The organism is Microbacterium canaveralium (genome assembly GCF_047238045.1).
GTDB lineage: Bacteria > Actinomycetota > Actinomycetes > Actinomycetales > Microbacteriaceae > Microbacterium.
In genome coordinates, this window is the sequence record NZ_JBDFMA010000003.1 from 966,240 (window position 1) to 1,022,926 (window position 56,687).

A 56,687-nucleotide genomic window follows, 5' to 3' on the forward strand; every position below is an offset into this window, starting at 1 on the left:
CGGGGTACGCGGTCACGATGGTGGCCTCCTCGGCGGTCGGCTGTGGATTCATCGTGTCACACACCCCCGACACGCTCAGCCTCTTCGCGCGCACGTCGACTACGCTCGGGGTGATGCGCCCCGCCCGCGGCGCATTGCCCGTTTCCGAATGGGGCCGAGACGGAAGACGCACACCCGATGACTTCACGGATCCTGGTTGTCGACGACGACACCGCGCTCGCCGAGATGATCGGCATCGTGCTGCGCACCGAGGGATTCGAGACGGCGTTCTGCGCCGACGGCGCCCAGGCGGTCGAGGCATGGCGTACCGAGCGTCCCGACCTGATCCTGCTCGACTTGATGCTGCCGGGCGTCGACGGAATCGAGATCTGCACGCGCGTGCGGGCGGAGTCCGGCGTCCCGATCATCATGCTCACCGCCCGCACCGACACCGCCGACGTGGTGAAGGGACTGGAATCGGGGGCGGACGACTACATCGTCAAGCCGTTCAACCCGAAGGAGCTCGTCGCGCGCATCCGCACGCGTCTGCGTCCTGCGCAGGCTCCGATCGACGAGACCCTGCGCATCGGCGACCTCGTCGTGGACGTCGCCGCTCACGAGGTGCGGCGCGGCGACGCTCCCATCGCCCTGACCCCGTTGGAGTTCGAGCTCCTCGTCGCCCTCGCCGAGAAGCCGCAGCAGGTCTTCTCGCGCGAGATGCTTCTCGAACAGGTGTGGGGCTACCACTACAAGGCCGACACCCGTCTGGTGAACGTGCACGTCCAACGTCTGCGCGCCAAGATCGAGGCCGATCCCGACAATCCCCGAATCGTCACCACGGTGCGCGGGGTGGGCTATCGCGCCGGCGCGGTGGCTTGAGGCTCCCATGACGGGCGCGGGACGCACGATCCCGGTCTCCCGGGTGAGGCGGCCGATCGACTGGCGTGGTCTCCGCGACCGCGTCTCGACGCTCTGGCGCAGGTCGCTGCGTTTCCGCACCATCGTGATCGCCGTCGCGCTCACGGCCACGACGATTCTGGTGACCTGTGTCGCCATGGCCCTCGTCATCCAGAACGAGCTGTTCACGGCGCGCAAGGATCAGGTGCTTCTGGAGGCGCAGCGAGCGACGGCGGCCGCCCAGGCGACCCTCGACGCAGCGGTGGACTCCACCGACCCCGCGGCGGCGCAGACGCTGATGAACGGGATCGCGACGCGCCTGTCGCAGCAGTCCTCCAGCGACCTCATCGCCCTGTACCGCATCGGGCCGCCTTCGCCGCTGGCCCCGCAGCCCTTCATCTCGCCGTCGTTCGACTCGCGCATCGTCACCGACGCCCTCCGCACCCAGGTGCAGTCCAACCCCGACCTGCAGTGGTGGCAGTCCGTGGCGCTGCCGTCGGACACGGGGCGCGAGGTTCCCGGCATCCTGGTCGGGCATCAATTGCGCTTCCCGGCGCAGGACGGCGTGGACTATTACGAGCTGTACATGGGGTACGACCTCACGAGCGCTTCCCAGACGCTGGCATTCGTCCAGGTTCTGCTGTGGGTGGTGGGCCTGGTGCTCGTCGTCCTCATCGGGGCCATCGCCTGGGTGGTGCTGCGGTCGGTGACGACGCCGATCGCAGACGCTGCCGAGACCAGCGCCAAACTCGCGGCGGGCGACCTCGGGGTTCGTCTGCCCGTGCGCGGAGAGGATGAGCTGGCGACCCTCAACCGATCGTTCAACGCCATGGCCGACAGCATCGAGTCGCAGATCAAGGAACTCGCGGATCTGTCGCTCGTGCAGCAGAGATTCGTGTCGGACGTTTCGCACGAGCTGCGAACGCCGTTGACGACGATCCGTCTCGCCGCCGACATGATCAACGACCAGCGCGCGGATTTCGAACCGACCACGGCACGTGCCGCCGAGCTGCTGCACGCGCAGGTGCAGCGGTTCGAGCTTCTCCTCACCGACCTGCTGGAGATCAGCCGGTATGACGCCGGGTCGGTTCAGCTCGAGCTCGAGCCGACGAGCATGGCCCACCTGGCCGAGGACGTCATCGCCTCGATGGAGCAGCTCGCCCACCAGCACGGCAGCGACGTGCGTCTCGTCGCGCCCGGGGGCTACACGCCCGTCGACATGGACGGGCGGCGGGTGCGGCGCATCGTCCGCAACCTTCTCGGCAACGCGATCGAGCACGGTGAGGGGCGTCCGATCGTCGTCACGGTCGACAGCGACCGGGATGCCGTCGCCCTCAGCGTCCGCGATTTCGGCATGGGCATGCGGGCCGACGACGTGGAGCGCGTGTTCGACCGATTCTGGCGGGCCGATCCGTCGCGCGTGCGCACGATCGGGGGCACCGGTCTCGGCCTCTCGATCGCGCTCGGCGACGCGCGTCTGCACGGCGGCACGCTGTCGGTATGGTCCGAGCTCGGGCACGGGTCGAACTTCCTGCTCACGCTTCCGCGCGACGGCCGCCCGCTCGGCGGTTCGCCGTTGCGTCTGGTGCCGGAAGACGAACAGGGCGGCGCTCTCGAGGCCCTCGGGCTGACGCAGCCCATCTCCCTCGGACGGACGGGGAGGACTCCCTCGTGAAACGCATCCTCGCCGGGCTCAGCCTGCTCCTGGTGCTGGCTCTGACCGCCTGCACGGGTCTCCCCACGACCGGCTACGTCAATCCGGGGCGCGGTCCGCAGGGCGACGAGGCGCAGCAGTTCGCGTTCGTGCCCGACGGTCCGCAGGACGACGCCTCCCCGACCGAGATCGTGGAGGGGTTCCTTCGGGCCGGCTCGGGGCCGGCGGACGACTGGGCGACGGCGAAGCTCTTCCTGGCTCCGGGAACGTCGTGGGACCCCCGCGCGCGTGTGACGATTGACCGTCTCGCCGACCGTCGGGCGACCGCGAACGCCGACGGGTCGAGCGTCGGCGTCCAGTTGACCACCGTCGCCGGGGTGGATGCCAACGGGGCCTACGCCCCGGCGGTGAACGGTGCCACCGAGGCCCTGTCGTTCACGCTCGCGCGCGTGGACGACCAGTGGCGGATCACGTCCGCGCCCGACGGTGTCGTGCTGTACGAGGAGGTCTTCCCGACCGTCTACCAGGCGGCATCCGTGGCCTACTTCGACCCGTCGTACAGCTTCATCGTCCCGGACGTGCGCTGGTTCCCTCGCCCGCTCGTTGCCAGTCGCGTGACGACCGCGCTCGTCGACGGCAAGCCCAGCACCTGGCTCGCGGGCGCCGTCAAGAGCGCGTTCCCCGACGAACTGTCGCTGGTGGGACGCTCGGTGACGCTCTCGTCCGACGGGGTGGCGCAGGTGCAGCTGCCGCAGGCGGCGCTGAGCCTGGACCGCACGACGCTGGACCGCATGCAGACGCAGCTCACCCGCAGTCTCGTGACCGCCGGGATCAGCGAGGTGCAGATGACGGTCGACGGCACGCCCATCGCCGCCAGCGAGCTGCCGGTCAAGGTCACGCGTGTCGATCCCTCACCCGCCGTGCTCACCGCGGACGGCACCTTCGGGGTGCTCAGCGGCGAGACCGTGGACACCATCCCCTCGCTCTCGGACGCGGTGGAAGCCCTTTCCCCCGTCAGCATCGAGCTGGAAGCCGACCGCAGCCTCGCCGCTGTCCTCACGCAGGAGGGTGTCGTGGCGAGCGTGCTCGCCGACGGGGGGAGCTTCGCGCTCGACACCCGACCGGGGCTCCTTCCCCCCTCGATCGACGCGCAGGGCGCGATCTGGAGCGTTCCCCGCTCTGCGCCAACACAGTTGCGCGCCTACACGCCGCAGGGCGTGCCGCAGGAGATCGGCAACGCGTGGCCGGATGCCTCGGAGGTGGTGTCCTTCCAGATCTCGCGTGACGGGACACGCGTGGCCGCGGTCGTGACGGTCGCGGGGGTCCGCGAGGTGTGGCTGGCGGGAATCGTCCGTGAGGGCACCGCGGTGAGTCTCGGACCGCCGCACGTCCTCTCCTTCTCGGAGCCCGGGGCGTTCGACCTCGCCTGGCTGGATGACACCACCGTCGGCGTGCTCACCTCGGTCGACGGCGCGGCGCGCCTCGACGAGCTCAGCGTCGGGGGACGCGGAACGGTCGGCGCGGTTCCCGAGAACGCTCAGGCGATAGCGGGCGGGAGCGCGAGTGTGCGCGTCCTCGACGACACCGGGCGGCTCTTCAGTCGCCGTGGAAGCTCGTGGACCCTCGTCGCGAGCGATGTCCGCGTGCTCGCCGTGCAGCAGGGCACCACGTCCTGACCCCTCCTCCCCGGTCGGCGAATTTCGCACTCCCTCCCCGGATCGGGTCGGCGCACCGGCGGGCGAGCGGTGCGAGACGGCATCCTTCCCCCATGAGCACCGTTCCGGTTTCCTGGTCGCATGGGGTCCGCGCGGCGGTCGCCGACGCGGTGACGTTCTGGTTCCCGGTGGCGTGTGCGGGGTGCGGGGCGCTCGACGTCGACGTGTGCGAGGGATGCCGGGCCGCCGTGACGCCCCGTCCGCGACGGCTCCCTCTCTTGCCCGACGTCGATGTCATCTCCGCCGTGGAGTTCGACGGCGCGGTGGCCCGGATGATCCGCGCGTTCAAGTCCGACGGCCGCACGAGCGTGGCTCGGGTGCTCGCGCCGGCGCTCGCCGCGGCGCTGGCCGCCGCGCCGCCGGGAGCGACCGTGACGACCGTGCCTGCGTCCCGGGCCGCCGACCGCCGTCGGGGGTATCGGCCCGTCGACCTTCTGCTGCGCAGGGCCGGTGGCCGGGCCGCGCCGCTCCTGCGGGTGCGCCGTGCGTCGGCGGATCAGCGCGGGCTGGGGCGCGATGCCCGGCGGACGAACGTCGCCGGGGTGTTCGCGGCGCGTACCCCTCCCGCGGGCACCGTCGTCGTCGTGGACGACGTCGTGACCACCGGCGCAACGCTCCGCGAGGCCGTGGGGGCGCTGCGCGCCGCCGGAGCGGAGCACGTGCTCGCCGTGACGCTCGCGTACACGCCGCGGCGGACCCACACATGAATCGGAGGTGATGAAAACGTGACAGCGCGGTGTCGACGCGACTACCGTGGGGATGACTGAAGGCGACGGCTGTTCCGCCCTTAGACCGGGCGGAACCCGGAACAAGGAGGTCACGGATGGACACCAGCATCGTCGGCGTGGGGGTCGGTATCACCGACCGATTCCGCTCGGTGGTCGAAGAGAAGGTCAGCCGGATCGAGCACCTCGCGCCCCGCGCGAACACGCTCGAAATCAAGGTGACGCATCGCTCCTATCGCAATGGCCGGATGGAGGACGACACGGTCGAGCTCACGCTCGATGGCAAGGGTCCCGTGGTCCGGGCGGAGGCGACGGATTCCGATAAGTTCGCCGCGCTCGACCTGGCCGTCGACAAGATCTCGGAGCAGATCCGGCGCGCGAAGCAGAAGCGCGTGGACGCCCGGAACCACCCGCGCGGTGCCAAGTTCGAGAAGGGCACGGGCGAGCTCGCGGGCATCGATGTCGAGCCCGCGTCCGTGGACGTGCTCCGCGCCGTCGCGACGGGCTCCGTCCCCGTCCAGGACGAGGCCGCCGAAGAAGAGGAGTACTGCCCGGTCGTGATCCGGCAGAAGCAGTTCGATGCCGAGTGGATGACGGTCGAAGATGCCGTCGACCGGATGGAGCTGGTCGGGCACGACTTCTTCCTCTTCATCGATGCCCGCTCCGACCACCCCAGCGTCGTCTACCGCCGCAAGGGGTGGGACTACGGCGTCATTGCGCTGGGCACCCAGGCCCCACCGGAGGTCGCGGTCGCGTCCTGAGACCGGAGAATTGAACGGGGCCTCGTCCGACGGACGGGGCCCCGTTGGCGTCGGTGGAGGCTCAGCCGTCGAAGATGTCGCCGAGGAGAGACCCGATCACGAGACCCCCGAGCATTCCGCCGACCATGTTGCCGCCGCCCATGCCGCCACCGCGGCCGTACCCGCCGCGACCGTAGCCGTCGCCGCCCCAGTCGTTGGGGCGGGACTGGTCGATGTCGCGCTGAGCCAGTTGGAGGGACTCGGATGCCAGCGCTCCCGCGCGCCGTGCCGTAGCCAGCGCCGTCTCGCGCTCGTCCTCGGCGATCGGGCCGAGGGGGAGGCCGGCGCGCAGCCGCTCCGCTTCAACGAAGCGCGTGCGGGCGTCGGCCCCGATCCAGCCGCGGTGGCCGGTGATGAGGCCGCGGGCGACGGCGAGCTGGCTATCGGCGTCGTCGATGGCGTGCTCGACCTGTGCCTGCGAGGGCACCGGCCGCGCGGCGCGCTCCCGCGCGATATCCAGATCGGCGTTGGCCTGGCGCAGGGACGAGAGCGCGGCGAACGGATCCGTGCGCGTTCCGGCCGCGGGCAACGCCGCGAGCTCACGTTCGAGCGTGGTCATCGCCTGCCGCACGACGGGGGTCTGCGGGCCGCGGCGAGCCTCGACGAGGTCGCCGCGGGAGTCGTCGATCACGGCGGCGAGCGTCGATTCGGCGCGCAAGGCCTCGATCTCGAAGGTGTCGACGGCATCCAGCAAGGATTCGGCGCGACGCACGGCCTCGGTCGCGGCCTCCAGCGCCACGGAGGCCTGCTCGCGCTGGCCGGCCTCGCGGCGGCGCTCGGAGACGCCGGCGGTGTGCACGGCGAAGTCGAGGAGCTGCTGCACCTCCTCGGGGTTGCCCGCGACCTGCTGCATCGCCGAAGGGCTGTAGCGCTGCGCGAGTCGCTCGACCACCTCTCGGGCGTGGGGCACGAGCTCGGCGAGGCGGTCACGGTCGGCACGCACCCGCGCGAGCGTCTCGGGGGCCCGGCGCACCGCGTCGATCTTGGGCTGCAGGACGAGGGTGCGCTCCTCGAGGAGGTCTTCGGCCCACTCGGAGAGCTGAATGATGCGGGCGTTTCGCGTCCGCAGCTCTTCCTTCGTGTCGGGGATCTCGTCGTGGTTCAGCTGGTGGAGCTGGAAGGCTTCGGCCAGGTGCACCTTGACCGACTGCAGCGCCGCAGCGAGGTCTTCGGTCGCCTTGTCGCCCAGTTCGGCGCGCGCGAAATCGAGTTCGTCGGAGGTCAGCCGGACGCGCTCGTCCGCGGCGACGATGGCGAGTTCGGCGCGGCGCGCCAGATCGGCATCCGCGGCATCCTGCTCTTCGCGCTTCCTCTTACCCCAGAAACCGGCCATGGGTCGATCCTAGGCCGGGTGTCCTCGCGCCAGCCCGGTGTTCGCTTGAGGCGCGAGGGACGGGACGAAAGCCAGCGGGCTCGCAGGTCACGAACGGGTAACACGGATAACATGAGTGGGTATGCCTGTGCGCAGGCCGGCGTCCAGAGGGACGCCGCACCCGACAGATGGAGATGCTTCGTGGCCAATCCGCTCGAGAAACTGCTGCGCGCCGGAGAGGGGCGCATCCTCCGCCGACTCCAGGGTGTCGTGAAGGCGACCGGAGCCCTCGAAGAGGACTACGAGCAGCTCACCGACGAGGAGCTGCGCAACGAGACCGTCGAGCTGCGTGCGCGGTACGAAGCCGGCGAGACGCTCGACCAGCTGATGCCCGAAGCATTCGCCGCCGTCCGCGAAGCGGCCAAGCGCACGCTCGGCCAGCGCCCGTACGACGTGCAGGTCATGGGCGGCGCGGCCCTGCACCTCGGCAACATCGCCGAGATGAAGACCGGTGAGGGAAAGACGCTGACCGCCGCGCTCCCGGCCTACCTCAACGCGATCGCGGGCAAGGGCGTCCACGTCATCACCGTCAACGACTTCCTCGCGAGCTACCAGTCCGAGCTCATGGGCCGCGTGTACCGCGCGCTCGGCATGACCACGGGGACCGTCGTGTCGGGTCAGACGCCCGAGGTCCGGCGCGAGCAGTACGAGGCCGACATCAGCTATGGCACCAACAACGAGTTCGGCTTCGACTACCTGCGCGACAACATGGCCTGGCGCAAGGAAGACCTCGTGCAGCGCGGTCACTTCTTCGCGATCGTCGACGAGGTCGACTCGATCCTCATCGATGAGGCGCGCACGCCGCTGATCATCTCGGGTCCCGCGTCGGGCGAGGCCAACCGGTGGTTCACCGAGTTCGCCAAGCTCGCGCGTACGCTCGAGGCCGGCGTCGACTACGAGGTCGACGAGAAGAAGCGCACGATCGGCGTGCTCGAGCCCGGTATCGAGAAGGTCGAGGACTACCTCGGCATCGACAACCTGTACGAGTCGGCCAACACTCCGCTGATCTCGTTCCTCAACAACTCGATCAAGGCGATCGCGCTGTTCAAACGCGACACCGACTACGTCGTCATGAACGACGAGGTCATGATCGTCGACGAGCACACGGGGCGCATCCTCGTCGGGCGCCGCTACAACGAAGGCATCCACCAGGCGATCGAGGCGAAGGAGGGCGTGCCGGTCAAGGCCGAGAACCAGACCCTCGCCACGGTCACCCTGCAGAACTACTTCCGCCTGTACGAGAAGCTCTCGGGCATGACGGGTACCGCCGAGACCGAGGCGGCGGAGTTCATGTCGACCTACAAGCTCGGCGTGGTGCCCATCCCGACCAACAAGCCGATGGTCCGCAAGGACCAGCCCGACCTCGTCTACAAGAACGAGACGGCGAAGTTCGCGCAGGTCGTGGAAGACATCGCCGAGCGTCACGAGAAGGGCCAGCCGGTCCTGGTGGGGACGACGAGCGTCGAGAAGAGCGAGTACCTGTCGCGCCTGCTCTCCAAGAAGGGCGTCCGACACGAGGTCCTCAACGCCAAGAACCACGCGCGCGAAGCCGAGATCGTCGCCCGCGCCGGTCGCCTGGGCGCCGTGACCGTCGCCACCAACATGGCCGGTCGCGGTACCGACATCATGCTCGGCGGCAACGCCGAGTTCCTCGCGGTGCAGGAGATGAAGGCGAAGGGTCTCGATCCCGTCGAGACGCCGGACGCGTACGAGGCCGAGTGGGACACCGTCTACCAGGCCGTCCGCGACACCGTGGCCGAGGAGGCCGCGAAGGTCACGGAGGCGGGCGGTCTGTACGTGCTGGGCACCGAGCGGCACGAGTCGCGACGCATCGACAACCAGCTGCGCGGTCGCTCCGGCCGTCAGGGTGACCCCGGTGAGAGCCGCTTCTACCTCTCGCTCACCGACGACCTCATGCGCCTGTTCCAGTCGGGCGCGGCCGAGGCGATCCTCGCCCGCACGAACTTCCCCGACGACGTCGCGATCGAGTCCGGTCTGGTCTCGCGCGCGATCAAGAGCGCGCAGTCGCAGGTCGAGGCGCGCAACGCCGAGATGCGCAAGAACGTCCTGAAATACGACGACGTCCTCAACCGTCAGCGCGAGGCGATCTACGCCGACCGTCGGCACATGCTGCAGGGCGATGACATCGCCGACCGCGTGCAGCACTTCATCGAGGATGCCATCACCGCGATCATCGACGACCACACCGGCAGCGGTCACACCGAATCGTGGGACTTCGACGCCCTGTGGACCGAGCTCAAGACCCTCTACCCGGTGAGCGTGACGATCGACGAGGTCGTCGCGGAGGCGGGCGGAAACAAGGGACGCATCACCCCCGAGGGACTCAAGCGCGAGATCATCTCCGATGCCCGCATCGCGTACGAGACCCGCGAGCAGGCGCTCGGCGCCCCCGCGCTGCGCGAGCTCGAGCGCCGCGTCGTCCTGCAGGTGCTCGACCGCCGGTGGCGCGAGCACCTCTACGAGATGGACTACCTCAAGGACGGCATCGGCCTGCGCGCCATGGCCCAGCGCGATCCTCTCATCGAGTACCAGCGCGAGGGGTACCAGATGTTCCAGTCGATGATGGGTCAGATCAAGGAGGAGTCCGCCGGATTCCTCTACAACCTCGAGGTCGAGGTCCGAAAGGGCGAGGGCGTCGAGGGCGCCCAGGTCGAGGCGAAGGGTCTTGCACCCACCGCGGTGGAGGGCCAGCGCCTGGAGTACTCCGCCGCGAACGACGCCGGTGAGGTCGAGGTGCGCAACGACCGCGGCCAGGTGCAGCAGGCGGCGACCAACCGTCTTCGACAGGCCGGTCAGGCCGCCGCGCCGGTCGCCGAGGCCGCGCCCTCCGGCCCGCGCGGAGCTTTCGGCCAGCGCACCGCGGCCGCCGAGCCGGCCGCGAACAACCGCGCCGACCGTCGCGCCGCGGGCAAGAAGAAGTAACGCCGGTCTCTCGGATGCCGTGTCCCCGCCGTCTCGCGGGGGCGCGGCATCCGTGCGTTCGGGGAGGCCACGCGTGGTCGATTGGCTGGTTCGGCCCGGGGATATCCTGAGGCGATGAGCCCGCTGCGCCCCCTCGATCAGTCATCGAAGTTGAAGGATGTCCTCTACGAGATCCGCGGGGAGGCCCTCGTCGAGGCCGATCGACTCGAGGCCGAGGGGCACTCGATCCTTAAGCTCAACACCGGCAACCCCGCGATCTTCGGGTTCGAGGCGCCGCATCAGATCGTGCGCGACATGATCGCGTCGGTCCCGCACGCGCACGGTTACAGCGACAGCCGTGGCATCCTGTCGGCTCGGCGCGCGATCGTGTCGCGGTACGAGCAGGAGCCCGGTTTCCCGCACGTCGATCCCGACCACGTGTACCTCGGCAACGGGGTCTCGGAGCTGATCACGATGACGATGCAGGCGTTGCTCGACGAGGGTGACGAGGTGTTGATCCCGGCGCCGGACTACCCGTTGTGGACGGCGATGACGAGCCTGGGCGGCGGCACCCCGGTGCACTACCTGTGCGACGAGTCGCGGGAGTGGCAGCCCGATCTGGAGGACATCCGGTCGAAGGTCACTCCGCGGACGAAGGCGATCGTCGTGATCAACCCGAACAACCCCACGGGTGCGGTCTACTCGCGCGAGGTGCTGGAGGGGATCGCCGACATCGCCCGCGAGCACTCGCTGCTGCTGCTGTCGGATGAGATCTACGACCGGATCGTGTTCGACGACGCGGTGCACATCCCGATGGCGACCGTGGCTCCCGACCTGCTGTGCCTGACGTTCAACGGCCTGTCGAAGACGTACCGGGTGGCGGGGTACCGGTCGGGATGGCTCGTCATCACCGGTCCCAAGGCCCACGCCGAGGGCTTCCTGCACGGCATCAACCTGTTGGCATCCACGCGGTTGTGCCCGAACGTGCCGGCGCAGTTCGCGGTACAGGCCGCGCTGTCGGGAGTGCAGTCGATCGACGCCCTCATCGCTCCGACGGGGCGTCTGCACGAGCAGCGGGATGCCGCGTGGGAGGGCCTGGAGGCGATCCCGGGCGTCTCGTGCGTGCTGCCGCGGGGTGCGCTGTACGCGTTCCCCCGGTTTGACCCGGAGGTGTACGAGATCCCCGACGATGCGAAGTTCGTCCGCGATTTCCTCGTCGCCGAACACGTGCTCATCGTGCAGGGCTCGGGCTTCAACTGGCCGACGACCGACCACGTGCGTATCGTGACGCTTCCCGAGGCGCGCGTGATCTCGGATGCCGTCGAGCGCCTGGGCAACTTCCTGTCGTCCTGGCGGGCCTGACACGCGTCACAGGAGAGCGAGAGCGGTCACGCGCCACCGTCCGTCGAGTCCTTCGATGCGCAGGGCGACAGCCCGCGTCCGTGTGCGCGCGGAGGCGATGACGGTCGCCTCGACGACCCCGTCGGTCGGCGACGAGAGGTGCACGGAACGGATCTCGTGCACGTCACGCGGCGCGGGCATCCGGCGGGCGCTGCGGGCGCGGGCGGCGAGACCGGCGCGCACCACCACGGCTCGGTAGACCTCCTCGGTGGTCCATCGGGCCAACTGCTCCGCCTCGCGGACACCGGCGAAGACCTCGAGCACACCGCGGACGACGTTGCGCGTGAAGACCTCGGCGGAGGGGAGACGCTCCGACGAGGTGCGTTGCGGGGCGAAGAAGGCGTCCGGGCGGACGGCGGCGGAGGTGGTGGCCGAGCCGCGGGGGAGAGATGCGGGCATGGGGGGACTTCCGTGTCTCAGGGTTCCGGTGGGGCAGTCACACGACCGTAGGACGGGGCCGACCGGTGAAGCGAGCATCCCCGACGACCGCGCATCGAACCATCCGCGGGTGAAACCCGTCCGGCGTTCCGCCCCCACGACGCGCGTCTCCGCGACCCCGGAGTCCGGGGCAGCTCGCGCCCTGTGACCGTTCTGACAGGGCTGTGCGACAGGCGCTTTCTTCCTGGTCATCGAGAGAGTCCTCGATGCGGGCGGTCTCGACGCGCCGCCGACCCCGCGTCGCGAGGCGAACCCCTCCGATCCGCCCCTCACCCACGAGCGACAGCACGCCCGTGGCATCGATCTCCCGCACCTGCGCGACGAATTCCGGGGATCCGAACCGGTCAGGGGGTGACGGCGCTTCTGGTGCGCGATCATCATGTCCCCCGAGTTGCCGGTCCGGCCGATTCACCTGTGTTCTTCACCCGGTCCGCCAACCGGCCCGGCTCGAGGGCCCGCGCGGCTTAGGGTGAGAGAGTGTCGACACTCAGCGAACTCGTCTACGCCCAGGGCCGCTCCAGCGAGGCCGACGTCGAGTGGCTGCACCGGCTCGCCGGCGATGGTCAACTGCTGGCCGACCTGGCGTTCGCCGACATCGTGATCTGGGTGCCCACGCCCGATGACTCGTTCGTCGCCGTCGCGCACACCCGGCCCGGTGGCGCCGCGACCCTCTTCTACCGTGACATCGTGGGCGACCGCGTGCGTCCGCAGTGGCGTACGCAGGTGCGCGAGGCGTTCCAGAGCGGGCGCATCGTGGACTCGGCATCCCCGGACTGGTTCGAAGAGACCCCGACGCGCGTACGCGCGGTGCCCATCGTCCGCGAGCTCTCGCGCGAAGGACACCCCGTGACGACCGTCGGCGTGCTCACGCGTCACACCAACCTCGGCGAGACGCGCACGCCGTCTCGCCAGCAGATCACCTTCAACGACTGCGCCGACGACCTCTTCGGCATGATCTCGTCGGGGGAGTTCCCCGATCTGAAGGCTCCGACCTCACCGCGTCGCGGCGCCCCGCGTGCCTCCGACGGCCTCATCCGCCTCGACGTCGACGGCATCACCACCTTCGCGAGCCCCAACGCGCTCTCCGCGTTCAACCGCATGGGCTTCGACGACGAGCTCGAGGGAGAGTCCCTCGCAGAGGTCACCGAGCGCATCCTCCCCGCCAAGCGGCAGGACGTCGACGAGTCGCTCCCGATCGTCGTGACCGGCCGGGCGCCGTGGCGCGCCGACATCGAGGCGCGGGGCGTACAGGTGTCGCTGCGCACGATCCCGCTCCGCGACCGGGGCACGCGCATCGGAGCGATCGTGCTCAGCCGCGACGTGACCGAGATCCGTCACCAGGAGCAGGAGCTCATCACCAAGGACGCGACGATCCGCGAGATCCACCACCGCGTCAAGAACAACCTGCAGACCGTGGCATCCCTCCTGCGCATCCAGGCCCGGCGCACGCACTCGGACGAAGCCCGGGATGCCTTGACCCAGGCCATGCGACGGGTGTCGGCCATCGCGGTGGTCCACGACACCCTGTCCGAGGGACTGGCGCAGAACGTCGACTTCGACGACGTGTTCGCGCGCGTGCTGAAGCTCGTCGCCGAGGTCGCCGCGGCCCCCAACACGCGGGCGCGCACGCGCAGCACGGGCCGGTTCGGGACGCTGCCGAGCGAATACGCCACACCCCTCGCGCTGGCGCTCACCGAGCTCGTGACCAATGCCGTCGAGCACGGGCTGGCGGGTCAGGAGGGCGACGTCGAGATCTCCGCCGAGCGCGGCGACGAGATGCTCGAGGTGCGCGTGCGCGACACCGGGGTGGGGCTGCCGGAGGGTCAGGTCGGTCGCGGTCTCGGGACGCAGATCGTGCGCACCCTGATCCAGGGCGAGCTCGGGGGAACCATCGACTGGCACACCCTCATGGGCAGCGGCACCGAGGTCACGATCGAGATCCCGCTGCGCTACATCGATCGCATCAACGCCTGACGCACGCGGAGTCGGCGCGGCGCGGGGGAGCGGCGTCGTCGGCGTATCCTCAGCGATCCGCACAACGTCAGCTCAGAACGGCGTCAATCCACTGAGGTTGTGCGGATCGCGGACCTCGTGCGGCGGCCGTGGTCGCTGCGGCGCGTGCCGCGCCGCGTGGGCTGCGACCGCCGCGACCCTGCGACCGCCGCGACCGCCGCGACCGCCGTCGCAAACGAAAGGAGCCCACCCGGAAGGGTGGGCTCCTCGGCGACGTGGCGTCAGGAAGCGCGGCGGGCGCGAGCGGCGCGGCGCTTGAGAGCCCGGCGCTCGTCCTCCGACAGACCGCCCCACACGCCCGAGTCCTGGCCGGACTCGAGGGCGTACTGCAGGCAGACCTCGGTGACGGTGCAGCGTGCGCAGACCGACTTGGCCTTCTCGATCTGGTCGACCGCGGGACCGGTGTTGCCCACGGGGAAGAACAGTTCGGGGTCGACGGTCAGGCAGGCTGCTTTGTCGCGCCAATCCATAGGGGTGCTCCTTGTTGCGGGAAAATTACTGATGGCGGGCACCGGGGTTCGGGTCCGGTACCCTGGTGGGATACGCGAGCGATTGCTCGCCCCACGTCGCTGTGGGAGCACACGGCTTTTTCCATGCTCCCACAGCGCTTCCGGCCGATCAAGAGGTAACCGGCAGGTTTCCAGGTTGCAACGCCGGGGAAACACTTGTCGGGAAGGATCGCGGGTCATGCCGGTTCGTCTTCTGGCCGCGCTCGTCCTCGGGCTCGAGGCGATCGGTGTCCTGGCGCTCGCCGGCTGGCAGGTCGTGGCGCTGCTCGGGGGCGATACCGACTCCGTCGTCAGCTCGATCGCGCTCATCGTGCTCACCGTCATCGGGGCCGCAGCCGTCGGCGCGTTCGCCGTCGCGACGGCCCGCGACGTCTCCGCCGGCCGATCGGGCGGCATCGTGACGCAGCTGCTGATCCTGTCGGTCGCGATCGGCGCCGTGACGGGGGAGTGGGCGGCGCCCGGCGTGGCGCTGCTGATCGCCGCGCCCGCGGTCGTCGGCCTGGTCCTGCTGGTGCTCGCCGTGCGTGCGGCCGCGCCGCGCCGCCGCGACGACGCCTGACGCTCCGCCGTACCGCGGCATCCATCGCGCTTCCCCTGGGTTGGGGCGGGATCCTGCGTTCGGGGCGGAAATTCGCCGCCCTGAAGAGGGGAATGCGCCCCACACCGGAAGGCGCGCTGCCGGCGCCGTGCCGGCGGCCGGACGGGACCGGGTGTCAGGCCGCGGCGAGACCGAGCGCCTTGCGCAGGCGCGCGACGTGACCGGTGGCCTTGACGTTGTACTGCGCCTCGACGATGCGGCCTTCTTCGTCGATCACGAAGGTCGAGCGCAGAACGCCCGTGACGGTCTTGCCGTAGTTCTGCTTCTCGCCCCACGCTCCGTAGGCCTCGTGCACGGCGTGGTCGGGGTCGCTCAGCAGCGGGAACGTGAGACCGTCGCTCTCACGAAAGGCACGCAGCTTCTCGGGGGTGTCGCGCGAGACGCCGAGCACGGTGTACCCCGCGCCCTGGAGCGAGGAGAGGCTGTCGCGGAAGTCGCAGGCCTGCGTGGTGCATCCGGGCGTCTGCGCGGCGGGGTAGAAGTACACGATCACGCGGCGACCGCGGAAGTCGCTGAGCGAGACGGGGTGCTCGTCCTGATCGAGCAGGGTGAAATCGGGAGCGGCCTGGCCGGCTTCGAGAGTCGTCACCCCTCCAGCCTAGAACGCTCGATCGACTGGAACGTCGTGAGCAGCCGCTGCAGCGAGTCCAGTCGCGCCGCCCCGCCCGGCCCGAGGCGGCCGGATGCCACGGCCTCGATGATCGCGCAGTCGGGGGCGTCGGGCAGGTGCGTGCAGCCGCGGGGGCACTCCTCGGCGATCTCGGCGAGGTCGGTGAACGCGGCGAGCACGTTCGCGGGGTTCACGTGGCCGAGACCGAAGGAGCGGACGCCGGGGGTGTCGATGACCCATCCCGATCCGGCCGGCCCCCGGTAGCGCAGCGAGACGGTGGATGACGAGGTGTGGCGCCCGCGTCCCGTGACCTCGTTCACGTGCCCGGTCGCGCGCACCGACCCGGTCAGCGCGTTCACGAGCGTCGACTTGCCGACCCCCGAGTGCCCGACGAACACCGTCGAGTGCCCCACCAGCGCCTCGCCGATCCGCTCGAGGGGCATCTCGTCCTTGCCGCTGGTGAACACCCGCAGGTCGACGCCGTCGAAGTGCGAGAGGAAGTCGCTCGGGTCGGCGAGGTCGGTCTTGGTCACGACCAGCAGGGGACGGATGCCGGCATCCAGGGCTGCGACCAGGTACCGGTCGACGAGGCGTTCGCGCGGCTCCGGGTCGGCCGCGGCGACGACGACGAGCATCTGGTCGGCGTTGGCGACGATGACGCGTTCGACCTGGTCGGTGTCGTCGGCGCTGCGGCGCAGGAGCGACGTGCGCTCCTCGATGCCGATGATGCGTCCGAGTGTGCCCTCGGCGCCGGAGAGGTCGCCCACGACTCGCGCGCGGTCGCCGTTGACGATCGGCTGTTTGCGCAGTTCGCGTGCGCGGGTGGCCAGGACGCGACGTTCGTCGGGGCCGTCCTCGTCGACGAGCACGGTGTACCGTCCTCGGTCGACGCCCAGCACCCGGGCGATCTGCGCATCCGCGTGCGCGGGACGGCGCTTGGTGCGCGGCCGGTTCGCCTTGGGGTTGGGGCGGACCCGGACCGACGACTCGTCGAATTCGAGGTCGTCGTCGTCATCGGCTGCGTCGTCGAGCCAGCTCACGCGTCAGTCCGTGGCATCCGTGCCCAGCATCATCTGCCAGAGCGCGGCGAACTGCGGGAGCGTCTTCGCCGTCGTGCCGATGTCGTCGATGACGATGCCCGGCACGCGGAGACCGATCAGTGCGCCCGTCGTCGCCATGCGGTGGTCGTGGTGCGCCTTCCACTCGCCGCCGCGCAGGGGAGAGGGAATGATGCGGATGCCGTCGTCGAGCTCGTGCGCTTCGCCGCCGAGCCCGCGGAGATTGCCGACGAGCGCGGCGATGCGGTCGGTCTCGTGCCCGCGGATGTGCCCGATCCCGTGGAGGGTCGTCGGGCCGTCCGCGAACGCGGCGAGACCGAAGATCGTCGGCGCGAGTTCTCCGGCGGCCGAGAGGTCGAGCTCGGCGCCGAGGATGGCCTCACCCGCCGTGACCGTGAGCGTGCCGCCCCGACGGTGCACCTCGGCGCCCATCTCACCGAGGATCTCGGGGAGCAGGGCTCCGGGCTGGGTGCTGTGCGCGGGCCAGCCGGTCACCGACACGGATCCGCCGGTGACCATCGCGGCGGCCAGGAACGGCGCGGCGTTGGAGAGGTCGGGCTCGATCGCGACGTCTTTCGCCCTGATCGGCCCGGCGGGCACGATCCACTCGCCGACCGCGGGGCGCTCGACGTGGACGCCCCGGTGTGCGAGGGCCTCGACGGTCATGTCGATGTGCGGGATGCTCGGCAACCGCGACCCGACGTGACGCAAGTGCAACCCCACGTCGAATCGGGGAGCGACCAGCAGGAGACCCGAAACGAACTGGCTCGACTGGCTGGCGTCGATCTCGACCTCGCCGCCGCGCACGTGCCCGTGTCCGCGCACGGTGAAGGGGAGCGTCCAGCTGCCGCCGTCGTCGATGTCGACGCCCACCTCGCGCAGGGCCGAGACCATCGCTCCCATCGGGCGGTGCAGGGCGCTCGCGTGCGCCGTCACGTAGACGTCGCCGCGCGCGAGACCGGCGATCGGCGTGACGAAGCGCATGACCGTTCCGGCCTGGCCGCAGTCGACCGTCGTCCCCGCGCGGAAGGCTGGCGGCGGGGTGACTCTCAGGTCGGGGCCGAACGGCGATCCCTCGTCGATCTCCTCGACCTCGGCACCGAGAGCCCGCAGCGCGTCGATCATGCGCGCGGAATCGTCGGAGTGGAGCGGGGCGTGCAGCACGCCCGGTCCGTCGGCGAGCGCCGCGAGCACGAGTTCGCGGTTGGTCAGCGATTTGGATCCGGGCACGGTGACCGTGGCATCCACCGCCGCGAGCGCGACGGGTGCTGCCCATTCGCCGCGCGGCGCGGCGGTCGGGGAAAGGGGGGAATACCCGAGGTCGCTCATCGGTTCCTAGCCTACTGAAAGGGGGACGACACATGACCGCACTTCTCGAGCGCCCGGTGCTTCGGTGGGCCGAACATCCGGCCGACGTAGACTGGCCGTTGATGGACGACAAGGCAGATGCGACGGAGCCTCGCGCACAGTTCGAAGAGCAGGCTCTGCCCTTCATGGACCAGCTGTACGCGGCGGCGATGCGCATGACGCGCAACCCGGCCGACGCGGCCGACCTCGTGCAGGAAACCTTCGTGAAGGCTTTCGGCTCGTGGTCGACCTTCACGCAGGGCACCAACCTCAAGGCGTGGCTGTACCGCATCCTGACGAACACGTACATCAACACGTACCGCAAGAAGCAGCGCGAGCCGTACCAGAGCGCCATCGACGACCTCGAGGACTGGCAGCTCGGTGGTGCCGAGTCGACCACGGCCACGAGCGCCCGTTCGGCCGAGGCCGAAGCGATCGATCACATGCCGGCATCCATCGTGAAGGACGCCCTGCAGTCGATCCCCGAAGATTTCCGGTTGGCGGTGTACCTCGCCGACGTCGAGGGCTTCGCCTACCAGGAGATCGCCGACATCATGAAGACCCCGATCGGCACGGTCATGAGCCGCCTGCACCGCGGCAGGCGGCTGCTGCGTGACCTGCTGTCGGACTACGCGAAGGAGCGCGGCATCCAGGCCGCGACGGGAGTGAAGAAATGAGCGACTGCGGCTGCGACAAGGCACGGCGCGACCTCGAGGAGTACCTCCGCAACGAGGTGTGCAAGACCGAGCACAACGACATTCGCGAGCACCTCGAAAATTGCCCCGAATGCCAGGGCGAGGCGCTGGTGGCGCGCACCCTCACCGATGTGGTGGCTCGGGCATGCAAGGAGACGGCTCCCGACGAGCTCCGCGATCAGGTGCTGGCGCGGCTGAGGTCCCTGCAGGCCGCTCACTGACCCGTGCGGCTCGCGCGCCGCGAGGCAGGTCGTCCGTAGGCTGGGGTCATGGCCACCGCACAGACCTCGACCCTTCCCCTGGATGCCGAATCCTCGGCGGCGTTGGCCGACCGCGGCCTCGAGTACGCACTCGTCGACCGTGACGGCGACGCTTTTGCGCCCTTCCTGAGGTCGGTCGCGCGCGGATTCCTCGGTGAGGAACCGACGGCGGAACAGATCGAGAGTTCGCGCGACAGCCTGCGCGGGCGTCGTCTCACGGGCGTGTTCGACCGCCGTGGGGTCGAGCCCGATGCCCCCGTCGCGACGGTGGATTCGTGGGTGAACGAACTGACGGTGTCGCCCGGGCGGACCGTTCCGATCTGGTCGATCAGCGCCGTCACGGTCGCTCCGACGCACCGTCGGCGCGGCATCGCCACCGCGCTGCTCACCGGTGAGCTGCGCACCGCGGCGGCCGCGGGGTACCCGCTGGCGGGTCTCACGGTCACCGAGGCGACCATCTACGGCCGCTGGGGATTCTCGCCCGCCGCGTGGGCGTCGAACGTCACCGTCGACACTCGCCGGGCCCGCTGGACCGGTCCGGTCGCCCCCGGTCGCCTCGACTTCGTCTCGCGCGAAAGCCTGCCCGCGCGGATGACCGCCATCCACGAGCGTCTGCGCGTTCGTCGACCCGGAGCCGTCCCGGGCTGGGAGGGCCGCTGGCGCGGCATCGCCGGGCTGACCCCCGAAGCGCCGGATGCCAAGAAGGTCCGGGCCGTGGCGTACACGGATCCGGGGGGCGTCGAGCGCGGGATCCTCGTCTACACGATCGCCGAGCGCGAGGAGTTCACCGCCCACGAACTGGAGGTGCGCGCGCTCTTCGCGGACGGCGATGAAGCGCTGGGCGCGCTGTGGCGATTCGCTCTGGAGCACGACCTCGTCGGCCGCGTCATGGCGGAACTCCAGCCGGCGGTACCGCCGGTGCAGTGGATGGTCTCCGATCGGCGGGCGGTCACGGCCACGCTCACCGACCATCACTGGCTGCGCGTTCTCGACGTGCCGGGGGCTCTGGCATCCCGCGCCTATGCCGCCCCGCTCGACCTCGTGATCGGGGTGGGCGATCCGCTCGGGTTCGCGGACGGCGCGTGGCGCGTCCGCATCGATACGTCCGGCCAGGCGACCGTGGAGCGGGCCGACGCCGAACCCGATGTGCGGATGCCCGTCGGATCGCTCGCGTCGCTCCTGCTGGGCGGCGTGCGTGCCACCGAGCTCGCCACGGCGGGGCTCGTCGAAGGAGAGCCGCACCAGCTGGGAGCGATCGACGGTGCCTTCGCGGCCGAGGCGACGCCGCTTCTGGACATCTGGTATTGAGCGCCTGCCCATAGAGTCCCCGAGTAACATCCCGCCGATGTCCGCGCCGCTCCACACCGCCGCCGCCGCCCCGCGGCGCGGTTGGCGTACCCGCGGACGCTCGAGGGCCTTCCTGCGGGCTGCAGGGAGGTATGTCAGGACGCATCCCGTCTCGTTCGCGTTCGTCATCCTGATGCTCTCCGCCGCCGCTCTCACCGGGACGCTCTGGGGTGAGGATGCCTCGATCTGGGGCGCCGGCCCCCTGGCGACGTTCGGCGCGGGGCGGTGGTGGACGCTGCTGACGGCCCTCCTGATCCCGGACTCGACGATCGACGCGCTGGTGTCGGCGGCGCTGGCGGTCACGGTGCTCGCCTACGCCGAGAGACTGCTGGGATCCGCTCGTGCCGCTGGTCTGCTGATCGTGCTGGGCCTCGCCGGGCTCCTCACGGGCATCGGCCTGCACGCGGCCGCGTGGGCCCTCACCGATCTCCGGCCCGTGATCGCCGCCGAGGTGCCGGTCCTCGACCCGACGACACCGATCGCGGGGGTCGTGATGGCCGCCGCGGCCTTCGCTCCGACGCTGTGGCGCCGCCGGCTCCGGTTGGTCGGCTTCGCGATGCTCGCCCTGTTCGCCCTCTACGCCGGGGATGCCGACTCCTGGTATCGCCTGAGCGCCGCCGTCCTCGGCCTGGCCGTGGGCGAGGTCCTCGCGCGCGGTCGGGAGCGTCGGGCGTGGCACCGGAGCTCCACGCGCGAGACGCGTACGCTGCTCGCGCTGGTCGTCGCGGTCGTGGGCAGCGGACCCCTCGTCGCCCTCATCAGCGGTGGCGGCCGTGGTCCTCTCTCGCTCGTCGTGGATGCCTATACGCAGTACGACGACGAACTGCTGGCGCGCTGCGACCGGGTGGCCTCGTCCGTGTGCGACGAGCAGCTGGCGCTGCTGATGACACGCGGGCTCGGTCCCGCGCTCTTGGCCGTCACACCGCTCGTCCTCATCCTGGTCGCCGCCTGGGGCCTCCGGCTGGGGCGACGCGCGGCTCTCATCCTCGCCGTCCTCACCCTCGTGGCCACCGCCGTCATCCCCGTGGTCTCACTCGTGGACGGCCGGTTGCGCATCGACCCGTGGGTGGACGGCAGCGGCGCGGAGTACGTGCTGTGGGCCCTGGCCACCGTGGTCATCCCGTTGACCCTCGCCGGCGTTCTCGTCATCCAGCGTCGGAGGTTCCCCATCCGGGCGACGCGCGGTGCGGCGCGGACCGTCTCGGTCGTGATCGGTGTGGCCTTCGTCGCGTGCGCGACGACGTTCTTCGCCATCGAGGCTCTCGGGCGCCGTTCCTTCGACCGCGATCCGTCGGTCGTGGATCTCGTCCTCCTCACGTTGCGACGCTTCCTGCCGCCGGCCTACACCAACCCCGCGGGCGTCGCGAATTTCCCGCATCACGGCCCCGCACTGTTCGCCTATCAGTGGGTGGGCGTGCTGTTCTGGGCGATCGTGATCGCCGCCGTCCTGTGGCTGTTCCGCCGGGTGCAGCGCCCCGACCCCGGCGACACCCGGCTCTACCGCGAGCTGCTCCAACGGGGCAGTGACACTCTCGGATTCCTCGGAACATGGGCCGGCAACCGGCACTGGTACTCGGATGACCGCGAGTGCGCGGTCGCGTATCGCCTCGTCGGCGACGTCGCGCTCGCCATCGCCGACCCGCTCGCACCGGTCGGTCGGAGGGTGGAGACCCTGCGGACCTTCTCGGATTTCTGCGTCGAGCACGGCTGGACCCCCGCCTTCTACAGCGTTCACGACGACACCGCCGCCGACCTCGAGGGGCTCGGGTGGCGAAGGGTGCCGGTGGGCGTGGAGACGGTGATGGACCTCCCGGGACTGACCTTCGCGGGCAAGGCCTGGCAGAAGGTCCGGCAGCCGTTGACGCGAGCCGAGCGCGAGGGGTACACGGCGGTGTGGACGCGCTGGCACGAACTCACGGTCTCGCAGTCCTCTCAGGTCATCGCGATAGATGAGGAGTGGGTGGCCGACCGCGCACTGCCCGAGATGGGGTTCACGCTCGGCTCGCTCGACGAGCTGCGCGACCGCGACGTCCGGCTGCTCCTCGCGGTCGGGCCGGACGGGCAGATCGAGGCCGTGACGAGCTGGATGCCGAGCTGGACGGACGGAGCGGTGACCGGGTGGACGCTCGATTTCATGCGACGTCGCACAGACGGACCCAACGGCATGATGGAGTTCCTCATCGCCAAAGCGGCGTTGCAGCTGCAGGAGGAGGGGGCGGCCGTGCTGAGTCTCTCCGGCGCTCCGCTCGCCGAGGCGCCCGATGCGCCCGCGGACGGCGATCAGGCCCCCCTGCGCGCGCTGCTGCGCTGGTTGGCCGAGGTGCTCGAGCCCGCGTACGGTTTCGCCTCCCTGTTCCGCTTCAAGGGCAAGTTCCGGCCGCGCTATCGCGAGCTCGCCCTGGCCTACCGTGACCCGCTCCATCTTCCGGCCATCGGAGCGGCCGTGGGCCGTGCGTACCTGCCCGACGCCTCGCGTCGGGAGATCGTCGCGCTGGCGCGTACCGCCTGGGAGGGCCGTCGATGATCCGTCACATCCTCGCGCTGGAACTCATCACCTCCCCCCTGCTGGCGATCGCGGTCGCCGTCGCCGCGGTCGGAGTCCTGCTCGTCATCCTCTGGCGGCCGCGCCGTGTCATCCGCACGCTCGTCATCGCGCTGGCCGCCGGCGTGGCGATGTACATCGCGGCGGCCGTGCTGGAGGCCCTCGGCACCTTCCAGGGGCCCTTGCCCGCGGGAGCGGCGTGGTGGGCGGCGGGCGGAATCACAGCGGCGGCCATCGGTGTCGTCGGCGTCTTCCGTGGGCCATGGGGACGCCGTCTCGTCGGCGTCGTCACCGTCGTTTCCGCGCTCGCCGCGGCGGCTCTGGGGGTCAACACGTCGTACGGCGTGACGCACAATCTCGCGGCGATCCTCGGCATCCAAGCACTCGACCCGGCGGTCCTGCCCGCGAACGGGGGCGTGATCGAGAGCGACCCTGCCACCCTCTACCAGAGCTGGCAGCCTCCGGCCGGGATGCCGACCCAGGGAACGGTGAGTGCGCTCAACGGAGGGACGCATATCCCGACAGGCCAGTACGCCGCGCGTGACGCCTCCCTCTACCTGCCGCCCGCAGCGCTCGTGCCGAACCCCCCGGCGCTGCCGCTGCTGGTGTTCATGATGGGCCAACCGGGGTCGCCCGACCCGCTGCCCCTGGCGAAAGCGCTCGACGCCTTCGCGGCGCAGAACAAGGGGCTCGCGCCCATCGCGATCGTCGTTGATCAGCTCACCGCTCCCGACCTCGACCCCGCGTGCGTGGACTCGGCGAAGTTCGGTGCCGTCTCGACCTACATCAACCAGCTCGTGCCGCAGTGGGCCGAAGCGAACCTGAACATCGTCAAGGACCACCGCTACTGGACGATCGGCGGCTTCTCGAACGGCGGCTCCTGTGCGGCGTTGTACGGCTCGAAGTACCCCGACACGTGGGGGCAGATGCTCGACGTCATGGGCAACGAGTTCCCAGGCTCCGAGCACGTGGATCAGACGGTGGCCGACGTCTACTCCGGTGACGCGGCGGCGTTCCAAGCGAACAAGCCCTCGGTGGTGATGGCCGCGGCGCCCGCGGGTACCTACGCCGGGCACACGGCCGTCTTCACGTGGGGCAGCCTCGACAGCACGTACGGCCCCGGGCAGCTTGCGAACTCGCAGGCGGCCCAGGCGGCCGGCTTCACCGTGCTGACGTACATCGTCGAGGGAGCGGGACACACCGGCGAGGCGCTCGACGGGAGTCTCGCTTTTGCGATCCCGGCGCTGGCCCCGACGCTCGGCCTCGCGCCTCCGGCATCCTGAGTTCCTGAGAACGACGAAGGGGCCCGGTCGAGATGACCAGGCCCCTTCGTCGTTTCGGTGATCAGCGCGCGAGCGCCGCCTTCATGATCTCGGCGTGCTCGTTCGCGTGGACCTTCGGCGAGCCCGTTGCGGTGGAGGCCGCGGAGGCGCGGGAGATCACACGGATGCCGCGGCCACCCAGCTGGTCGGCGACCTCAAGCGCGATGAACGGCCAGGCTCCCTGGTTCTCGGGCTCGTCCTGGACCCACACCAGCTCGGCGTTCGGGTAGGTCTCGAGGACGCGGTTGAGCTCATCGACGGGGGCCGGGTAGTACTGCTCGAGGCGGACCAACGCGATCTCCGGGTTGGGGTTCTTGTCGAGCTCGGCACGGAGGTCCCAGTGGATCTTTCCGGCGTGAAGCAGCACGCGGGTGACGGCGCCGCGGTCGAGGTCGCGGTTGTCGTCGAGCACGGGCTCGAAGCGACCCTCGAGGAAGTCTTCGACGGGGCTCGTCGCACCGCGCAGGCGCAGCATGGCCTTCGGGGTGAAGACGATGAGCGGGCGGCGCGGACGCTGGTACGCCTGGCGGCGCAGCAGGTGGAAGTACGACGCCGGCGTGGACGGACGCGCGACGATCATGTTGTCCTGCGCGCACATCTGCAGGTAGCGCTCGATGCGCGCCGACGAGTGGTCGGGTCCCTGACCCTCGTAGCCGTGGGGGAGGAGCAGCACGACGCTCGACTGCTGCGCCCACTTCTGGTCGGCCGAGGAGATGAACTCGTCGATGACGGACTGCGCGCCGTTCGCGAAGTCGCCGAACTGCGCCTCCCACAGCACGAGGGCGTCGGCACGCTCGACCGAGTAGCCGTACTCGAACGCCATCGCGGCGTACTCGCTGAGCAGCGAGTCGTAGACCCAGAAACGGCCCTGGTTCTCGCTGAGGTTCGCCAGCGGCAGCCATTCCTGACCGTTGTTGCGGTCGTGCAGAACCGAGTGGCGCTGCACGAACGTGCCGCGACGCGAGTCCTGGCCGGCCAGACGCACCGGCGTCCCCTCCATCAGCACCGAGCCGAAGGCGAGGAGCTCGCCGAAGGCCCAGTCGATGCCTCCGTTGCGGCTCATGTCGAGTCGCTTCTCGAGCAGCTGCTGCAGCTTGTTGTGCACCGTGAAGCCGTCGGGCTTGTTGACGAAGGCGTCGCCGATGTGGTGGACGACCTCGCGCGAGACACCGGTGGTCTCGGGGGCCCCGACGACCACGTCATCGGACGCGTCGGTCGAGACGATCGGGGTGGAACCGGTCTCCGCCGCGTGGGTGTCGGCGAACGCGACCTCGAGACGGTTCTGGAAGTCCTGCTTGGCCTGCTCGTACTCGTCTTCCGTGATGTCGCCGCGGCCGACGAGCGATTCGGTGTAGAGGCGCCGCACCGAGCGCTTCGCCTCGATGAGGTTGGTCATCAGCGGCTGGGTCATCGAGGGGTCGTCGCCCTCGTTGTGACCGCGACGGCGGTAGCAGACGAGATCGATGACGATGTCGCGGTGGAACTCCTCGCGATAGAGGAACGCCAGATCGGCCGCGCGGACGACGGCCTCGGGGTCGTCGCCGTTGACGTGCAGGATCGGAGCCTGGATCGTCTTGGCGACGTCGGTGGCGTACACCGAGGTGCGGGCATCGGTCGGCGTGGTGGTGAATCCGACCTGGTTGTTCACGACGACGTGGATCGTGCCCCCGGTGCGGTAGCCGCGCAGCTGCGACATCTGCAGCGTCTCGACGACCACGCCCTGGCCCGCGAAGGCCGCATCGCCGTGGACGAGGATCGGCAGCCACGAGAACGTCCCGATGGGCTTGCGGTCCTGCTTGGCGCGGACGATGCCCTCGAGCACGCCGTCGACGGTTTCGAGGTGCGAGGGGTTCGCCGCGAGGTAGACGGGCAGTTCGTCGCCGGAGTCGCCCACGAAGGTGCCCTCGGTGCCGAGGTGGTACTTCACGTCACCCGAGCCGCGCTTGCTGCCCACGGCGACGGCGCCCTCGAACTCGCGGAACACCTGGCCGTAGGTCTTGCCGGCGATGTTCGTGAGCACGTTGAGGCGGCCGCGGTGGGCCATGCCGATCGCGGCACCGTCGAGGCCCGCGGATGCCGCGCCCTGGAGGATCTGGTCGAGCAGCGGGATGAGGGACTCGCCGCCCTCGAGGCTGAAGCGCTTCTGACCGACGTACTTCGTCTGCAGGAACGTCTCGAACGCCTCGGCCTGGTTCAGCTTCGACAGGATGCGCAGCTGCTCATCGTGGCCGGGCTTGGTGTACTTGACCTCGATGTTGCGCTGGAACCACTGGCGCTGCCCGGGGTCCTGGATGTGCATGTACTCCACGCCCATGGTGCGGCAGTAGGAGTCGCGCAGCACGCCGAGGATGTCGCGGAGCTTGGCGACGCGCTTCGCCCCGAGACCGCCGGTGACGAACTCGCGGTCGAGGTCCCAGAAGGTGAGCCCGTGGGACTCGATCTCGAGGTCGGGGTGGGTGCGCTGGACGTACTCGAGCGGGTCGATGTCGGCCATGAGGTGGCCGCGCACGCGGTACGAGTTGATGAGCTCCTGCACGCGGGCGCTCTTGTCGATGCGCTCCGAGAGGTCGACGCTGATGTCGGCCGCCCAGTGGATCGGCGCGTAGGGGATGCGCAGCGCCGCGAAGATGTCGTCGTAGAAGCCGCGCTGCCCGATGAGCAGTTCGTGCACCTTCTTCAGGAACTCGCCGGACCCGGCGCCCTGGATGACCCGGTGGTCGTAGGTGCTGGTGAGGGTGATCGTCTTGCCAATCGCCAGCTCGTTGAGCGTCTTCTCGCTGGCGCCCTGGAACTCGGCGGGGTACTCCAGCGCGCCGGCGCCGATGATCGCACCCTGGCCGCGCATGAGACGGGGGACCGAGTGCACCGTGCCGATGCCGCCCGGGTTCGTGAGCGAGATCGTGGTGCCCTGGAAGTCGCCCGGCGTGAGCTTGTTCGACCGTGCACGGCGGACCAGGTCTTCGTAGGAGGCGAGGAACTCGCCGAAAGACAGCGTGTCGGCGCGCTTGATGCTGGGGACCAGGAGCGCGCGCGAGCCGTCGGGCTTGGGCATGTCGATGGCGATGCCGAGGTTGATGTGCGCGGGCGCCACGACCGAGGGCTTGCCGTCGATCTCGGCGTAGTAGACGTTCTGGCTCGGGAACTCTTTGAGGGCCTGGATGAGCGCCCACCCGATGAGGTGCGTAAAGCTCACCTTGCCGCCGCGGGTGCGGGCCATGTGGTTGTTGATGACGATGCGGTTGTCGATCATCAGCTTCGCGGGGATCGTGCGCACGCTCGTGGCGGTGGGCACCGTGAGCGAGTCGTCCATGTTGCTCGCGAGCGCCTTCGGCATGCCCTTGAGGACGGTGACCCGGTCTTCTTCGGTGCTGTCGCCGCCGGCCGAGGGAACGGCGTTCGGGGCCTGCGCGGGAATCGGCTGCGGCGCGGCGGGCTTGGCCGTCGTGCGTGCCACGGGCGCCTGGCCGACCACCGGGATCGGTGCGGTCACGGGCTTGGGCTCCGACGGTGCCGCCTTCGCCGGGGCCGGTGGCGGCGAAGCGGCCGGGGCGGATCCGTCGACGACCGGGTGGTACGCCTCCAGGATGGGCCACCAGGCCTTGTCTACGGAGTGCTTGTCGACTTTGAACTGTTCGTAGAGCTCGTCCACGAGCCACTCGTTCGCGCCGAACTCGCCCTCGCTCGAAGTACCGACGCCCGTCACCTGGCTCGACACAGTCGATCGCCTGCTTTCCTCGATGAAGATTCGTGTGGATGCACGCAGTGATCTTCGTTGCGCACTCGTTCCAGCCTAGCCGAGGAATACCGGCTCATCCCGGGGTCTCCCCATGATCGGATGTGATGAGGTGGATCACATGGAGTTCTCCGGTGCACAGCCCGACGTCGATCTGACCTACTCGGACGTCTTCCTGGTTCCCCGTCATTCGGAGGTGGGCAGTCGTTTGAGCGTCGACCTGGCTCCCGGTGACGGGAGCGGGGCCACCCTGCCGCTGGTCTCGGCCAACATGAACTCGGTCACCGGCCTGCGCCTGGCCGCGACGCTCGCGCGCCGGGGAGGTCTCGGCGTGCTGCCGCAGGACCTGGCCCTGCCCCGCCTGGTCGAGGCCGTGAAATGGGTCAAGGCGCAGCCGGTCGCGTGGGACGCCGCCCTGGTCCTGCCGCCCTCGGCCACGGTGGCCGAGGCGCGCCTCGTGCTCCCCGCCGTTCCCGGGCGGGGGATCGTCGTCGCCGAGCAGCGCGAGGACGGCACCGTCCCCCTCGACGGCTACCGGGGAATCGTCCCGGCCCCGCGTCTGGCCACGGCGCTGCCGGATGCCACTCTCGGCGACATCGCCCGCACGGACGCGTCGCCGGTCGAGGTCGACCGGATCGGCGACCCGCACGAGGTCTTCGCGCTCGTGGGAGCGGCCGACATCGTCGCGGTGGTCGACGGCGACCGCATCGTCGGCACGCTCTCCGCGCGCAGCGCTCTGCGCGACTCGGTCTACCGCCCCGGCGTCGACGCGGACGGGCGTCTCATCGTCGCCGCCGCCGTCGGGATCAACGGCGACGTCGCCGGGAAGGCCCGCGCGCTCGCCGCCGCCGGTGTCGACGTGCTCGTCGTCGACACCGCCCACGGGCACCAGGAACAGATGCTGCGGGCGCTGCGCGACGTCGCGGCGCTGGACCTCGGCATCCCGATCGCCGCCGGGAACATCGTCACCGCCGACGGGGTGCGCGACCTCACGGTCGCGGGCGCCTCGATCCTCAAGGTGGGCGTCGGCCCCGGGGCGATGTGCACCACGCGCATGATGACGGCCGTCGGACGGCCCCAGTTCTCGGCGGTGCTCGAGACGGCGGAGGCCGCCCGCGCCGCGGGGGCCCACGTGTGGGCCGACGGTGGCGTCCGCTACCCGCGCGACGTCGCCCTCGCGCTCGCCGCGGGCGCCGCGTCTGTGATGATCGGGTCGTGGTTCGCGGGGACCATCGAGTCGCCGGGTCGACTGCGAACCGACGAGGACGGCCGCATCTACAAAGAGTCGTGGGGCATGGCCTCGACCAAGGCCGTGCAGGGGCGTTTCCAGGCACTGGATGCCTTCGAGCGTGCCCGCAAGGAGCTCTTCGCCGAGGGCATCTCGTCGTCTCGCATCTACCTCGATCCCCAGCGCCCCGGGGTGGAGGACCTGCTCGACATGATCACCTCGGGCGTGCGGTCCTCGTTCACGTACGCGGGAGCGGCGACGGTGGCACAGTTCCACGAGCGCGCCCGCGTGGGGCTGCAGTCCGCGGCGGGCTACGAAGAGGGCAAGGCGCTGCCTGTCAGCTGGTGAGCTCTCCCGAGGCCGTGACGTCGGCCTCCAGTGTGATCCAGGCGCCCAGCTGAACCGAGAGGTCGAGGTCTTCGCCGGATCGGACCGCGGAGCGCCGCGGATCCGCCGGGAACAGCCCGTCCGCGCGGTTCGCCCACAGGGCCTCGGCGTTTCGGTGCACGAGCCGGCGCGCACGGTCGGCATCCTCCGCGTCGAGGCCGGTGGCCGCGACCGCGAGGTATCGGGCCAGGATGCCGGCGAAGAGACCGCCGTCCCCGCCCCCGGCCGCGGGGAACAGCCCGTCGTCGGCGGCGCACCAGCGCTCGACCGCCCGGACGACGGCGGCGGCGCGTCGCCGGTCGCCCACGGCGATCGCGGCTCCGATCGCGACGCCCTGGTTGTAGGTCCACAGATCGGGGCGGACGACGCCGTGTTCGATCCCATCGCGCACGAGTCCGGTTCCCGGATCGTCGAGGGTCGCGGCGACCCACGCGCTCAGCTCGGCGGCGCGGCGGCCGTAGCGGCTGGGAGCGAGGACCATCGCGGCCGGACCGTTCGCGGGGGCGTTGTACAGCACGCTCCCCGTGCGCCAGGGCAGGGCTCCGACCGCGGGATCGATCGCCCGCTCCAGCACTCGCGCGATGCGCGCGCGGGCGTGGCCGCGGGGCCGCGCCTCGGCCAAAGCCAGACCCATCCACGCGATGTCGTCGTAGAACGGCGTGATCCACGTTCCCGCGGTACGCACGGTCACGCCGCGCAACAGGGCGCTGATCAGTCGGCGTCGCTTCGCCGCGGGGCGGTGGCGCTCCGCTTCGGCGAGCCCGTGGATGAGATGGGCGTGCCACCAGTAGTGCCACGTGCGTGCCCCCTCTCCCGCGAGCGCGCCGTGGGCCCACGCGATCGGACCGTAGCGGTGCACGTAGGCGGCGACGACCGCTTCCTCGGCGAGAGCGGCGCGCCGCTGGGGGGAGCGGGTGGCATTCATCACCCCATCCTGTCGGGCCGATGCGGATGCCACCCGCCCCGTGCCCGCCCGCGCGAGAGGCCCTAGAATCGGGGGCACGATGGACGACCCTCCCAGTTGTAGACCCGAGCCCCGACGACCCACTCCCGCTGCGAGCGGGGGTGACGCGTGATGGATTACGTCATGTTGGGCGTGGGGCTACTGCTTACGGTGGGAACGGGCCTCTTCGTCGCGAGCGAATTCGCCCTGGTGAACCTGGATCGCGCCGACCTGGAGGCGCGACGCGACGCGGGTGAGAGCCGACTCTCCCTCACGATCGATGCGCTGCGGATCACGTCGACGCACCTCTCCAGCGCGCAGCTGGGCATCACGCTGACGACTCTCCTCACCGGTTACACAATGGAGCCGGCGATCTCGAACCTCCTCCGTCCCGTCTTCCTGTCGTGGTCGATTCCGGAGGCGGTCGTGGTCCCGGTCTCGGCGGTGCTCGGTATCGGCATCGCCACCGTGCTGTCGATGATCCTCGGCGAGCTCGTCCCGAAGAACTTCGCGCTCGCCGTCCCACGTCAGGCCGCCAAGCTCGTCATGCCCTTCCAGGTGGCCTTCACCATGGTGTTCCGTCCGGCCGTCGCGGTGCTCAACGGCAGCGCCAACGGCGTGCTGCGCGCCGTCGGAGTGGAGCCCAAGGAGGAGCTCTCGGGCGCGCGCACCGCGGAGGAGCTCTCGAGCCTGGTGAAACGCTCCGCGAGCGCCGGCATGCTCGAGCAGGACACCGCCTCTCTCCTGGACCGCAGCCTCACCTTCGCCCGGCTGAGCGCCGCCGACGTCATGACGCCCCGCCCGAGCGTGCACGCGCTCGCCGCAGGAGAACCGGTCGACGCCGTCATCCAGCTGGCCCGGCGCACCGGGCACAGCCGCTTCCCGGTCTACGAGGACTCGATGGACGACATCGTCGGCGTCGTGCATCTCAAGGCCGCCGTGGGGGTGCCCCGCGACCGTCGCGCCGACGTCCCCGTCGCCGCCCTCGCCACCGAGCCGCTCCGCGTGCCCGAGACCGTGCACCTCGACACGCTCGTGTCGGAGCTGCGCTCCCGCGGGTACCAGATGGCCATCGTCGTCGACGAGTACGGCGGCACCGCCGGGGTCGTGACGCTGGAAGACCTCGTCGAGGAGATCGTCGGCGAGGTGCTCGACGAGCACGACCGTTCGCGTGCGGGCGTCGTGCGCACCGCGGCATCCCTCACCTTCCCCGGCGACCTGCGTCCCGACGAACTCCTCGACCGCGCCGGGGTGCGCGTGCCCGAGGGCGAGGTCTACGACACCGTCGGCGGATTCCTCATGGCCGAACTCGAACGCATCCCGAAGGTCGGAGACACCGTGGCGATCGAGGACGGCATCCTCACCATCCATCGCATGGACGGCCGGCGCGTGGACCGTGTGCAGTTCACGCCGACGCCCTCCGAGGAGAACGTCGACGACCTCGTGCGCGCCGCGAAGGGGGGTAACCAGCGATGAGCGACTGGGCAGGAATCGCCTGGCTGGTGGTGCTGCTGGCCGCCAACGCCTTCTTCGTGGGCTCGGAGTTCGCCGTCATCTCCGCCCGCCGTTCACAGGTGGAGCCGCTCGCCGAGCGCGGCTCGCGGTCGGCCAAGACCGCGCTCTACGCGATGGAGCACGCGACGCTCATGCTCGCGACCTGTCAGCTGGGCATCACCATCTGCTCGCTGCTGATCCTGAACGTCTCCGAGCCCGCGATCCACCATCTGATCGCCGAACCGCTGGGGCTCACCGGGCTCTCCGAGACGGCCGTGGACGTCGTGGGCTTCGTCGTGGCGCTTCTGCTGGTGTCGTACCTGCACGTCGTGTTCGGAGAGATGGTGCCGAAGAACCTGGCGTTCTCGCTGCCTGATCGCGCCGTCCTGATGCTCGCCCCGCCCCTCGTGGCGGTGTCGAAGGCGTTCTATCCGATCATCGTCGCGCTGAACTGGACGGCCAATCACATCGTGCGTCTGTTCCGGGTCGAGCCCAAGGACGAAGCGACCTCGACCTACACGCTCGACGAGGTCGCCACGATCGTGAACCAGTCCCGCCGCGAGGGCGTCCTCGACGACGCCGCGGGCACCGTGACCGCGGTGGTGGAGTTCACCGAGAAGAAGGCATCCGACATCGCGGTGCCGATGGCCGACCTCGTGACCCTCCCCGAAGAGACGACGCCGGCCGACATCGAACGGGCCGTGGCACAGCACGGCTACTCGCGGTACGTGATCGTCGACGGGCACGGGCACCCGGCGGGGTACGTGCATCTCAAGGACGTGCTCCGTGTCGCCGAGGGGCCCGACGACGAGGCCCGCATGGCGCGGCCCATCCCGGCCAAGCGCATCCACCACATGGTCTCGGTGCTCGAGTCGACCGACCTCGAGGACGCTCTCGCCCTCATGCGCCGATCGGGCCGTCACCTCGCGCAGGTGCGTGACGACGCCGGCCAGGTGCGCGCGGTGCTCTTCCTCGAGGACGTGATCGAGGAGCTCGTGGGCGAGGTGCAGGATGCCACCGCCCGCCGCCGGTTCGTCTGACGCACACCGTCGAGGGGTCCCGGTCGGACCCCTCGACGCCGTCGCACGTCAGTAGGCGCGCAGGTACTGCGCGGGCGCGGGGAGATCGGCACCGAGCTCGGCCGCCGCGCGCAGCGCGTAGTGCGGGTCGCGGAGCCACTCGCGTGCGGAGAGCACGGCGTCGGCGCGGCCGTCGGCGACGATCGACTCCGCCTGTCGGGCGTCGTCGATCATGCCGACCGCCCCGACGAGGAGCCCGGTCTCGCGACGGACGGTTTCGGCCAGGGGGACTTGGTAGCCGGGACCGGGGTGAATGTTCTGATGCGGCACCAGTCCGCCGCTGGAGACATCGATGAAGTCGGCTCCCACGGCGGCGACGCGCTCCGCCGCGCGGACGGTGTCGTCGATGTCCCACCCGCCCTCGGCGGCATCCGTCCCGGAGAAGCGGACGAAGACCACGGCGTCCGGCGCGGCATCGCGCACCGCCGCGGTGACGCGTTCGAGCAGACGGACGCGTCCGTCGAACGACCCGCCGTACTCGTCCTCGCGAAGGTTGCTGAGGGGCGAGAGGAACTGGTGCAGCAGGTAGCCGTGGGCGGCGTGCACCTCGAGCACCTCGAAGCCGGCCGCGACAGCGCGGCGGGCGGCATCCGCGAAATCGCTCACGACTTTCTCGATGCCCGCTTCGTCGAGCTCGCGCGGCTCCGCGAAGCCGGGGTAGGCGAGGGCGGACGGCGCGACAGTGGTCCACCCGCAGTCCTCGGGCGCGACGGATCCTCGGCCGCCGGTGAGGGGCGAGGTGGTGGAGGCCTTGCGGCCCGCGTGGCCGAGCTGCACCCCCGGGACCGCACCCCGAGCGCGGATCGCGGCGACGATCGGCGTCCACGCCTCCGCCTGGGCGTCGTTCCACAGGCCCACGTCGTCGGGCGAGATGCGTCCCTCGGGCGAGACAGCCGTGGCCTCGGCGATCACGAGGCCGGCGCCCCCGGCGGCGAACTGGGCGAGGTGCACGTGGTGCCAGTCGTTCGGGAGGCCGTCGACGGCGCTGTACTGGCACATCGGCGAGACCCACAGCCGATTGCGCATCTCGATACCGCGGATCGTCAGGGGAGTGAAGAGGGTGCTCACGTCGGCCTCTCTCGTTCTAGGGTGACGCCATGACGGCGAGGGATTGGACGGGGCACGATGCGGCCCGCACACTTCGAAGGCCAACCGACGCCGACGACAAGTATTCCCGCGGGGTCGTGGGCATGCGCACCGGATCCGCGCGGTACCCGGGTGCGGCGGTGCTGGGTGTCGAGGCGGCCTGGCGCACCGGCACCGGGATGGTGCGCTACGTCGGGCCGGAGCGAGCGCAGGACCTCATCCTGCAGCGGCGTCCGGAGACCGTCACGGCGGACGGGCGCGTGCAGGCATGGGTCATCGGATCGGGCACGGATGCCACCGAGCGCGACGCCGCGGAGACCGCGGCGCTGCGCGGCATTCTTTCGGGTGACGTGGCCGTCGTCGCGGACGCGGGCGCGCTGGACCTCGTGCCGGCCGCCTCGGCACCGGTGATCGTGACCCCGCACGCGCGTGAGCTGGCTCGGCTTCGCGAGGCGTTGGGGCTGGATTCCGGGTCCGGAACCGGGGACGAGGCCCGCGAGCGGGTGGCGGCCGAGACGGCGGAGGCCCTCGGCGGCGTCGTGCTGTCGAAGGGCGCGGTGACGATCGTCGCGGCGCCCGGGGGATGGGTGCGCCGCGTCGTAACGGGAACGCGGTGGCTGGCGACGGCCGGGACCGGGGATGTGCTGGGTGGCGTCCTCGGCGCGGTCGTGGCGGGCGCAGCGGCGGAGGGTCGCGCCTCGCTCGACGACCTCGCGGCGTGCGCGGCGACCGCCGCGTGGGTGCACGGCACCGCCGGGACGGCTGCGGCGGACCGATACGGCGAGGGAGGCGGCCCGATCACGGCGCTCGACGTCGCGGAGGCGGTTCCCCGGGTCGTCGCGGGTCTCCTCGGCGCGCACTGACGGACTCGATCGCATAACGAATGCCGTCCCGCACGCCCGGCGGGCCGCGGGCACGCGCGGTCGACGGCATCCACCGGTCAGGGTCGCGCGAAATCGCCCGCTTAGGATGATCCGGTGGTGAGGCGTGTCGTCATTCTGTTGCTGGCGTTCGTCGCCGTCCACGTCACGGTGGGGATTCTGGGCTTTCAGCAGCCCAACGAACCCATGGGCGACGTGTATCTGGTGTACGAACCGTGGTCGCGCTGCGCCCTCTTCGGCAGCGTCGACATCACCTCGTGCACCCGCTCGGTCGCGTGGGAGTGGCCCGGCATCACCGAGAAGTGGATCTACCCTCAGCTCGCCTTCCTGCCGATGACGTTCGCGTGGCTCTTCGCCTGGGCCATCTCGTACACCCCGGCGTGGGCGCTCACGGTGTCGCTCGCGAACCTCATCGCCTTCGTCGTGCTGGTCGGTTCGGCCCGGTCGCGCGGTCGCGTGATCGCCGCCGCGTTCTGGCTCGCCGCGATCCTGCTCATCGGTCCCGTCGGCATCTACCGGATCGACGGCATCACCGTCCCGTTCGCGATCCTCGGCGGTATCTGGCTGGTGCGCCGGCCGTTCGTGGCATCCGCCCTGTTGTCGATCGCGGTGTGGATGAAGGTGTGGCCCGCGGCGATCCTCGCGGCCGGATTCGTGGCGATCCGTCGTCGCCTCGCCCTCGTCTGGGGCGCGGTGGCGGTATCTCTCGCGACGATCATCCCCGTCGTGGCCCTCGGCGGCGCGCCCTACGTCTTCGGCTTCGTGGGCGATCAGACCTCGCGCGGCATCCAGATGGAAGCCCCGGTCGGCGGGCTGTACATGTTCCTGGCGTCGTTCTACGTCCCCGGGTCCGAGGTGTACTACGACGGGACCGTCCTCACGTTCCAGGTCACCGGCCCCGGCGCCGACGTCGTCATCGCCGCGATGACGCCGATCATGCTGCTCGTCATGCTCGCGGTCCTCGTCGTCGGGGCCCGCAAGATGTGGCGCGGAGCCACCTTCCTGAGCCTCTTCCCGCCGCTCTCACTCGCTCTCGTGACCGCGTTCATCGCGCTCAACAAGGTCGGCTCCCCGCAGTACTACGTGTGGCTGTTCCCGCCGGTGGTCCTCGGCCTGATGCTCGACCGGCGTCGCTGGTACGGGTTCGCCGCCCTCACCCTCGCGATCGCGGGCGTGACGCAGTGGGTGTATCCGCTCGTCTACGACGGGCTCATGGCGACCCATCCCGCCCCCTTCCCGGTGTTCCTGTTGGAGATCCGGAACCTCCTGGGCGTCGTGCTCATGGTGTGGGCCATCGTGCGTGTCTTCCGCGCTCCCACCGAGCGCGTCGCGCGACCGAAGGATCTGCGCGAGTGGGTCATCGGGCGCCGTTCGGTTCCCGCGCGGGTCGCGGCGAAGTAGCCTCGAACCATGCTCGTCGCGTTCTCTGTCGCCCCCTCCGGAGTCGGTACCGCCTCGGCGGAGAACGCCGACGGATCCGTCCACGATGCCGTCGCGGCGGCCGTGTCGGTCGTGCGCGCGTCAGGTCTGCCGCATCGGACGACCTCGATGTTCACCGAGATCGAGGGGGAGTGGGACGAGGTGTTCGACGTCGTGAAGCGGGCGACGGATGCCGTTCTGCCGTATGGCTCCCGCGTCTCCCTGGTGTTGAAGGCCGACATCCGCCCCGGTCGGACCGGCGAGATCGACGGCAAGATCGAGCGCCTGGAACGGGCGATCGACGACGCGTTCTGAGCGCGACGCCGTCGGACGACACGCTCGGTCCCGAAACGATTCGACAGGCGCGGTTCCGCGCGACTAGCATCGCGGAGTGACCTCTTCGACAACCTCGAAGGGCGCGGCGACGCGGGCGCTCCTTTCTCTCGCCATCGGCAGTTTCGGCATCGGCATGACGGAGTTCGTCGTCATGGGCCTCCTGCCCAACATCGCACGCGATCTCCTTCCCTCCGCCTGGGCCGCATCGCCCGACGACGCCATCGCCCAAGCGGGCTGGCTCGTGTCGCTGTACGCGCTCGGCGTGGTCGTCGGCGCCCCGACGATCGCGGGGTCGGTCGCGCGGTTCCCCCGGCACCGGGTGATGATCGTGCTCGCCGCCGCTCTCGCCTTCTTCACGCTGCTGACCGTGATCGCTCCGACGTTCGAGCTGGTCGCGGCATCCCGGTTCCTGGCCGGTCTTCCGCACGGCGCCTACTTCGGCATCGGCGCGCTCGTCGCCGCCGATGCGCTGGGCCCCGGAAATCGCGCGAAGGGCGTCGCGTTCGTCCTCACGGGGCTCACCATCGCCAACGTCGTGGGCGTGCCGCTGGGCACGCTCCTGGGCCAGCAGGTCGGCTGGCGCGCCGCGTTCGCGGTGGTCGCCGGCATCTTCCTGCTCGCGACGCTCAGCATCGCGCTCTTCGTGCCCGCCCACCCCGGGATGCCGGGCCGCCGACTTCGCGACGAGCTCCGCGTCTTCCGCCTCGGGCAAGTCTGGTTCGCGCTCGGGATCGGTGCGATCGGGTTCGGTGGCTTCTTCGCGATGTACAGCTACATCGCCCCCATGGTCACCGACGTCGCCGGGCAACCCGAATGGGTCGTGTCGCTGGTCCTCGTGATCGTCGGCTTGGGGATGACGGCCGGCAACGTGATCGGCGGCAGTCTGGCAGACAAAGACCTGCGCTTCTGGCTGCGGGTCGGGCTCGTCTCCCTCTCCGTGACCTCCATCGGGCTGGCCCTGACCGCCGGGTGGATCGTGAGCCTCGTGGCGTTCGCGTTCCTCGTCGCGTTCTGCGGGTCGGCGCTGAGCCCCGCGATCCAGACGCGGCTCATGGACGTCGCGGAGGACAACCAGTCCATCGCGGCCGCGCTCAACCATTCGTCCCTCAACATCGGCAACAGCCTCGGGGCGTTCCTCGGCGGCCTGGTGATCGCCGCCGGATTCGGACTCGTCGCGCCCGCGTGGGTGGGCGCGGTGCTGGCGCTGGCCGGCCTCGTCGTCGCCCTCATCTCGTACCGCGTGGAAGACCGCAGCGGCCGCCATCCGGCGCATCGCGTCCCGGCGTCGGAGGCCGCGACGTCGGCCATCACGGGCTCGATCCCGACGCAGGGCTGAGCCCGCGGCCGCGGCACCGCGGATCAGGCGGTGAAGAGCCGCCGAAGGTGGTGGTCGACGGCGGCGGTCTCGATGAGGAACCCGTCGTGGCCGAAGTCGCTCGTGAGCACCACCGCCTGGTCGCCGTCGAGGGTGTTCCGGATGCCGCGGGCGATGCGGTGCTGCCCGTCCACCGGGAACAGCCGGTCGGTGTCGACTCCGAGGACCAGGGTCGTGGCCGTGACACGACGCAGCGCGTCCTCGACCCCGTCGCGGTCGCGGCCCACGTCGTGGGAGTTCATGGCCTCGACGAGGGTGAGGTAGCTGTTGGCGTCGAAGCGCCGCGTGAACTTGTTGCCGTGGAAGTCGAGGTACGACTCCACTGCGAAGCGTCCACCGTGCCCGAGCGGGCTCACCCCCGACTGCCACGACCGCTGGAACCGCTGGTTGAGCTCGGTGGGGCTGCGGTAGTTCAGCAGAGCCATTCGGCGGGCGAGCGCGAGCCCACGGTGCGGTCCGTCGCCGTCGCCGGCGTCGTAGAACGCGCCGCCCGCGAAGCGGGGGTCCATCCGGATGGTGTCGGCCTGCACGGTGTTCAGCGCGATCTGGTCGGCGGTGGTGATCGGCGGCGACGACAGGATCGCCGCCCGCTCGACACGGTCGGGGTGTCCGACCGCCCATTCCAGCGCGTGCATGCCGCCCATCGATCCGCCGATGACGGCCGCCCAGCGCTCGATGCCGAGCGCGTCGGCCAGGTGCGCCTGGGCGCCCACCTGATCGCGGATCGTGAGGTACGGGAAGCGCGCCGCCCACTCGTAGCCGTCCGGTGCGATGCTCGCCGGTCCCGTCGAGCCCTGGCATCCGCCCAGCATGTTCGGGGCGATCACGAACCAGCGGTCGGTGTCGATCGCGGCGCCGGGCCCGACGAGGTCGCCCCACCAGCCGGCGGTGGGGTGGCCGGGGCCGGCGGATCCGCGCACGTGGCTGTCGCCGGTCAGCGCGTGAAGGACCAGGACGGCGTTGTCGCGAGCGGGGGACAGCTCGCCCCATGTCTCGTAGGCGAGGCGGAAGCCGGGGAGACGCTCGCCGTTCTCGGTGCGGAACTCCCCGAACGTCGCGAAGCGCCGGTCGCCGACCGGGTCTCCGTCGCGCCACGCCCCCGTCGCCGGGGGGCGGCCCAGGAGGGACCGCGCGTCGGCCTCCGTGATCGGCGCCGAGGGCACCGTGTCTTCGGAGATCTGCCAGTCCATGGCATCCATTCTCCCGGGTCGCGTCGCCGGTGAGATGACTGTTACGCGCTTGTCCAGCCCCCGTGCGCCGAGCGCGGCGTGGGCATGATCGGGGGCATGGCGACATTCCTCCTCATCGCGGCCTCGAGCGACATCGGCGGGGCGACGGCTCGTCGCCTGCGCGACGCGGGCCACCGGGTGGTCACGACGGCGCGGGACCGCTCGGTGATCGAGCCCGACGTCATCCTGGATGCCACCGACTTCGACGCCGTCGACCGCGTCGTGGCCGAGGCGGGGGAGCTCGACGGCATCGCGGTATTCGCGGGTTCAATGCTGCTCAAGCCCGCGCACCTCACCTCGCGCGAGCAGTACGACGGCATCGTCGCGGCCTCGCTCACGACCGCGTTCGCGGCGGTGCGGGCGGCGGGCAAGCACCTGCGCGGTGGGGGCTCGGTGGTGCTGACCTCGTCGGCGGCGGCGCTGGCGGGACTGTCGAACCATGACGCGATCGCGGCCGCGAAGGCGGGGGTGATCGGGCTGACCCTCTCTGCCGCGGCCAGCTACGCCTCGCACGGCTTGCGCATCAACGCCGTCGCGCCGGGGCTCGTGCAGACGCGACTGACCGCGGGGCTCACCGGCAGCGACACGTCGCGCAAGGTGTCGGAGGCGATGCACCCGCTCGGGCGCCTGGGCGAACCCGGTGATGTCGCCCGCGCCGTCGAGTTCCTCCTCGACCCGGCCAACGCCTGGGTCACCGGTCAGGTGCTGGGCGTCGACGGCGGCCTGGGGAGTCTGCGGCCACGGCAGCGGATGTGACCTCGATGTCGCGTGACCCGCGGGGCGGGGCGCGGTTCGTGGTGAACGGAGGAGATTCGGGTGAGGGAGGATGCCGTAGGGCGGTGTCGTCCTCCCGTCGCCGAATCTCCTCCCGCGGCGCCGGCGCGGATCAGGCGCGCGCGGCCTCCGACAGCCGGCGCGCGGCGGCGAGGGCCTGGTCGAGGTCGGCCTTGAGGTCGGCGATGTTCTCCAGACCCACCGACAGGCGCACGAGACCCGGGGTGACACCCGAGGTGAGCTGCTGCTCGGGAGTCAGCTGCGAGTGGGTCGTCGAGGCGGGATGGATGACGAGCGAGCGCACGTCGCCGATGTTGGCGAGGTGGCTGAAGAGCGTCAGCGAGTTGACGAACTCGCGTCCGGCTTCCACGCCGCCCTTCAGCTCGAACGACAGCACCGCGCCGACGCCCTTGGGCGCGTAATTGTTGGCGGCGGCGTACCAGGGCGACGTCGGCAGACCGGAGTAGTTCACGCTCGCGACGTCGTCGTGCGCCTCGAGCCACTCGGCGATCTCCTGCGCGTTCTGCACGTGGCGCTCGATGCGCAGCGACAGCGTCTCGAGACCCTGGATGAGCAGCCACGCGCTGTTCGGCGAGATCGCGGCACCGAGGTCGCGCAGCAGCTGCACGCGGGCCTTGATGATGTAGGCGAGGCCGTCGCCGACCGCGGTGGTGTAGCTCGCGCCGTGGTAGGACGGGTCGGGCTCGGTGAGGCCGGGGAACTTCTCGACGTTCTCCGACCACGCGAACTTTCCGCCGTCGACGATGACGCCGCCGATGGTCGTGCCGTGGCCGCCGATGAACTTCGTCGCCGAATGGATGACGATGTCGGCACCGTGCTCGAAGGGACGGATGAGGTACGGCGTCGCGATCGTGTTGTCGACGATCAGCGGCACGCCGTTCTCGTGGGCGACGTCGGCGACCGTGCGGATGTCGAGCACGTTGATCTTCGGGTTGCCGATGGTCTCGGCGAAGAAGAGCTTCGTGTTGGGACGCACCGCTGCGCGCCAGGCCTCGGGGTCGTCCTGGTTCTCGACGAAGGTCGTCTCGATGCCGAGCTTGGCGAGGGTGTACTTGAACAGGTTGTACGTGCCGCCGTAGATGGAGCTGGACGAGACGATGTGGTCGCCCGCCTGAGCGATGTTGAGGACCGCGAACGTCTCGGCCGCCTGGCCGCTCGCGACCAGGAGGGCGCCGGTGCCCCCCTCCAGCGCGGCGATGCGCTGCTCGACGACGTCCTGCGTGGGGTTCTGGATGCGGGTGTAGATGTTGCCGAACTCTGCCAGCGCGAACAGGTTGGCGGCGTGATCGGCGTTGTCGAACACGTACGACGTGGTCTGGTAGATCGGGGTGGCGCGGGCCTTGGTGACCGGGTCGGGCTGGGCGCCGGTGTGGATCTGCTTGGTCTCGAAACGCCAGTTCTCGGGTGCGGACACGGCTTCTCCTTCGGAAAATCTCGGCGGCCGATGACGGATGCCACGGCCTGCTGCGAGCGTAGAGAGAGCCGACGACACCGACAACAGGGGCGGACACGCGCCGTAACGTTCGCGGCGATCCCGTGTCACCGCTCGCCGGTAGCGTGGATGCCATGACGAGACGCGCAGTGGTGACCGGGGCCAGTTCGGGGATCGGCGAGGCGACCGCGCGGGAGCTGCGCGCGCGGGGCTGGGACGTGGTGGGCGTGGCCCGCCGCGCGGAGCGGCTCGCCGCGCTGGAGGCGGAGACGGGTGTCGTGGCGCACGTGGCCGATCTCACCGACGGCGACGCTGTCGCGACCCTCGCCGGGTGGCTGGACGAGACCGGGGGTGTCGATGCCCTCGTGCACGTGGCCGGCGGCGCCCGGGGCGCCGACCGTGTCGAGGATGGCGACCCCGAGCACTGGCGGTGGATGTTCGAGGCCAACGTGCTGTCGTCGCAGCGGCTCGTGGCATCCCTCCTGCCGCTCCTGCGGCGCTCGGCCGAGGCCGACGGCTATGCCGACCTGTTGTTCGTGACGTCGACGGCGGCGCGGGTGGCCTATCCGGGCGGCGCGGGCTACAACGCGGCGAAGGCGGGAGAGCAGATGCTCGTCGCAGCGCTTCGGCAGGAGCTGAACGGCGAGCCGCTGCGCGTGATCGAGATCGCCCCCGGAATGGTGCGGACCGAGGAGTTCACCCTCAACCGACTCGGCGGCGACCAGGAGGGCGCCGATCAGCTGTACGAGGGCGTCGAAGCGCCGCTCGTCGCCGAGGACGTCGCGGATGTCATCGTGTACGCGCTCGATGCTCCCGGACACGTCAATCTCGATCTGGTGACCGTCCGACCGGTCGCGCAGTCCGCGCAGCACCTGCTCGCGCGCGGACCCCTGCGCGTGCGCGGCGCGCAGGGCTGAGCCGGCCCGGGCCTCAGGCGATCTCGCCGGTCGCGGCGGCGGACTCGGGGGCGTCGGCGAAGGCGACCTTCGGCACGAACAGCAGGAGCACGACGGCGAGGAATCCGCCCGCCGCGCAGATCGACCACACCGTGATGTAGCCGGCGAGCGGGGCAGCGGTCGCCGCGACGGCCGCCCCCGCGCCCCCGGCCAGGACGACCCCGAACACCGCGGACGACATCGTGCCGCCGACCGTCTTGGTCGTGTTCGTGAGGGCGGATGCCACACCCGTCTGCCCGCGGGGAGCGGCGGCCGCGGCGGCTGCCGGCATCGCGGCCACGAGCGCGCCCGAGCCGAGACCGGCGATCACGAGGCACAGCAGAACCTGCCACAGCTCGGCGTGGAGGGGGACCAGGAGCAGGTACCCGATGCCGACGAGCGCGGCCGCGCCGATGAGGACGGCGCGGGGACTCGCCCGCCGGGACGTCACGGCGAAGACGATCGCGCCCACGATCAGCGAGACGAGATAGACCCCGATGATGTTCGAGCGGTCGGTGGCATCCAATCCCAGGCCGTACCCGAGGGAGCGATCCGTGCCGGCATAGGTCGCCAGGGGTCCCTGCGCTCCCAGGAGGCTGATGCCGACGAGGAACGAGGTCGCCTGGACGGGCCACATCTCCGGGCGGCGGAGGACGCGGATGTCGACGGCCGGATCGGGGCGGCGCAGTTCGTACCGCGCGAACACGACGAGGAGGCCGGCGCCCACCACGAGGAGCGGCACGATCACGAGGAGGCCCGGACCCTCCGGGAGGCGTACGAAAGACAGTGCGCCGGTGAGACACAGGAGTGCGGCGGCGAGCAGAACGAAGCCCCCGATATCGAGCCGCCGTTCGCCCGGCGCCCGTTCGGACTCGGGGACGCCGAGCCAGATCACGAGGCAGACGAGCGTGACGGCGATCGCGGGGATCGTGAGCGCCAGACGCAGGTCTCCGCCGGTGGCGGTGAAGAGCCGTCCCGCGGTGAGGGCACCGAGGATCGCGCCGACCTGCAGACCCACGACGAGGAGGCCCGCGGCGCGACGGGTCTGGGAGACCCCTCGGCTCTGCCGACGTCCACGATCGAAGATGAGAGCGATCTCCAGCGGCAGCCACACGACGTAGAAGCCCTGCAGAGCCCAGGCGATCAGGAAGGTCGGGAACGTGTCGGCGAACACCAGCCACCAGCTGGCGGCCGCGGTCGCGAGCGCCGAGACCAGCAGGATGCGCTTGTGCCCGAAGACGTCGCCGAGCTTGGCGAGGATCGGGAGGACGAGCGCGGAGAGCAGCAACTGGGCCGCCTCGAACCAGTTGACGTCGGCGTCGCGGATACCCAGGTGCACGACGATGTCGGGAAGCAGCGGGACGTAGTACCCCTGCAGGATGCCGCTGGCGAGCTCGACCAGCACGAACCACCCGATGAGTCCCGCGGTCACCCCGAGCGCGGACCCGCGCACCCGACCGACCGCGCCGGAGACGCGCGACATGGCGCGAGGCTAGCACCGCGCGGGGCGGCATTCGGGAGACACCCTAGGGTGAAGTGACACAAGACGAGAGGGGATCCGCGTGGCGGAAACGACCGACGAGCGCGAGCGACTCACCTGGGACGACTTCGGGGCCGCGACACGCGACATCTCCCGGGCCATCGTCGCCGACGGATTCCACCCCGAGGTGGTGGTCGCGATTGCGCGCGGGGGACTGCTCCCCGGCGGTGCCATCGCCTACGGCCTGGGCGTGAAGAACTGCGGCGCCCTGAACGTGGAGTTCTACACCGGCATCGGTACCGTGCTCGACGCTCCCGAGGTGCTGCCGCCGGCGCTCGACCTGTCCTACCTGGAGGGCCGCCGCGTCTTGCTCGTCGACGACGTCGCCGACAGCGGCCGGACGCTCGATCTCGCGGTGAAGCTGCTCGACCGTCATGGTGCGGAGGCCCGTTCGGCCGTCATCTACACGAAACCCACCACCGTGATCGTCCCCGACTATTCGTGGAAAGACACCTCGCTGTGGATCGACTTCCCCTGGTCGCACCAGGGGTCGGTGCACGAGGAAGACGCCGCGTGACGGCGAAGTCGCTCGCCGAACTCGCCGACGCCGGTCTCATCCACCCCACGTGGGTCGACCCCCTGGCGCCGGTCGCGGGCGACATCGCCGCGATCGGCGAGCGGTTGCGGACGGAGGGTAAGCCATACCTCCCCGCCGGTGATCTGGTGCTCCGGGCCTTCCGCACACCGATCGACGCGGTGCGTGTCCTCATCGTGGGCCAGGATCCCTACCCGACGCCCGGACACCCGATCGGTCTGTCCTTCGCGGTGGACCCGCACGTGCGCCCCCTGCCTCGCAGCCTGGCGAACATCTACCGCGAGCTGTCGGACGACCTCGGAATCGCTCCCGCGGCGCACGGCGACCTGTCGGCATGGTCCGATCAGGGCGTGATGCTGCTCAACAGGGTTCTCACGGTCGCGCCCGGCGCGCCCGCGTCCCACCGGGGCTGGGGGTGGGAACGCGTCACGGAACACGCCATCCGCTGTCTCGTCGCCCGCGAGACGCCGCTCGTCGCCATTCTGTGGGGGAGGGATGCCGCCGGCCTCACCCCCCTGCTGGGAGACACCGCGATCGTGGCTTCGCCGCACCCGTCACCGCTGTCGGCGAGTCGCGGGTTCTTCGGCTCCCGGCCGTTCTCGCGCGTGAACGCGTCGCTCGAGAAGCAGGGGGCTGCACCGGTGGATTGGCGTCTTCCCGCCTGACCCCGGCGCGGGTCGAGCCGCGTGCCGTCGGCCGTGGCGGTTACTCGCCCGAAACCGGCATCGCCGTAGAGTGGCGAGGTGCTGGAAGAGGAGTACGAGAAGAGTCGGCGGCGCCTGCCCGTGCATCTGCGACGCGCCCCCGAACCGGAGCGGCCGTTCTCGTATGTGATTCGGCCGGCCACCGAGGCCGATATCCCCGACATCCGCGAGATCTACAACTACTACGTGCGCAACTCGGTCGTGACGTTCGACGAGAAAGCGTGGACGATCGCGAAGTGGCGTGACAAGTTCGCCACGTTGAAGCAGCTCGATCTGCCGTTCCTCGTCGCGGAGGCTCCGAGCGGACAGGTCCTCGGCTATGCGTTGGTGCAACCGTGGCAGTCCAAGTCGGCCTACCGCTACACCGTCGAGAACTCCATCTACCTCGGACAGGCGGCCTCCGGCAAGGGGCTCGGGCGAGCCCTGTTGGAGGCGCTCATCGATGCGTGCGCCGAGAAGGGGATCCGCGAGATGGTGGCGGCGATCAGCGACAAGGGCGCGGATGCGTCGATCGCGCTGCACCTGAAGCTCGGCTTCACCGAGGTGGGGCGGATGGGGCGCGTCGGTTTCAAGTTCGGCCGGTGGCTCGGCGTGGTCTACCTGCAGAAGAGCATCCCCTCGAAGAAGAAGCGCCGGAAGCTGTTCGGCTGACCGGGCGCTCCGTCGGATCAGCGCCTCTTCTGCGGCGGAGCTGCTTGCCGGACCTCGTCGATGAGCGCGCGCCACGGGCCTTCGATCTGCGTGTCGCTCAGTTGCGCACGATGAACGGCTGCCTCTCCCTGGTTCACCTCGATGCGCCACTGGTATCGATCGGCGCCGGATACCGCGGGTGGGGGAGCGTCCCAGGGGCAGCTCTCGACGAGCTTCCACCAGTGCGGGGCGCGACTCGGGTCGGGTTCGGTCCGCCATTGCTTGGACAGACCGGCGATGCCGCCCGATCGCACCACGATGATGACGAATCGACCGTCGGTGGTGTCAGGCTGTGGCATCCTCCGCGACGCCGACTCCGGCCCACGCGGCGCGGACGGCGGCGACCTCCTCCGACTTCTCACCGTACTCCGCCGTCGCGGTGGCGAGAGTGGCGGCGGCGAACGCCGCGAAGTCGGCGGCGGGGGTGAGGGAACCGCCGGTCAGGGTTCGGTACCAGATGAGCCCGGCCCGTTCCCACGCGAAGCCGCCCAGTCGCGTGGCGGCGAGGAAGAACGCGCGGTTCGGGATGCCGGAGTTGATGTGCACGCCCCCGTTGTCGTCGGACGTCTCGACGTAGTCGCGCATGTGCCCGGGCTGAGGGTCTTTGCCCAGGACGTCGTCGTCGTACGCGGTCCCCGGGGCGGCCATGGATCGCAGCGCGACGCCCTGGACGTCGTCGGCGAAGATGCCCGCTCCGACCAGCCAGCTCGCCTGCTCGGCGGTCTGCCCGAGCGCGTGCTGTTCGGCGAGCACGCCGAAGACGTCCGACAGCGATTCGTTCAGCGCGCCCGACTGCCCCTGGTAGTCGAGCCCTCCGGAGGCTTCGGTGACACCGTGTCCGAGCTCGTGGGCGATGACGCTGAGCGACCGCGTGAAGCCGATGAAGACGTCGCCGTCGCCGTCGCCGAAGACCATGCGCTCGCCGTTCCAGAACGCGTTGTCGTAATCGTCTCCGAAGTGGACGGTGGCCAGCAACGAGCCGCCGGCGCCGTCGATTCCGTCGCGCGTGAAGGCATCCCAGAAGAAGTCGTAGGTCGAGCCGAGGCCGTCGTAGGCCTCGTCGACGGAGCGGTCTCCGGTGGGCGCATCGTCTTCGGTGCGCACGCGGCGGCCGGGCAGACGCTCGGTGTTCCCGGCATCCGAGATCACACGATCCGGTGCGGGAACGGCCTCGGCGACGAGGGCGTCACCGTCGATGGAGAGCTGCAGGCGCGTCCGGGATCGGCGGTCGGGACGAGGGACGGCGAGGGTCTTCCGCGCCGCGGCGGCCGCGCGAGCCAGGCGCGGATCGTCGGTGGAGGCGAGCCGATCGAGGAGGAACGGGGGAACGATGCCGGGGGTCATGGGGCGAGGTTAGCGCCGGCCACCGACACCGAGGATCCCTTGTGGAAGGAGGCGTCCGGTGTCAGGCGGGCAGAGTCGGCACGGACGCGAGCAACTGGCGCGTGTACGCCGCCTGCGGTTGGAGGAGCACCTTCTCGGTCGGTCCCTGTTCCACGACGCGGCCGTCCTTCATGACGACCACCTCGTCGCACACGCTCTGCACGACGCCGATGTCGTGCGAGACGAGCACGAGCGTGAGCTGCTGCTCGGCGCGCAGCTCGTCGAGGAGTCGGAGAATCTGCGCGCGCACGGTGACGTCCAGGGCCGACAGCGGTTCGTCGCCGACCAGGATGCGCGGCCGGTGCACGATCGCGCGGGCGAGAGCGATGCGCTGGCGTTGACCGCCCGAGAACTCGTGCGGAAAGCGCTCGGCCGCGTCCTGCTCGAGCCCGACCTGTGCGAGCACCTCGCGGACCCGCGCCCGCCGATCGCCCTCGATCCCCAGCGCCCACAGGGGCTCGCCGACGATGCGGCCGACGCTCATCCGCGGATCCAGCGATGCGTACGGATCCTGGAAGACGATCCCGGTGCTCCGCCGCAGCCAGTGCAACGACCGCGCCGAGCCGTGCGCCTTCACCTCGCGGCCGTCGACCTCGACGGTGCCGGCCGTGGGGGTGTCCAGGCCGAGCATCAGACGCACCAGGGTCGACTTCCCCGACCCGGACTCGCCGATGATGCCCACGGCCGACCCCGCCCGAACCGACAGGTCGACGTCCTGCAGGCCGACGGTGCGTTCGGCGCCGCCGAATCCGCGCGTCCGGGGTGTCAGGTACGTCCGGGAGAGCCCCCGGGTGTGCACGATCACGTCGCTCATCCGGTGCCCTCGTCCCCGTCCGTCGCGTCGTGCGCGATCTCCGGATGCCACAGCGTCGCCGTGGCATCCCGCAACAGCGCTCGCGTGACCGGCGAGGTCGGCGATCGCAGCAGATCCTCGACCGCCCCCTGCTCCACGACGCGACCGTGTTCGAGGACGACGGCGTGCGTCGCGACCTGCGCGAGGACGGCGAGGTCGTGCGTGATGAAGACCAATGACATCCCGGCATCCTGAACCAGGGAGCGCAGGAGAGACAGGATGCCGGCCTGAATCGTCACGTCGAGGGCGGTGGTCGGTTCGTCGGCGATCAGAAGGCGGGGGCGGCTGGCGAGGGCCATCGCGATCGCCACCCGCTGGCGCTGCCCACCGGAGAGCTGGTGGGGGTAGCGCGCGACGATGCGCTCGGGATCGGGGAGGGCGACGCGTTCCGCCTCCGCGACGGCGCGACGCAGGGCCTCGCGCCGCGAGACGCCCTCGTGGATGCGGACGGACTCGCCGATCTGACGTCCCACGGTGCGGATGGGGTTCAGCGCGGTTCGCGGTTCCTGGAAGACGATGCCGATCTCGTCGCCGCGGAGCCGGGCGAGCTCACGGTCGGGCAGGCCCAGGATCTCGCGACCGTTCCATCGGACGCTCCCGCTGGCGGTCGCGGCATCCGGGAGGAGCCCCAGGACGGCCAGGGCCGTGAGGGACTTGCCCGACCCCGACTCGCCGATGAGTCCCACACGGGCCCCGTCCGCAACGGCGAAGCTCACGCTGTCCACGACCGCTCGTCCGCCCACCTCGATGCGCAGATTCTCGACCTCGAGGCTCACGCGACCACCCCCGGGACATGCGTCCGGGCCTGCGGAGCGCGTTCGGAGAGTGTCGGATCGGCGGCATCGCGCAGCGCGTCGCCGAGGAGGTTCAGGCCGAGCACGGTGAGGGTGATCGCCAGGCCCGGCCATACGACGGTGAGGGGGTGGACCGAGATGTACGCCTGGAGGTCGCTGAGGAGCACGCCCCACGACGGTTGTGTGATCGGGGCGCCGAACCCGAGGTAGGACAGTCCGGCCTCGGCGAGCACCGCGACCGCCATGCCCCACGACAGTTGAACGATGAACACCGGGGCGACATTGGGGAGGAGGTGTCGGACGAGGTTCTGCAGCGGACTCAGCCCGCTCGCGCGACCGGCCAGCACGAAGTCGCTCTGGAGGACGCGGCGCAGTTCCGGCCGGGTCACCCGCGCGATGTTCACGCCGAAGCCGATGCCGACCGAGAAGATCACCACGCCGAGCGAGCCGCCCCACACCGCGGAGATCATCATCGCGATGATCAGGACCGGGAACGCGACCAGGATGTCCACGAGCACCGCGACGCTCTCGCGCACCCATCGCACCGTCAGCGCACCCAGCGCGGCCAGGGCGAGGCCCAGGAGCGAGGCGACGATCCCCGCGCCGACGGCCACGACCACCGTGGTGCGCGCGCCCGCCATGAGCAGGCTCAGGATGTCGCGGCCGTTGCCGTCCGTCCCGAGGACGTGCGGCCACGACGGGTCGCTCCACCGGGAGCGGGCGTCCACGCTCGCCGGGTCGAAGGGCGTCCACACCAGCGACACCAGCGCCGTGAGGGCGATCACGACGACGACCAGGATGCCGAAGCGCCCCGTGCCGATTCCCCATAGTCGACGCAGCGTCCTCACGAGGCCTCCCTCTGTCGCGGGTCGACGAAACGGTGCACGAGGTCGACGAGGAAGCCGACGACGAGCACGAACCCGGTGAGCGCGAGGAGCTCGCCCTGCACCTTCGGCAGATCGCGCGCGGAGACGTCCGCGACCAGCATGCGGCCGACCCCGGGGAGGGTGAACAGCTGCTCGATCACGACCGCGCCCACGATGATGCCGGCGATCTGCAGCCCGAGGACGGTGATCACGGAGAGGCCGACGTTCGGGAGGCCGTGGCTCAGGAGCGCCCGCGTGCGGGTGAGCCCCTTCGCGGCGGCCGTGCGGACGTAGTCCTGGCCCATCGCCTGGAGCGTCGCGCTGCGGACGAAGCGGAGCAGCATCGCACCCTCCACGACGCCGATCGTGACGGCCGGGAGGACGAGCGCTCGGAACGCCGCCGCCGGGTCGTCCCACCCGGAGCGGGGGAAGCCCTGCGGGGGCAGCCACCCGAGCCAGACCGCGAAGACCACGACGAGCATCATCCCCGCCCACACCACCGGGACCGCCGCCAGCGCCTGGGCGCCGACGTTCAGTGCCGTGCCGTCGGCGCGACCCCGGCGCAGGGCCGCCAGCACGCCGAAGGGAAGGCCGACCGCGAGCGCGACGGTCAGCGACATCGCCGCCAGCGGGACGGTGACCTGGGCTTTGTCGGCGAGTTCTGCGCTGACGGACACGCCCGTCACGAGCGAGGTGCCGAGATCGCCCCGGAACACACCGCCGATCCAGTCGAGGTACTGCTGCGGGAGCGGACGCGTCAGGCCGAGGCTCTCGCGCAGCGCATCGATCTGGTCGGGGGTGGCTTGCGTGCCACCGATCAGCAGAGCGACGTCGCCGGGCAGGACGCGCAGCGAGAAGAAGATCAGCACGCTCGACACGGCCAGGCCCAGGACGAGCAGGCCCAGCCGCGTCAGCGTGTAGCGGATCACTCCGACGAGACCGTCACGCCCGCCAGCGGCAGGCGCACGTTGAGGGAGTTCTTCGGGAAGTTCTGGACGTTGTTCGCCACGGCGGTCAGCGGCGTCGAGAGGAACAGCCAGTCGGCGGCATCCTCGTCCGAGACGATGCGGGCGGCCTCGGCCAAGTAGTCGGACGACTGCTGCTCGTCGGTCGTGGCGAGGGCCTGCGCGTACAGGCTCTGCACCTTCGGGTTGTCGTATCCGAAGTAGTAGTTCGGGTTGGCGAAGTTGCTGAAATCTCGCGCCTCGACGTGGCGCACGAAGCTGAGGTCGTAGTCATGGTTGGTGTAGACGTTCTTCAGCCACGTCGGGAAGTCGACGGAATCGACCTTCAGCGTCACACCCACGTCGGCGAACGAGGAGACGAGGAACGTCGCGATCGAGCTCGGGTACACGCTCGGGATCGTGAGGGTCAGCGTCAGGTTCTCGGCATTCGCTTCGGCGAGCAGCTCCCGCGCACGGTCGGGGTTGTACGAGATGCTGTCGGAGAGATCTTCGTAGCCCGGGTCCAGCGGCGGGATCGGGCCGTACAGCGGCTGGCCCGCGCCGAGGGTGTCGATGAGCGCCTGGTGATCGATCGCCAGGCGCAGGGCCTCGCGGACGCGCTGGTCGGTGAGGGGCGCGCGGGCGTTGTTGAACGCGAGTGTGCCCTTGTCCGTGGTCAGACCCGATTCGATCTGGAAGTTCCCGGTGCCCTCGATCTGACCCCGCAGCTCGGGATCGACCTCGAGCGCCGCGTCGAGATCTCCGCTGACGGCCGCGTTGACCGCGGCGGTGCGGTCGGGGATGTAGTCGATGACGACCTCGGCCACGCCCGCCTTGTCGCCCCAGTAGGCGTCGTTGCGGGTGAGCGTGAGGCTCTGACCGGTGTTCCACGCCGAGACCGTGAAGGGACCGGTCCCGTTGGTCGCGGTCTCGAAGTTAGTGGTGTCGTTGGTCTTGAAGATCAGACCCGCACGACCGGTGAGGGCAAACAGGAAGTCGATGTTCGGCTGCGCGAGGGTGATGACGACCGTGGTCGGGTCGGGAGAGGCGATGGATGCCACGCCGGCGAGGTCGGCGCTGTTCTGGATCGTCGCGTCGTCCTTCGCCGTCTGCAGCGAGGTCACCACGTCGTCGGCGGTGAGCGCGCTGCCGTCGTGGAACGTCACGCCCGGGCGCAGCGTGAAGGTGTAGGTGAGCCCGTCGGGGGAGATGGTCCAGTCGGTGGCGAGCTCGGGGACGATGGCGTTGTCGTCGTCGCCGTTGCGGGTCACGAGCCCCTGGTAGACGTTGTCGATCAGCGCCTGTTCCAGGGCCGCGCCGCTGGTGCGGCGGATGTCGAGGTTCGACGGCTCGAGCGAAAGGCCGACGGTCAGCGTGGCGTTCGGGTCGGGGGCGCCGGTCGGGCCGGACGCGGTCGACGTGCCGGTGCACGAGGTGAACAGGAGTGCTCCGATCAGGAGCGCGCTCGTGGCGACGGCGGTTCGGCGCAGCATTGCGGGGGTGTCCTTTCGCAAGGCCCACGGCATCCGGGTGCTGTGGTGCCGTGGAGTGGGGTGAGACCAGCCTACTTTCACCCGCCGAGAGGGACTCCGCGTGTGACTCTCCGCGACGTCGGTGTCAGTCGCGCGGGATCGTCTCCCGCACCAGCGCGGCGAGGGTCGCGGGATCCTCCTCCTGCACGTTGTTGTGGCCGGTCGGCAGGACGCGGACATCGACGTCGTGGGCGCGGCGGGTCAGCTCGTCGGCGTCGTCGGCCGTGACGAAACCGCGCTCTCCGCGGACGAACAGGATCGGGGCGCGCGTGGCTTCGATGTCGTCCCACCCGGTCGACGCGAGGACGGCGCGAACGGCGTCCGGGGTGCCCAGGTCGGCACCCGTTGCTGCCGCGGCGGCGGCCAGGTGGGCGAAGTGGTGCTTCCACTCCACCCGTCCGTCCTCCCGCACGCGCGTATTCAGGAAGACCCCGCGTTCGGCGGCCTCACGTGCTCCGCCGAGCCCGAACGACAGCGCCTTCTCGACCAGTTCGTCGCGGCTCGCCCAGTCGGTGGGGCCGGCGAAGAAGGCTCGGAGCTGCGCCGGTCCTCCGCTCGGATCGATGCCGGGGGTGATGTCGGCGATCACGACCTGCGAGACGAGATCGGGACGGGATGCCGCGAGGGCTGCCGCCGTGAGTCCGCCCAGCGACTGCCCGACGACCACCTGCGGCCGGTCGGTCCAGGCCTCGATCGAGGCCGCGACGTCGGGGGCGAGCACACGACCGACGTAGGCGGCATCCTCTCGCCACGAAGAATCGCCGTGACCGGCGAGGTCGAGCGCGAGGGCCGGTTCGCCCAGGTGCAGCAGCGTGGTGTCCCACGTGTGGGCGTTGAGTCCCGCGCCGTGCAGGAAGGTCACGACCGGCGGGGCCTCGCCCCACCGTAGGCCGCTGAGCGTGCGCCCGTCGGGAAGCGTCAGGCTCACGCGGGCGACGGCCGGGATGTCGACGCCGGCGGCATCCGCCTGCGCGGGGAGGAAGGAGAACTCGTCGGTCTCGGGCATGACGTCAGCCTGTCATCGCGCCCGGGAGGTCGCCAGCCCGGTGCAACTCCGCGACACCTCGGTCCGCGCCCGGGGTCGGTCCCTGCGCGCGAGCACCGCCGTAGGCTGTGGCCATGGGCGAGGAACGACGCGTGCATCTGTCGAAGAAGGCTCCTGAGGCGTATGCCGCGTTGCGGTCGTTCTCCCAGGCCGTCGGAGGGGTCGCCGACGCGGCCGGGATCGGTGCCCGGCTGCGCGAGATCGTGCAGATCCACGCCTCGCAGCTGAACGGCTGCGCCTACTGCGTCCGAGTCCACGTCGATCGCGCCGTGGCGGCGGGAGTCGATGCGGATGTCATCGCGCAGATCGCGACCTGGCGCGAGTCGGGGGTCTTCGACGAGCGGGAACGCGCCGCCCTCGAGCTCACCGAGTCGTTCACCTTCATCCACGAGGACGGCATCCCCGACGACGTGTACGACCGGGCGGGCGGCATCCTGAGCGAAGCGGAGTACGTGGCGCTCAGCTGGGTGCTCGTGTCGATCAACGCGTTCAATCGCGTCGCGATCGCGGGGCGTTACCCGGTCCCGCCGCGGCCGGCGGCGGCGTCCGAAACCCCCACCGCGCACGACCACGGCGGTACCGCGTAATGTCCCTCGTCTCGGGCGCGACGAACTTCCGCGACGTGGGTGGCCTGCCCGCCGGATCCCGTCGCACCCGGAGCGGGGCGCTGTACCGCTCGGGCAACCTCGTCCACGTCGATGAGGCGGGGCTTCAGACGCTCGCCGACCTCGGGCTGCGTCGCATCATCGACCTCCGCGACGACGACGAGGTCCGCTGGGCGCCGAGTCGCATCGAGGGGCTCGACGTCGAGGTGCAACGGGTCCCGCTGTTCCTGGGGTCCGTCGAGTCGTTCTTCGAGCGCGACGTGAGCCTGGGCGAGCTGTACGCCGAACTCGTCGAGGGCTCGGCCGCCCGCATCGTGGACGCCGTGAGGGGGATCGCGGACGCGCAACCCGTGCTCGTCCACTGCACGGTTGGCAAGGACCGCACCGGCGTCACCGTCGCCATCGCGCTCGCCGCGGTCGGTGTCGACCGCGACGCCGTCGTGGACGATTACGCGCGGACGGAGGGTCTCCTCCCCGCCGCGCGCAATCGTCAGGTGGTGGCCGGCATCCGGGCACTGCACCCCGAGAACCGGCACGCGGAGGAACTCGCGACGCGATCACCCGCACCGGTCATGCGCGCGCTCCTGGAGACCCTGGATGCCGAGTACGGCTCGCCCGCCGCCTTCCTGCGGGCGCACGGCCTGACCGAGGCCGAACTCGAGCGTTTGCGAGCCGCCCTGATCGAGTGATGTCTCGCTCTCGCCCTCGATCGATCCACGGCGGCAACACAGGTTAGGCAACCCTTGGTCGAGGGTATAGTGGATGCCATCATGTCCATCTCCGCCGAGCACAACGCCGCCGCCTGCCGATCGTCGCGTCACACGCGCGTACAGCACCTCATCACGGCCGACGAGACGTCGCTCGCCGAGATGGAGGCGCTGCTGGCGACGCTGCCGATCTGCTCGACCGGCCGCATCTTCGTCGAGGTCCCGGACGCGTCGTGGATCACGACGATCGCCGCCCCGGCCCGCATGACCGTCACGTGGCTCGACCGTTCGCGCCGCGGAGGTGCCCCGGGGACGGGCCGTGTGTGTGCGCCCGGCCAGGCCCTGACCCGCGCGGTGGCCGGATGGGCCGGCGAGATGCTGTGCTGCGACGACGACGCCACGCGGATCTTCCTCACGGGCGGCTACCTGGGCACGGCCGAGATCGTGGACGAGCTCACGTCGCGCCACGGTGTCGACGCGACCGCGATCCACACCCCCGAACGCTTCGGTCTCGCCACCGCTCGCTGACGGCGCGTTTCACGCTCCGCGCGGGACGTAGTTCCCCTCGACGAGACCGGCCTCGATCTCGAAGCGGTTGCGCAACGGGTCGCGACCGGCGAAGAAGTAGAGCAGGGGCATGAGGAAGCCGTAACGCTGCCACTGGCGGGCGTGCACGGCCTCGTGGCGGAGCACGGCGGCGCTGGGCGCCGCGTCACCGGTGAGGAAGCAATCGCCCACGCAGACGCCGCCGCGAGGGAAGGCCCACGCCGGGAGACCCCGGAACACCCACAGGCCGTTCCTCCGTTCGATGCGACCGGTGCTCCACACCGAGCCCCATACCCAGCCGACCGTGCGGCCGTACCAGAAGCCGACCCGGCTGACGGGGGAGTCGAGCAGGACTGCGGGGATGAACCGGTCGATGCGACGACCTCGCGCGACGGCTCGATCGGCACGCTCTCGCCATCCCTCGGGCGGCCGGGGGATGGGGCTCACGCGAGCGCCCCGATGAGGCGGAGAATGGTGCCGAGGTCGTCGACGGCGGCGGCGGGCGAGGCGGGGGAGAACTCCGTGATCGTCGCACCCGCCAGCGGCAGCCGCTCCCGGAGGCGGCGGATCGATGCCGCGACGTCGGTCGCCCGAGCTCCGAACGGCTCGGGGAGGGCGACCCCCGCGATCTCCGCGGGGTCCAGTACGTCGAGGTCGAGGTGCACATAGACCCGCGACGCCCCCGTTGCGGCGACGGCATCGGCGAGGGCTTCCGGCTCCGACAGCTCCGCCGCGGTGATCACGCGGATCCCGTGCTCGTCGACATACCGCTGCTCCTCGGCATCCAATGCGCGAGTACCCGCCAGGACGACGCGGGACGAGGGGATGCCGGGGCTCAGGCGCAGGAGGTCGGTGCCGTCACCGAGGATCGCTCGGAGCACCATGCCGTGGAACGCGCCGCTGGGGGAGGACTCCGGGGTGTTCAGGTCGGCGTGCGCGTCGATCCACACGATCGCGACGTCGTCAGCGGCGACCGCGGACACCGCTCCGAGCGCGACACCGCAGTCCCCGCCGATCGTCACCGCGTGCTCACCCGTCACCCCGGCGACGGCGTCACGGATGCGCTCGCGCATGCGGACGAGCGCGCTCGCGCGGAGCACCCGGGTGCCTTGGGCATCGCCGGCCTCGGAAGGAACCTCCACGGTCGTGGTCGCGGCGCGGGGAAGATCACCGGCGATGGCTTCGGCGCCGTCGATGAGCTGCATCGCGCGCGAGGACGACGAGCCCTGCCACTGCGGGGCGATCACGAAACGCGTCATGGCCTGCCTGTCGGAGAGGAGGAGCGCACCGCCTCGGAGGCGGTGCGCTCCCGGTCGATCAGAGGTCGGGGCTCGGCGCGTCGATGGCGGCGCGCTGCGGGCCGCCGGTCTTCAGCGCGGCCAGGCGC

The 56,687-nt window shown here is 70.6% G+C and carries 53 protein-coding genes (2 of these 53 cut by a window edge); 29 read left to right on the forward strand and 24 right to left on the reverse strand.

Annotated elements, in window-relative coordinates; genetic code table 11:
* Positions 1-52, reverse strand: partial view of a glycerophosphoryl diester phosphodiesterase membrane domain-containing protein gene (locus ABC271_RS05440; RefSeq protein WP_412923877.1) — the 5' end (the start) only. The gene continues 1,292 nt to the left of window position 1, outside the view; the window shows 52 of its 1,344 coding nt (coding positions 1-52); it begins with the start codon at positions 50-52; its stop codon lies beyond the left edge, outside the window.
* Between the two features lie 125 nt (positions 53-177).
* Between ABC271_RS05440 and mtrA the strand changes: the two genes are divergently transcribed.
* The 5 genes from mtrA (at position 178) to hpf (ending at position 5,731) form a co-directional block, all read left to right on the forward strand.
* Positions 178-858: an MtrAB system response regulator MtrA gene (gene mtrA / locus ABC271_RS05445; RefSeq protein ID WP_412923878.1), complete on the forward strand. Its 681-nt coding sequence runs from the start codon at positions 178-180 to the stop codon at positions 856-858.
* A gap of 7 nt (positions 859-865) precedes the next feature.
* A complete protein-coding gene (gene mtrB, locus ABC271_RS05450; RefSeq protein WP_412923879.1) occupies positions 866-2,551 on the forward strand; it encodes an MtrAB system histidine kinase MtrB in 1,686 nt (561 codons plus the stop codon).
* Entirely contained in the window at positions 2,548-4,206 is a 1,659-nt protein-coding gene (locus ABC271_RS05455) for an LpqB family beta-propeller domain-containing protein (RefSeq protein ID WP_412923880.1), read from the forward strand. The genes mtrB and ABC271_RS05455 overlap by 4 nt, the downstream gene beginning before the upstream one ends.
* A 92-nt stretch (positions 4,207-4,298) precedes the next feature.
* On the forward strand, positions 4,299-4,952 hold the full coding sequence (locus ABC271_RS05460; protein WP_412923881.1) for a ComF family protein: 654 nt from the start codon (positions 4,299-4,301) through the stop codon (positions 4,950-4,952).
* A gap of 116 nt (positions 4,953-5,068) precedes the next feature.
* A complete protein-coding gene (gene hpf / locus ABC271_RS05465) occupies positions 5,069-5,731 on the forward strand; it encodes a ribosome hibernation-promoting factor, HPF/YfiA family (RefSeq protein WP_412923882.1) in 663 nt (220 codons plus the stop codon).
* Between the two features lie 61 nt (positions 5,732-5,792).
* Here hpf and ABC271_RS05470 read toward each other — a convergent pair whose 3' ends face one another.
* Positions 5,793-7,103, reverse strand: a complete 1,311-nt coding sequence (locus tag ABC271_RS05470) for a coiled-coil domain-containing protein (protein WP_412923883.1) — start codon at positions 7,101-7,103, stop codon at positions 5,793-5,795.
* Positions 7,104-7,283: 180 nt separating this feature from the next.
* Here ABC271_RS05470 and secA point away from each other — a divergent pair, with 180 nt between their 5' ends.
* Both secA and ABC271_RS05480 read left to right on the forward strand, forming a co-directional pair.
* The gene (secA, locus tag ABC271_RS05475; RefSeq protein ID WP_412923884.1) at positions 7,284-10,085 is read left to right on the forward strand and encodes a preprotein translocase subunit SecA; all 2,802 of its coding nucleotides are present in this window, start codon (positions 7,284-7,286) and stop codon (positions 10,083-10,085) included.
* 114 nt (positions 10,086-10,199) lie between these two features.
* Entirely contained in the window at positions 10,200-11,426 is a 1,227-nt protein-coding gene (locus ABC271_RS05480; RefSeq protein ID WP_412923885.1) for a pyridoxal phosphate-dependent aminotransferase, read from the forward strand.
* A gap of 6 nt (positions 11,427-11,432) precedes the next feature.
* On the opposite strand, the gene ABC271_RS05485 is transcribed toward ABC271_RS05480, so the two are convergent.
* Positions 11,433-11,864 carry an Rv3235 family protein gene (locus tag ABC271_RS05485; protein WP_412923886.1) on the reverse strand — a complete coding sequence of 144 codons (432 nt, stop codon included), beginning with the start codon at positions 11,862-11,864 and terminating at the stop codon, positions 11,433-11,435.
* A gap of 516 nt (positions 11,865-12,380) precedes the next feature.
* Between ABC271_RS05485 and ABC271_RS05490 the strand changes: the two genes are divergently transcribed.
* Positions 12,381-13,877 (forward strand): sensor histidine kinase, encoded by a 1,497-nt coding sequence (locus ABC271_RS05490; protein WP_412923887.1) that lies wholly within the window; start codon positions 12,381-12,383, stop codon positions 13,875-13,877.
* A gap of 260 nt (positions 13,878-14,137) precedes the next feature.
* Here the strand turns inward: ABC271_RS05490 and ABC271_RS05495 are convergent, their stop codons facing one another.
* Positions 14,138-14,386, reverse strand: coding sequence for a WhiB family transcriptional regulator (locus ABC271_RS05495; RefSeq protein ID WP_013583608.1), 249 nt, complete (start codon positions 14,384-14,386; stop codon positions 14,138-14,140).
* 217 nt (positions 14,387-14,603) lie between these two features.
* On the opposite strand from ABC271_RS05495, the gene ABC271_RS05500 reads away from it, so the two are divergent.
* A complete protein-coding gene (locus ABC271_RS05500; RefSeq protein ID WP_412923888.1) occupies positions 14,604-14,984 on the forward strand; it encodes a histidine kinase in 381 nt (126 codons plus the stop codon).
* A gap of 154 nt (positions 14,985-15,138) precedes the next feature.
* Here ABC271_RS05500 and bcp read toward each other — a convergent pair whose 3' ends face one another.
* From bcp to aroA, 3 genes are read right to left on the reverse strand one after another with little or no spacing between them, the layout of a single operon-like run.
* A complete protein-coding gene (gene bcp, locus ABC271_RS05505) occupies positions 15,139-15,612 on the reverse strand; it encodes a thioredoxin-dependent thiol peroxidase (RefSeq protein ID WP_412923889.1) in 474 nt (157 codons plus the stop codon).
* Positions 15,609-16,673, reverse strand: a complete 1,065-nt coding sequence (gene rsgA / locus ABC271_RS05510) for a ribosome small subunit-dependent GTPase A (RefSeq protein ID WP_412923890.1) — start codon at positions 16,671-16,673, stop codon at positions 15,609-15,611. Before rsgA ends, bcp begins: the two co-directional genes overlap by 4 nt.
* A gap of 3 nt (positions 16,674-16,676) precedes the next feature.
* A complete protein-coding gene (gene aroA / locus ABC271_RS05515) occupies positions 16,677-18,020 on the reverse strand; it encodes a 3-phosphoshikimate 1-carboxyvinyltransferase (RefSeq protein WP_412923891.1) in 1,344 nt (447 codons plus the stop codon).
* 32 nt (positions 18,021-18,052) lie between these two features.
* Between aroA and ABC271_RS05520 the strand changes: the two genes are divergently transcribed.
* Genes ABC271_RS05520 through ABC271_RS05540 form a run of 5 tightly spaced genes read left to right on the forward strand, consistent with a single transcriptional unit; the run spans position 18,053 to position 24,165 of the window.
* The gene (locus ABC271_RS05520) at positions 18,053-18,715 is read left to right on the forward strand and encodes a sigma-70 family RNA polymerase sigma factor (RefSeq protein WP_412923892.1); all 663 of its coding nucleotides are present in this window, start codon (positions 18,053-18,055) and stop codon (positions 18,713-18,715) included.
* Entirely contained in the window at positions 18,712-18,954 is a 243-nt protein-coding gene (locus tag ABC271_RS05525) for a zf-HC2 domain-containing protein (protein WP_412923893.1), read from the forward strand. The genes ABC271_RS05520 and ABC271_RS05525 overlap by 4 nt, the downstream gene beginning before the upstream one ends.
* 48 nt (positions 18,955-19,002) lie before the next feature.
* Entirely contained in the window at positions 19,003-20,301 is a 1,299-nt protein-coding gene (locus ABC271_RS05530; protein WP_412923894.1) for a GNAT family N-acetyltransferase, read from the forward strand.
* A 37-nt stretch (positions 20,302-20,338) separates the two neighbouring features.
* Positions 20,339-22,864 carry a phosphatidylglycerol lysyltransferase domain-containing protein gene (locus tag ABC271_RS05535; RefSeq protein ID WP_412923895.1) on the forward strand — a complete coding sequence of 842 codons (2,526 nt, stop codon included), beginning with the start codon at positions 20,339-20,341 and terminating at the stop codon, positions 22,862-22,864.
* Positions 22,861-24,165: an alpha/beta hydrolase gene (locus ABC271_RS05540; RefSeq protein WP_412923896.1), complete on the forward strand. Its 1,305-nt coding sequence runs from the start codon at positions 22,861-22,863 to the stop codon at positions 24,163-24,165. Before ABC271_RS05535 ends, ABC271_RS05540 begins: the two co-directional genes overlap by 4 nt.
* A gap of 61 nt (positions 24,166-24,226) precedes the next feature.
* Here the strand turns inward: ABC271_RS05540 and ABC271_RS05545 are convergent, their stop codons facing one another.
* Positions 24,227-27,919 carry a multifunctional oxoglutarate decarboxylase/oxoglutarate dehydrogenase thiamine pyrophosphate-binding subunit/dihydrolipoyllysine-residue succinyltransferase subunit gene (locus ABC271_RS05545; RefSeq protein ID WP_412923897.1) on the reverse strand — a complete coding sequence of 1,231 codons (3,693 nt, stop codon included), beginning with the start codon at positions 27,917-27,919 and terminating at the stop codon, positions 24,227-24,229.
* Positions 27,920-28,058: 139 nt separating this feature from the next.
* Here ABC271_RS05545 and guaB1 point away from each other — a divergent pair, with 139 nt between their 5' ends.
* The gene (gene guaB1 / locus ABC271_RS05550; RefSeq protein ID WP_412923898.1) at positions 28,059-29,513 is read left to right on the forward strand and encodes a GMP reductase; all 1,455 of its coding nucleotides are present in this window, start codon (positions 28,059-28,061) and stop codon (positions 29,511-29,513) included.
* On the opposite strand, the gene ABC271_RS05555 is transcribed toward guaB1, so the two are convergent.
* Positions 29,503-30,477 carry a glycoside hydrolase family 76 protein gene (locus ABC271_RS05555; protein ID WP_412923899.1) on the reverse strand — a complete coding sequence of 325 codons (975 nt, stop codon included), beginning with the start codon at positions 30,475-30,477 and terminating at the stop codon, positions 29,503-29,505. The two genes, guaB1 and ABC271_RS05555, sit on opposite strands and share 11 nt — an antisense overlap.
* A gap of 150 nt (positions 30,478-30,627) precedes the next feature.
* Between ABC271_RS05555 and ABC271_RS05560 the strand changes: the two genes are divergently transcribed.
* Both ABC271_RS05560 and ABC271_RS05565 read left to right on the forward strand, forming a co-directional pair.
* Positions 30,628-31,971, forward strand: a complete 1,344-nt coding sequence (locus ABC271_RS05560; protein ID WP_412926107.1) for a hemolysin family protein — start codon at positions 30,628-30,630, stop codon at positions 31,969-31,971.
* Positions 31,968-33,029, forward strand: a complete 1,062-nt coding sequence (locus ABC271_RS05565) for a hemolysin family protein (protein ID WP_412923900.1) — start codon at positions 31,968-31,970, stop codon at positions 33,027-33,029. The genes ABC271_RS05560 and ABC271_RS05565 overlap by 4 nt, the downstream gene beginning before the upstream one ends.
* A 48-nt stretch (positions 33,030-33,077) precedes the next feature.
* Here ABC271_RS05565 and ABC271_RS05570 read toward each other — a convergent pair whose 3' ends face one another.
* The gene (locus ABC271_RS05570) at positions 33,078-34,136 is read right to left on the reverse strand and encodes an NADH:flavin oxidoreductase/NADH oxidase (RefSeq protein WP_412923901.1); all 1,059 of its coding nucleotides are present in this window, start codon (positions 34,134-34,136) and stop codon (positions 33,078-33,080) included.
* A 29-nt stretch (positions 34,137-34,165) separates the two neighbouring features.
* On the opposite strand from ABC271_RS05570, the gene ABC271_RS05575 reads away from it, so the two are divergent.
* From ABC271_RS05575 to ABC271_RS05590, 4 genes are all read left to right on the forward strand, one after another.
* Positions 34,166-35,017, forward strand: coding sequence for an ADP-dependent NAD(P)H-hydrate dehydratase (locus ABC271_RS05575; protein ID WP_412923902.1), 852 nt, complete (start codon positions 34,166-34,168; stop codon positions 35,015-35,017).
* 114 nt (positions 35,018-35,131) lie between these two features.
* Positions 35,132-36,436 (forward strand): hypothetical protein, encoded by a 1,305-nt coding sequence (locus ABC271_RS05580; RefSeq protein WP_412923903.1) that lies wholly within the window; start codon positions 35,132-35,134, stop codon positions 36,434-36,436.
* A 9-nt stretch (positions 36,437-36,445) separates the two neighbouring features.
* On the forward strand, positions 36,446-36,769 hold the full coding sequence (locus tag ABC271_RS05585; protein WP_412923904.1) for a thiamine-binding protein: 324 nt from the start codon (positions 36,446-36,448) through the stop codon (positions 36,767-36,769).
* Positions 36,770-36,845: 76 nt separating this feature from the next.
* Positions 36,846-38,126: an MFS transporter gene (locus tag ABC271_RS05590; protein WP_412923905.1), complete on the forward strand. Its 1,281-nt coding sequence runs from the start codon at positions 36,846-36,848 to the stop codon at positions 38,124-38,126.
* A 23-nt stretch (positions 38,127-38,149) separates the two neighbouring features.
* Here ABC271_RS05590 and metX read toward each other — a convergent pair whose 3' ends face one another.
* Entirely contained in the window at positions 38,150-39,355 is a 1,206-nt protein-coding gene (metX, locus tag ABC271_RS05595; RefSeq protein ID WP_412923906.1) for a homoserine O-acetyltransferase MetX, read from the reverse strand.
* 96 nt (positions 39,356-39,451) lie between these two features.
* Between metX and ABC271_RS05600 the strand changes: the two genes are divergently transcribed.
* On the forward strand, positions 39,452-40,150 hold the full coding sequence (locus ABC271_RS05600) for an SDR family NAD(P)-dependent oxidoreductase (RefSeq protein WP_412923907.1): 699 nt from the start codon (positions 39,452-39,454) through the stop codon (positions 40,148-40,150).
* Positions 40,151-40,280: 130 nt separating this feature from the next.
* On the opposite strand, the gene ABC271_RS05605 is transcribed toward ABC271_RS05600, so the two are convergent.
* Entirely contained in the window at positions 40,281-41,603 is a 1,323-nt protein-coding gene (locus ABC271_RS05605) for a bifunctional o-acetylhomoserine/o-acetylserine sulfhydrylase (protein WP_412923908.1), read from the reverse strand.
* Between the two features lie 152 nt (positions 41,604-41,755).
* Between ABC271_RS05605 and ABC271_RS05610 the strand changes: the two genes are divergently transcribed.
* On the forward strand, positions 41,756-42,538 hold the full coding sequence (locus tag ABC271_RS05610) for an SDR family oxidoreductase (RefSeq protein ID WP_412923909.1): 783 nt from the start codon (positions 41,756-41,758) through the stop codon (positions 42,536-42,538).
* 13 nt (positions 42,539-42,551) lie between these two features.
* Here ABC271_RS05610 and ABC271_RS05615 read toward each other — a convergent pair whose 3' ends face one another.
* Positions 42,552-44,039 (reverse strand): MFS transporter, encoded by a 1,488-nt coding sequence (locus ABC271_RS05615; protein WP_412923910.1) that lies wholly within the window; start codon positions 44,037-44,039, stop codon positions 42,552-42,554.
* Between the two features lie 79 nt (positions 44,040-44,118).
* Here ABC271_RS05615 and ABC271_RS05620 point away from each other — a divergent pair, with 79 nt between their 5' ends.
* From ABC271_RS05620 to ABC271_RS05630, 3 genes are all read left to right on the forward strand, one after another.
* Complete coding sequence (locus tag ABC271_RS05620) at positions 44,119-44,613, forward strand: phosphoribosyltransferase (protein WP_412923911.1); 495 nt, start codon at positions 44,119-44,121, stop codon at positions 44,611-44,613.
* On the forward strand, positions 44,610-45,296 hold the full coding sequence (locus tag ABC271_RS05625; protein WP_412923912.1) for a uracil-DNA glycosylase: 687 nt from the start codon (positions 44,610-44,612) through the stop codon (positions 45,294-45,296). Before ABC271_RS05620 ends, ABC271_RS05625 begins: the two co-directional genes overlap by 4 nt.
* 78 nt (positions 45,297-45,374) lie before the next feature.
* The gene (locus ABC271_RS05630; protein ID WP_412923913.1) at positions 45,375-45,986 is read left to right on the forward strand and encodes a GNAT family N-acetyltransferase; all 612 of its coding nucleotides are present in this window, start codon (positions 45,375-45,377) and stop codon (positions 45,984-45,986) included.
* A gap of 17 nt (positions 45,987-46,003) precedes the next feature.
* On the opposite strand, the gene ABC271_RS05635 is transcribed toward ABC271_RS05630, so the two are convergent.
* The 8 genes from ABC271_RS05635 to ABC271_RS05670 all read right to left on the reverse strand — a co-directional run bounded on the left by ABC271_RS05635 (position 46,004) and on the right by ABC271_RS05670 (position 53,403).
* Entirely contained in the window at positions 46,004-46,324 is a 321-nt protein-coding gene (locus tag ABC271_RS05635; RefSeq protein WP_412923914.1) for a protealysin inhibitor emfourin, read from the reverse strand.
* Entirely contained in the window at positions 46,311-47,369 is a 1,059-nt protein-coding gene (locus ABC271_RS05640) for a M4 family metallopeptidase (RefSeq protein ID WP_412923915.1), read from the reverse strand. Before ABC271_RS05640 ends, ABC271_RS05635 begins: the two co-directional genes overlap by 14 nt.
* A 61-nt stretch (positions 47,370-47,430) precedes the next feature.
* Positions 47,431-48,222, reverse strand: coding sequence for an ABC transporter ATP-binding protein (locus ABC271_RS05645; protein ID WP_412923916.1), 792 nt, complete (start codon positions 48,220-48,222; stop codon positions 47,431-47,433).
* A complete protein-coding gene (locus ABC271_RS05650; RefSeq protein ID WP_412923917.1) occupies positions 48,219-49,037 on the reverse strand; it encodes an ATP-binding cassette domain-containing protein in 819 nt (272 codons plus the stop codon). Before ABC271_RS05650 ends, ABC271_RS05645 begins: the two co-directional genes overlap by 4 nt.
* A complete protein-coding gene (locus tag ABC271_RS05655) occupies positions 49,034-49,903 on the reverse strand; it encodes an ABC transporter permease (protein ID WP_412923918.1) in 870 nt (289 codons plus the stop codon). The genes ABC271_RS05650 and ABC271_RS05655 overlap by 4 nt, the downstream gene beginning before the upstream one ends.
* Positions 49,900-50,850: an ABC transporter permease gene (locus ABC271_RS05660; protein ID WP_412923919.1), complete on the reverse strand. Its 951-nt coding sequence runs from the start codon at positions 50,848-50,850 to the stop codon at positions 49,900-49,902. Before ABC271_RS05660 ends, ABC271_RS05655 begins: the two co-directional genes overlap by 4 nt.
* The gene (locus ABC271_RS05665; protein ID WP_412923920.1) at positions 50,847-52,358 is read right to left on the reverse strand and encodes an ABC transporter substrate-binding protein; all 1,512 of its coding nucleotides are present in this window, start codon (positions 52,356-52,358) and stop codon (positions 50,847-50,849) included. Before ABC271_RS05665 ends, ABC271_RS05660 begins: the two co-directional genes overlap by 4 nt.
* A gap of 124 nt (positions 52,359-52,482) precedes the next feature.
* A complete protein-coding gene (locus ABC271_RS05670; protein ID WP_412923921.1) occupies positions 52,483-53,403 on the reverse strand; it encodes an alpha/beta fold hydrolase in 921 nt (306 codons plus the stop codon).
* A 113-nt stretch (positions 53,404-53,516) separates the two neighbouring features.
* Here ABC271_RS05670 and ABC271_RS05675 point away from each other — a divergent pair, with 113 nt between their 5' ends.
* From ABC271_RS05675 to ABC271_RS05685, 3 genes are all read left to right on the forward strand, one after another.
* Complete coding sequence (locus ABC271_RS05675) at positions 53,517-54,029, forward strand: carboxymuconolactone decarboxylase family protein (protein WP_412923922.1); 513 nt, start codon at positions 53,517-53,519, stop codon at positions 54,027-54,029.
* Positions 54,029-54,736: a tyrosine-protein phosphatase gene (locus tag ABC271_RS05680; protein WP_412923923.1), complete on the forward strand. Its 708-nt coding sequence runs from the start codon at positions 54,029-54,031 to the stop codon at positions 54,734-54,736. Before ABC271_RS05675 ends, ABC271_RS05680 begins: the two co-directional genes overlap by 1 nt.
* Before the next feature lie 81 nt (positions 54,737-54,817).
* Positions 54,818-55,282 (forward strand): SIP domain-containing protein, encoded by a 465-nt coding sequence (locus ABC271_RS05685; protein WP_412923924.1) that lies wholly within the window; start codon positions 54,818-54,820, stop codon positions 55,280-55,282.
* A 9-nt stretch (positions 55,283-55,291) separates the two neighbouring features.
* Here the strand turns inward: ABC271_RS05685 and ABC271_RS05690 are convergent, their stop codons facing one another.
* The 3 genes in view from ABC271_RS05690 to ABC271_RS05700 are tightly spaced (at most 58 nt apart) and all read right to left on the reverse strand, a layout consistent with a single transcriptional unit that may run on beyond the window.
* Positions 55,292-55,747, reverse strand: coding sequence for a Fe-S oxidoreductase (locus ABC271_RS05690; protein WP_412923925.1), 456 nt, complete (start codon positions 55,745-55,747; stop codon positions 55,292-55,294).
* A complete protein-coding gene (locus ABC271_RS05695) occupies positions 55,744-56,559 on the reverse strand; it encodes an arginase family protein (RefSeq protein WP_412923926.1) in 816 nt (271 codons plus the stop codon). The genes ABC271_RS05690 and ABC271_RS05695 overlap by 4 nt, the downstream gene beginning before the upstream one ends.
* 58 nt (positions 56,560-56,617) lie before the next feature.
* Positions 56,618-56,687: the end of a PspA/IM30 family protein gene (locus tag ABC271_RS05700; RefSeq protein ID WP_412923927.1), read on the reverse strand. 683 nt of this gene lie beyond the right edge of the window; only the last 70 of its 753 coding nucleotides appear in the window; its start codon lies beyond the right edge, outside the window; its stop codon occupies positions 56,618-56,620.

Coding starts and splice junctions, on each gene's coding strand:
- mtrA (WP_412923878.1), top strand. CDS start 178: ATGACTTCACGGATCCTGGTTGTCGACGACGACACCGCGCTCGCCGAG.
- mtrB (WP_412923879.1), top strand. CDS start 866: ATGACGGGCGCGGGACGCACGATCCCGGTCTCCCGGGTGAGGCGGCCG.
- ABC271_RS05460 (WP_412923881.1), top strand. CDS start 4,299: ATGAGCACCGTTCCGGTTTCCTGGTCGCATGGGGTCCGCGCGGCGGTC.
- hpf (WP_412923882.1), top strand. CDS start 5,069: ATGGACACCAGCATCGTCGGCGTGGGGGTCGGTATCACCGACCGATTC.
- ABC271_RS05470 (WP_412923883.1), bottom strand. CDS start 7,103: ATGGCCGGTTTCTGGGGTAAGAGGAAGCGCGAAGAGCAGGATGCCGCG.
- ABC271_RS05480 (WP_412923885.1), top strand. CDS start 10,200: ATGAGCCCGCTGCGCCCCCTCGATCAGTCATCGAAGTTGAAGGATGTC.
- ABC271_RS05485 (WP_412923886.1), bottom strand. CDS start 11,864: ATGCCCGCATCTCTCCCCCGCGGCTCGGCCACCACCTCCGCCGCCGTC.
- ABC271_RS05495 (WP_013583608.1), bottom strand. CDS start 14,386: ATGGATTGGCGCGACAAAGCAGCCTGCCTGACCGTCGACCCCGAACTG.
- ABC271_RS05500 (WP_412923888.1), top strand. CDS start 14,604: ATGCCGGTTCGTCTTCTGGCCGCGCTCGTCCTCGGGCTCGAGGCGATC.
- aroA (WP_412923891.1), bottom strand. CDS start 18,020: ATGAGCGACCTCGGGTATTCCCCCCTTTCCCCGACCGCCGCGCCGCGC.
- ABC271_RS05520 (WP_412923892.1), top strand. CDS start 18,053: ATGACCGCACTTCTCGAGCGCCCGGTGCTTCGGTGGGCCGAACATCCG.
- ABC271_RS05525 (WP_412923893.1), top strand. CDS start 18,712: ATGAGCGACTGCGGCTGCGACAAGGCACGGCGCGACCTCGAGGAGTAC.
- ABC271_RS05530 (WP_412923894.1), top strand. CDS start 19,003: ATGGCCACCGCACAGACCTCGACCCTTCCCCTGGATGCCGAATCCTCG.
- ABC271_RS05535 (WP_412923895.1), top strand. CDS start 20,339: ATGTCCGCGCCGCTCCACACCGCCGCCGCCGCCCCGCGGCGCGGTTGG.
- ABC271_RS05540 (WP_412923896.1), top strand. CDS start 22,861: ATGATCCGTCACATCCTCGCGCTGGAACTCATCACCTCCCCCCTGCTG.
- guaB1 (WP_412923898.1), top strand. CDS start 28,059: ATGGAGTTCTCCGGTGCACAGCCCGACGTCGATCTGACCTACTCGGAC.
- ABC271_RS05555 (WP_412923899.1), bottom strand. CDS start 30,477: ATGAATGCCACCCGCTCCCCCCAGCGGCGCGCCGCTCTCGCCGAGGAA.
- ABC271_RS05560 (WP_412926107.1), top strand. CDS start 30,628: ATGGATTACGTCATGTTGGGCGTGGGGCTACTGCTTACGGTGGGAACG.
- ABC271_RS05565 (WP_412923900.1), top strand. CDS start 31,968: ATGAGCGACTGGGCAGGAATCGCCTGGCTGGTGGTGCTGCTGGCCGCC.
- ABC271_RS05575 (WP_412923902.1), top strand. CDS start 34,166: ATGACGGCGAGGGATTGGACGGGGCACGATGCGGCCCGCACACTTCGA.
- ABC271_RS05585 (WP_412923904.1), top strand. CDS start 36,446: ATGCTCGTCGCGTTCTCTGTCGCCCCCTCCGGAGTCGGTACCGCCTCG.
- metX (WP_412923906.1), bottom strand. CDS start 39,355: ATGGACTGGCAGATCTCCGAAGACACGGTGCCCTCGGCGCCGATCACG.
- ABC271_RS05600 (WP_412923907.1), top strand. CDS start 39,452: ATGGCGACATTCCTCCTCATCGCGGCCTCGAGCGACATCGGCGGGGCG.
- ABC271_RS05610 (WP_412923909.1), top strand. CDS start 41,756: ATGACGAGACGCGCAGTGGTGACCGGGGCCAGTTCGGGGATCGGCGAG.
- ABC271_RS05615 (WP_412923910.1), bottom strand. CDS start 44,039: ATGTCGCGCGTCTCCGGCGCGGTCGGTCGGGTGCGCGGGTCCGCGCTC.
- ABC271_RS05635 (WP_412923914.1), bottom strand. CDS start 46,324: ATGCCACAGCCTGACACCACCGACGGTCGATTCGTCATCATCGTGGTG.
- ABC271_RS05640 (WP_412923915.1), bottom strand. CDS start 47,369: ATGACCCCCGGCATCGTTCCCCCGTTCCTCCTCGATCGGCTCGCCTCC.
- ABC271_RS05645 (WP_412923916.1), bottom strand. CDS start 48,222: ATGAGCGACGTGATCGTGCACACCCGGGGGCTCTCCCGGACGTACCTG.
- ABC271_RS05665 (WP_412923920.1), bottom strand. CDS start 52,358: ATGCTGCGCCGAACCGCCGTCGCCACGAGCGCGCTCCTGATCGGAGCA.
- ABC271_RS05670 (WP_412923921.1), bottom strand. CDS start 53,403: ATGCCCGAGACCGACGAGTTCTCCTTCCTCCCCGCGCAGGCGGATGCC.
- ABC271_RS05675 (WP_412923922.1), top strand. CDS start 53,517: ATGGGCGAGGAACGACGCGTGCATCTGTCGAAGAAGGCTCCTGAGGCG.
- ABC271_RS05680 (WP_412923923.1), top strand. CDS start 54,029: ATGTCCCTCGTCTCGGGCGCGACGAACTTCCGCGACGTGGGTGGCCTG.
- ABC271_RS05685 (WP_412923924.1), top strand. CDS start 54,818: ATGTCCATCTCCGCCGAGCACAACGCCGCCGCCTGCCGATCGTCGCGT.
- ABC271_RS05695 (WP_412923926.1), bottom strand. CDS start 56,559: ATGACGCGTTTCGTGATCGCCCCGCAGTGGCAGGGCTCGTCGTCCTCG.